A 57,671-nucleotide genomic window follows, 5' to 3' on the forward strand; every position below is an offset into this window, starting at 1 on the left:
CTCCCTTTCCGTCGGGGGTCCGGCTGCGTTCGCGATGGACGAAGCGGTGGAACAGGCCGCGCCGAGGCCCTGGCTCCGCCTGACCGTCTTCGATGAGAGGGGGCGAGGCGATCCCCGCCTTGTCGACGTAGTCGAGCAGGAGCTCGGTCGCCCTCAAGATGTCGAGCCGGGCGAGCTGGAGGTTGTACCAGGCGTTCCAACGGTTCGCGTCCCCCTGGAGGACGTCGACCTCGGCCCCGAGCACGTCGAGGCGGATCGCCTGCTTCTCGCGGTACAACCGCCGCAGGCGATCGCGATACTCGATCCTCAGGCGATACTCGGCTTCCCTCTGCTCGGCCTCGAGGACGGCCTGCTGCCAGCGGTCCCAGGAGCTGCCTGCGTCCTCCGACGCATCAAGGAGCGACTTCTCGAGGTCGAGCTGCGAGCGGATCACGTCGAGCTTCGCCTGCCGCAGGTTGGCCCAGAGCCCGATGTCGACGACGGGGAGGTCGTAGAGCGAGCCGAAGATCATCCCGAAGGCGACGCCGCCGTTGCCGGGGGTCGTGTTCTTATAGCTCATGCCGAGCGGGAGCTGGCCGATGCCGAGCAGCCGGGTCTTGTCCCTCACCTGCTGGAGCCTGGCGATCCGGAGGCCGTTGAGCATCAACCTCACCTCCAGTCGCTGCCGCTTGGCCAGCAGGATCGCGTCCTCTCGGCAACGGGGGAAGTCCGGCACCAGCGCCAGGTCGATCGGGTCCGGATCGGCGAGGTCGAACGTGAAGGCCGACTCCGGATCGATCGGGACCGGGCCCAACTCCTGCGGGACGAGGAGTCGACACTGATGGACCACGACCCCCAGCCGACGCTCCGCGACCCGCTCCGCCTTCTGCAAGTTGGCGAGGAAGACCCCGGCCTTGCTCCGATCAACCTTCGCCTGCGAAAGCTCGACGTCGTGCGCCTGGCGTTCTCGGAGCTTCCGTCCGACGAGCCCGAGCGTCTCCTCCGCGACGTAGACCGCGGCGTCGGCGACCCGGGTCTCGTAGCCGATCTGCTTGGCCTCGAAATACCGCTGGGCCGCGAGGACCGCCTGCCCCCGTCGCACGAGCTGTTCCATCAGCTCCTTGGCCCGGATCCCTTCCTCGGCGATGGGCAAGGCCGCCACGTGGCCGGACGGGTCGATCGGCAAGAGGATGTTGAAACGATTGAGCTCGGCGTGATCGAGCCCCGGCTGGCCGACGAAGGGCGTGCCGCCGGTGATGTCGGGGAAGATGATCGAGTGCCCATCGTTGGCCGTGCCCGTCAGCCGGTTCAACCCGACCTGGAGCTGCGGGAGATTCACGAGCGGCACGAATGCCTTGAGGGCCTCGAACCGGGCGACGGTCGCCGTGCGGACCGTGAGGTTCGCCTGCACCGTCTCGACGTTCCGGAGGCTCAGCGCCATCGAGTCGGCAAGGCGGATCGGCCGCCCCGGCTTCGTTCGAGTCGAGACGGGGAGCGTTGTCGAGCGTCCTCTCTCGGATGCCGGCTCCTCAGGGAGCGCCGGGGGAAGGTCGTCCTCGGGAAGGGGTGGATCCTCCGGACGCGTCGCTGTCGGCAACTCTCCGGCCAGGAGGAAGGATCCTCCTGGGGTCGGCACGAGCAGCCCGATCGCAAGCCAGAGGATACCGTACCTTGTTCCCACGCGTCGCTCCCTCACTCCGGCCGGGCGTCTCTGCCCAACGCTCTCCGAAAGGTCCGTGTGGAGACCCTTCCCAGAATCACGCCGAGGCGGGCTGGACCTCACCAGGTCTGATCGCCCTTCCTGACGAATATAGAATCGTCGATGCTCACGACGGCCGACATCCCGGGCCGGATCCGGTTCTGAAAGTTCTCCGGCTCGTCGAACCGGATCCGCACCGGCAGGCGCTGGACGACCCGGACGAAGTTCCCGGTGGCGTTGTCGGGGGGGAAGAGAGAGAAGATCGAGCCGGTGCCCCCCGACGTGCTCTCGACCCATCCCCGGAACTTCCGCTCGGGGATCGCGTCCACGGTCACGACGACGGGGTTGCCGACCCGGACCCGGTCCATCTGATCTTCGCGAAGATTCGCGACGACCCAGACGTTGTCGAAATCGAGCGGGACGATACTCAGGAAGAGCTGCCTCGCCGTGAGCGTCTCCCCGAGTTGGATCGTCCGACGGCTGACGATCCCCCCCTGCGGGGCACGGATCAGGCAATAGCTGAGATTGAGCTGTGCCGTCTGGAGCGCGGACTCGGCCTGGCGGACCCGGCTCCTGAGCGCCTCGTACTGGGCGGTCGCGATCTCCGTCTGCAATTGGGCCGCTTCGCCCTGGCCGACCGCCGCGTCGGCGTTGGCCAGGGCCTGTCGGCTCTGCTCGAGCCGGACGCCGGATTGCTCGAGCTGCAAGCCGCTGGAGAGCACCTGGCGCTCGGCCGCGGCGATGTCGCTGCGGAGCGACTCGACCTTGGCGGAGGCCTCGCGGAGGGTCGCCTCGCGGTTGTCCTTCTCCTGCACCGTCACGTCTCCCGAGGCCGCCAGCCTCGAGAACCGCTCGAAGTACAGCCGGGCATTCTTCTGGATCGCGAGGAGGCCGGGGAGCTGGGCCTTGAGCGAGGCGAGCATCTCCTGCTCCTTCTCGTGGATCTGCCCCCGTGACTGGACCTCGACCTCCGACGCCCGAACAGCACGATCGGCCTCGCCACGACGCGCCCGGGCACCGTCGAGCAGCGCCTTGCGATCCCGGCGGACCAACCGAACATTGACATCGGCCGAACGGACCTCCGCCTGGAGGTTCCGGAGGTCGGACAAGGTCCCATCGACCGCGAGTTGATACGGGACCGGGTCGATCTGGGCGAGCGGGTCCCCCGCCTTGACGATCATGTTGTCGTCCGCATACAGCGCCACGACCTTCCCCCCCGTCTCCGAGGAGACCGGGGTGATGTTCCCGATGACGTAGGCGTTGTTCGTCCGGACGTGGAACCGCGACCATATCCACCAACCGGCGAGCGCCCCCGTCGTGGCGATGAGGAGCGCCAGCGACACCGCCGCGCGCAGCCGGCTTCGCCGAGACGCCGGCCGAGCGACCGAGGCCGGAACAGGGGGAGGTCCGCCCTGTGGCTCAGGTATTGTCGATGGATTTTCGCTCTCGGCCATCGAAAGATCCCTTCAACGCGACCCTTCGACGTCGTCGTGTCGCCTTCTCGACTTCGGGACGGACCACCCGGGACCCTATGGCCGCAGGCGTCCGTATCACCGCGGCTCAACGCCGGGATGTCTCCATTATTCGGCAAGACCTCCCGCCCAAGATGAAATTTCGCGACAATCCGTAAAAACGAACCAAACCTTGCCACCCAACTTTGCAACCCGGAAGACTGGCACCCCCCTGGCGCCCGGCGGGGCTGGACCGACGCGCGCTTGGATTCGTCGGCCGGATCGCCTTATGATTGGCGGTGCACATCGAGGCGGGGGCTCTCTCAGAGCCGGACGTGAACGCGTGGGACTGCGAAGAGGGTCGCGAGATGTCGAGGATCGACGGCCGAATGCGTTGGCGTCTCCTGTTCGCGATCACGACGGTCGCAGCCCTCAGCGGAGCGGGTATCTACTTCGCCTGGTCTCGATTCCACCCCGACGACCTCACGCTCGCATCCGCAGCCTATGGTCGCGGGGACTGGGCCGAGGCCTCGACCCTGGCCGATCGACACCTCAAGGCCGTCCCGAAGGATCGCAAGGCGATGCGGATCATCGCCCGAGCGGCCGCCCGGCAGGGCCGCGATGCCGTGGTGAAGAAGACCTACGCCCGACTCGGCGGCGCCTCGGCGATGGAGCCCGAGGATTATTACCTCATCGGCCTGACCCTCGAACGGGCTGGCCATAAAGAGACCTCCCGAGCCTCCTGGGAGAGCGGCCTCCGTGCCGACCCGAACCACCCCGAGTTACTCTCGGCCCTCGGCCAGGCTTATCTCGGCCTCGGACGCTTCACCCCGGCAACGCAGTTGGCGAAGCGGCTTGCCGAATGCCCGGGATGGGAACAACGTGGTGAGTTCCTCCTGGGCCGAATCGCCGTCGACCACGACGACCCCGCCGGCGCCTTGCCGCACCTCACCCGAAGCCTCGAGCATGGGCCCGACGGAAAGGCCGACGCCGCACCAGACCCAACCTCGCTCAAATTCCTCGCACGGACTTGGCTCCGCACCGGTCGGTCCGCCGAGGCCCTTCGCCCTCTCCGGACGATCCTGGCCGCCGGCGCCGACCCCGAAGCGTCCTGGCTCTTGAGCCGCGCCTGGCTCCAGGCCGGCGACAAGGCCTCGGCCCTCGAGGCCCTGGCCCTCGGCGAGTTCTATCGCGACAAGGCCGCGATCACCCCAGAGCCGGCCCCGTTCGTCGGCTCGGCACGGTGCGGCGAATGTCACCGGGCGATCCACAAGACGCACGAGGACAGCCTCCACACACACACGCTCCGCCGAGGGCCGGGCCTCGCGGATCTTCCCTATCCCGACCGCCCCCTCGACGACCCTGCGAAGCCCGAGATCCACCACACGATCGCCCGATCCGACGACCAGACCCGCTATGAAGTCCGTGGCGACGATCAGACGTACCGTGCCCTGGTCGACTACGCCATCGGCTCGGGCCGACACGGCCTCACCCTGATCGGCCGAGACGAGAAAGGACAGGCTCGCGAATTACGACTTTCCCGATACTCCGAGGGGCCGATTTGGGACCTGACCTCAGGCCAGTCGCCCCAACCGCCCCCGCACGAGGGCTACCTCGGTCGCCTCCTCAACGACGATGATGTCCACCTCTGCCTCTATTGCCACACCACGACCCCTCGCTCGGCCCAGTCGACGACGGGCCCCGAGTCCTCCGATCGCGGGATCGGCTGCGAGCGTTGCCACGGCCCCGGCGGCAACCACGTCAAAGCCGCCAGTTCGGGATTCCCCGACCTCGCCATCCCCTGGTCCGGCAAGGCCTCCGGCGCGCCGATCGTCGCCCTCTGTGCGCAATGCCACAGCCCCTTCGCCCGCGAGGTCTCCCAGGCCGACCCCGCCTCCGTCCGGTTCCCGGGCACCAGTCTGACCTGGAGCCGGTGTTACTCCGAGAGCCGCGGCAACCTCGACTGCATCACTTGCCACGACCCTCATCGAGACGCCGAGTCCTCGCCCGCGTCCTACGAATCCATCTGCCTCACCTGCCACGGCCACCCCAAACCGGCATCCGAAACCTCGCTCCTCTCCGAAGGCCCGAAGCCTTGTCCGGTGAACCCCTCCCAAGGCTGCCTCTCTTGTCATATGCCATCGACCCGAACCACCATCCCCCACTCCCGCTTTACCGACCATCACATTCGAATTCATCCACCTGCCGCCGCGGAAGTATCCCGAGCGAACTCTCGATGACACGCGAGATTCGCCGTTCGCGGCGGGCCTCCGCCCCATTCAGGGCGGGGTTGGAGTGTCGGTCAGCGGCGTGGCGTCCCAGGTTTGCACGCGTGCATCATGCCGTTCCCCGACATCGGAGACGTAAGAGAGCCGGTGACCATCGACGCTGAAGGCGAGTCGGCCTTGGCCGATTGCGGGCAAGGTCAGCAATTCCCGGCCATCGGAGACGTCCCAGAGCTTGACCTCGGCATCCGCATGGTCGCGGGAGTAGGAGGCCGAGGCGAGCCGCCGACCATCGGGGCTGAAGGCGAGGCTCAGGACCCCGTTGTAACGATGCCCGTCGAGCGAGTGCAGTTCCTTGCCGCTCGAGACCTCGAGCAGCTTCACGGTGCCGGGCTCCCCTCGCGGCCCGACCTGCACGGCTAACATCCTCCCGTCGCGGCTGAAGGTCGGCGTGCTGATCCAATCCTCCGGCCATTTTCGGCTCAGGACAATCTCGCCCGTCGTGGTGTCGCACACACGGATCTCGCTCTCGAATTCGTCGATAGCCCCCGCGATCAGGGCGCCCGCCAGATGACGTCCGTCCGGGCTGAAGGCCAGGTCGGCCCAGTACGGCACATCCAATCGAAGTCGCTCCCTGCCCGTGGAGAGGTCCCATAGGTAGACCCGGGAGGGCGATAACTCCGAGTCGTCCTGCCGGGCGATCCAGGAGGCCGCCAGCAGTCGCCCGTCGTGACTCAGGGTCGAGGAATAGAAATGGCCCGACCTGTCGCTATCGAGGTGGAAGAGTTCCTTGCCCGACTCGATTTCCCAGACCCGAAGCCGGCTTGCCCACCCCTTCGCGTCGTCGATGGCACAATATGCAAGGCGGTCGCCACTCGCATCGAGAGTGGCCGTCCTCGACGTGGAGGATCGACCGTCCGTGATGGTCTCATCCCTCGCCACGAAGAAGACCTTGCCGGCCGCGTCCCAGGCCTTCACCTCGGTGCTCCCTCCATTGGATTGGAAGGGGGCCGCGAATCGCGAGGCGTCGGCCGACGCGGACGGGCCATGGAGATTGCTCTCCCAGACCGGCCCGGGGATCACCGGCCACGTCTCCGGTGCGGTCAGTTTCCAGGTGATGACCGTCCCACTCCGATCAGAGGCCGACAACGACCGGCCGTCGGGGCTGAATGCCACCCGCCGCAGCGCCGTATGATTTCCTTCCAGTACGCGAGACGGGGGCTGGATTCCTTCGGTTTGTACCGACTTGAGATCCCAGAGTCTCACCTTCCCATCGGCGAAAGACGCGGCCAAGCTCAGGCCGTCGGGGCTGAACGCGATCCCCATCAACATCCCGAATTGATCGGGCTTCGCGAGGCCGCCAAGTTTCCGGCCCGAGCCGGTGTCCCAGATCGAGATCGCCCCCGCCAAAACGGCCGCGACCGCAAGCCGATGACCGTCGGGGCTGTAATCCACGCGACTTGCATTGGCCGTCGCCTCGACGGCGAATCGGAGAGATTCCTGGCCAGTCGAGGCGTCCCAGACCCGGACCTCCCCAGGGGCCACTTTGCTCCCGGTCCCGGAAGGTCCCGTCAAGGCGGCGAGGCGCGTCCCGTCGGGGCTGAACGCGATGGAATACGGCGAGTTGACGACTTGCCGCCCCGGGAGTGGGATCGTCAGCAACTCCTTCCCACCATCCACCTCTCGGACTTTGACGACGAGATCGGTTTCCTCCGGCCTGACGGCCCGCTCGGTCAGCAGGGCCAGCCGCCGACCGGCCTGGTCGAACGCGGCGCCGACCGTCGGCCCTTCCAGGTCGGATAGGGTGCACAACTCCCGGCCGGTCTCCCATTCCCAGGCCTTGATCCGCCAGGGCGATTTGCCCGACGGATCGCGAACTTCCACTTCGAATAAGAACCGTTTCCCATCAGGGCTGAACATGTCTCCGATTTTATACGTTATCAGAGTCTCGCCGGGGAAGGGGATGTAAGACCGTAGCTCGCGTCCCGTGGACGTGTCCCCGAGTTGAAACTCCAGGTCCTTCGCCTTCGAATTCATCCCGGAGGGGCGGAACCTCGCGGAGACGTATCGCGTCCCGTCTGGGCTCAGGGTCCCCCACGATTTGAAGGGATACTTGGCTGCGCGGAAGTTCGATCCCAGCCGGTGCAGATAGTGCCACTCGAATCCTCGAAGGTCGGCCTCCCCCGGCCGGGGCCGGTGGGCCTCGAGCAGTACCTTCATCCGTACGATCCGGCCCGAAGCCAGGGCCGCCTGGGCCAGTTGGATGTCGGAGGCGTAGAGCGACCTACGGAGCGATTGGCGGGCCGTCTCGGCTTCCGCTTGCTCGGCCCTGGCCGCATCCCCGGCGATCACCGCCTTCCGTTCCGAGGCGGCGGCCTCGGCGGCCCGGGCCAAGGCTTCTCGCTCGGCCCGCTTCGCCCGGGTCGCCTGCCAGGTGCTCGCGACGACGCCGGCCAGTAGGAGCACGGCAAAGCACCCGGTAACGGCCATCGGCATCCGGTACCTGCGGGTGAATTTCCGCAACAGGTAGCCGGTCGATGGCGGGCACGCCTCGACGGGCTCATCCTTCAAATACCGCTCGACATCCCTGGCCAGGGCGTTGGCCGTCTGATAACGCCGCGTTCGGTCCTTCTCAAGGCACTTCATGACGATCCAGTCGACTTCGCCCCGGACCAGCTTCGAAAGCCGGGCGGGCTCGGTCTTCCTCGCCGCGGCGATCTTGGGAAGGTCGCCGGAGCCGCTCAGGCGGACGCTGGGCCGGGGGGCATCCTCTTCCTTGATCAAGCGGACGAGCTCGCTGAGGGCCGCCTGGCGCAGCCGCGTCCTCTCGAGAGGCGTCGTCCCCGTGAGCAATTCGTAGAGCAGGACGCCGAGCGAATAGACGTCGCTGCGGGTATCGACCCCGAAGGCGTTCAGCTCGGCCTGCTCCGGGCTCATGTACTCGAAGGTGCCGACGAGGGCGCCATACTGGGTGAAGAGGGTCCGCTCGGTGAGGCTCTGCTCGATGGCCTTGGCCACCCCGAAGTCGATCACCTTGGGCACGGGCCGGTCGTCATACATCGTGACCAGGACGTTCGACGGCTTGACGTCGCGGTGGATGATGCCTTTCTGGTGGGCGTGCTGGATCGCCTGGCAGACCGGGATGAACAGATCGAGCCGCTCGCCAGGCGTGAGCTGGTTGGCGTCGCAATAGTCGGTGATCGGGACGCCGTGGACCAGCTCCATCACGAAGTACGGGCGGTCGGATTCGGTCGTGCCGGCGTCGAAGACCCGGGCGATGTTCTGGTGATCCATCATCGCGAGGGCCTGTCGCTCGGCCTCGAACCTCGCGACGACCTGCGCCGAGCCCATCCCCGGCTTGATGATCTTGATCGCGACCTTCCTGCGGACGGGCGACTCTTGGTCGGCCATGTAGACGACGCCCATACCGCCTTCGCCGATCTGCTGGAGCAGTTTATAGGGTCCGATCCTCGAACCCGGCGCCTCGGCAAGGCGACCAGGTTCGAAGCTCCCGGTCACGGAGCCGGCCGGTGGTCGGAGGAAACTGCCGGCGTCCTCGTGCGACCTGAGCAGGCCCTCGACACGTTCGAGCAACGTGGGACGGCCAACACAGGCCGCCTCCACGAACGCCGCACGCTCGGCCGGACTCGACTTTTCCAGGGCGAGCGCGAAGATCGACTCCTCCGTCGGATCGTCCTGAGACATGTCTGCGATTCCCCTTTGAAAAACGAGTCTCCGTACGCAGTGCGACGAACGGGCCGAAATCCTCTCATGGTTATTCCCCGGCCGAGGGATTTCCCGCGATCGACCGATGGAGCCAGGCCCGGGCATAGTTCCAGTCGCGGTGCGCCGTGGCCGGGGAGATCCCCAGGGCCTCCGCCGCTTGCTCCATCGTCAGGCCGGCGAAATAGCGGAGCTTGACCAGCTCGGCCTTCCGAGGATCCTGGATCGTCAAGAGGCCGAGGGCCTCGTCCAGGGCCAACACGTCGTCGGACGGTGCCGATTCGGCAAGATCGGCCGCGTCAAGCTCGACGCGATCCCGACCCCCGCCGCGTCGAGCCGACCGTGCCCGCCTGGCTCGCTCGATGAGGAGTCGCCGCATCGCCTCGGCCGCGGCGGCGAAGAAGTGGCCTCGGCCGTTCCAACCGGGGTCCTCGGCGCCGACCAGCCGCAAGTAGGCCTCGTGCACCAGGGCCGTCGCCTGAAGAGTCTGGCCAGGGGCTTCCCGGGCCAGTCTCTGGGCGGCCAGCCGGCGTAATTCGGCATAGACCAGCGGGAGCAATCGCTCGGCCGCCCGGTCAGCTCCCCGATCGATCGCCGAGAGGATCCGCGTGACGTCGGACATGGCAGCGGCCGTCATGGCCCATTCGCTCTCACCCTGACGACCACTCGCCCCGAGGCGACACCGCCCCGACCAGTCCCGGGCAAGTTTCACAGAAGAGCATGGACCACCGACGTCCAGGGTAATCCGAAGGGTCATGCGATGGATAGAACGCTGTCGCGGCTACGAGGCAGAGGATGGTTAACGAGCCGACGACGCCACAAGCCAAAATTTATTCGAGTATTTATAAATTAATTATACAAGAATTTAATTTGAAAAACACCTATTGATCTAACCATCATTGGCCCCAAGGTTTTCAGTTTTGATCTGCGCCATCTGCGGACAAACTTGCTTTCTCAGATCCGTGTTCAAACCGCGGTTAAAAACTCACCACCTCAAAACGTGGTGGTCTCTAACCCCATGTCATGTCGTTTTTTTTCGGCGGCATGTCGGTTTTCGTGGCCGATGTTGATTTCCCCTATGTGAAGGGATCGACTTCAACAAACTCGCAGGGGAAACGGCCATGTCATTCGCGAAGCGTCGAGCGGGGGTCCGAGGTTCGCAGAAGGCACGGAACGCACGGAGCCGGCTGGCCGTGCTCGCTCCGGAGATGTTGGAGAGCCGGCTGGTCCTCTCGACCTTCAACGTCAATTCCTTGGCGGATACGGTGGCCGTGGACCTCCAGTCGGGCAAGGATTCCACCGGCCATATCACGCTGCGTTCGGCGATCATGGCCGCGAATCATTCGAGCGGACAGGACACGATCAAGCTCCCTTCGGGCACGATTACGCTGACACTCCAGGGCAGCAACGACGACCAAGGTCTGTCAGGTGACCTCGACATCGACAACGACCTCAAGATCGAAGGCCAGGGGGCGGATAAGTCGATCATCGACGGCAATAACATCGATCGTGTGATCGATGTCTTCGGCGGTCAGGTGAGCCTTTCGAACCTGACGATTCAGCACGGTCGCGAGGTGGACAAGGGCTCAAACGGAGGCGGAGGCCTCAAGAACGCCGGAGGCAACGTCACATTGACCTCGGTCGACCTTCTGGGGAACTTCGTCGTCTCAGACAATGGCGTCAGCGGGAAACCCGGCTTGAACGGTGGGAACGGAGGGCCTGGTACCCCGGGACTTGCCAGCGAGGGGGGTGCGATTTTCAATGATTCGGGAACACTCACGCTGGTGGACACCCTCATTTCATCGAACCTGGCGATCGGCAGCCTTGGCGGCAACGGTGGTACAGGCGCGACCAATATCGGAGCCTCCGGCGGCATCGCCCAGCCCGGGAAAAGCGCCACCGGGGGGAGCGGCGGAATCGGCGGAAACGGCGGAAACGCCGCCGGGGGTGCGATCTTCAACAACGTCAAGGGAGTGTTGAACATCTCGGGTGCAACGTTCATCGGCAACGAAGCCCTGGGAGGCCGAGGCGGCAACGGCGGATCGGGCGGCAGCGGCACGGGCGGTAACGGAAGCCTTGCCGACGGGGCGCCTGGAGCCGCCGGGGGCGGGACCGGGGGAATCGGCGGCGTCGCCGGCAACGGGGGCGGGGCGCTCGGGGGGGCCATCTTCAACGCGGGAACACTCTCGTTCAGCGGCGACGCAACGACCTTCACCTCGAATACCGCCGATGGAGGCGCCGGCGGGACCGGAGGGACGGGGGGGAACGCCGTGGGAGGCAACGCCGGGCAGTCCCTCGATGATCACTTCCAGAGCGGCACTGGAGGGAAAGGTTTTGGCGGGTTCGGCGGCAAAGGGGGCAACGGTGGTGGGGCGTTTGGCGGGGCCATCGACAACGACGGGACGCTCAACAGCACGTCGTCGGTGACCTTCGCGTCGAACCTCGCCCTAAGCGGCCGCGGCGGCGTTGGGGGAACTGGCGGAACCGGCACGGGGGGACTGGGCGGAGAATCCGATTTCGTCTCGGGCTCCGGGACGGGGGGGACCGGCGTGGGAGGTGGCGGGTCCGGAGGGGGAAACTCAGGTCTCGCGGAAGGGGGTGGTCTCTTCAATGACTTCAACCACGTCGTCAAGTTCCTCGCCCCGAACAATACGACCTCGCGCACAATCCTATTCGCGGGCAACCGCGCCATCGCCGACTCGGCCGGGGCCGGGGGCCTGGGTGGGAGTGGCTTCGGAGGTCGCGGCGGCCTCAATGATCTCTCGATTTCGGGAGCCAGGGGTGGCAAGGGGGGGAACGCCGATTCGGGCAACGGGGGTCGCGGCGGAATCGGCGGAAATGCCTTCGGAGGAGGGCTCGACAACCACGGCGACGCGTCTTTCCTCGGCGTCACCTTGAACATCAATTCCTCGAACCTCGCTCAGGGCGGTGCGGGCGGAGTCGGCGGTAACGGAGGCAACGCTCACGGGGGCCAGGGCGGTAAAGGGGGCGACGGTGGCAATGGCGGCAACGCATTCGTCTTCCATGGCGGCGACGGCGGAAACGGCGGAAACGCCTCCGGCGGAGGAATCTTTGAGTCGGGCTCGAGTCTGATCATTCGTCCTCGCCAAGGGGCCAAGGCCGGAACTCCGCAAGCCCAGGCCACCAACTTCATCACGAACAATCGCGCGATCCTCGGCGCGGGCGGCGTCGGGGGAACGCCCGGAATCCCCACGGCCGGTCTCGGCGGCCCGGGCCATCAGCATACCGGCCTATCCGGGACGACCCAGCTCGGATTCCACGGAGACACCGGAACGCCCGGCACCGGCATCGGCGGAGGCATTGCGATCACCTCCGTGGCCATCGTCGATGACACCACCGTCACGGGTAATACGGCCTCGACCCGCAGCAACAACATCGACGGCGCGTTCGCAACGTAGTCGACAAGACCTGCACTCTGTCGACTACGCGGCGGAGGATTCATTCACCACAAAGGCACAAAGACACAAAGGGCAGAACGCCGAGAGGACGGATCCCTTTCCGACGTTCTCTCGGGGCCCATTGTGTTTTTGTGCCTTTGTGGTGAGCCTGCCAACGTGACAACCACGAGTGACTCGGGGAATTTCAGCGAGGTTCGACTCGGCCAGCCTTGCGACCATAGCCCCTCCCAGTTCGAGTTCAAGGCAACGCCCACAAGGTGATACGGGTAGCCAGCGCCCAATAACGGCCGGCATCACCGAAGTCTGTGGACCGACCGGACTCGTGCGAGAACTGCTGGCCGTCCCAACGATCGAGGTGTCCCGTCGCATCAGAGAAGTGGATGTCGAACGCGATGATTCCCTTCACGTCCTTCAGCGTCGTTTTATCGAACGCATCGCCTTGCGATTTGTGGATATCAACGTTCGGTGCCCCGAGGGCCGCCGCCGTCGGCAACCAAAGGCGCATCTCTCGGACGCGGAACGCGTAGCGCTTACCGTCGCCCCCCTTGACGGTGTGCAGCCCGCTGAAACCGGCCGGTACCGGCAGCCGACTGTAGTTCAAACCGCGGCTCATGCGGACCGTACAGGTGTTGGTGACCCAGCCCGCGTCCACGGCCCCGCCGATCGAGCGTTTGACGGCAGCACTGTCAGAAGTCTCGTAGTCGGGATAGGCCTGGAAGAACTCCGACCAGAACGGCTTCGGCATTGTGGCTCTCCCTTGAGTTGGATCCTCGCGTTACCGATTCTCGCGGCTCCAGACATGAGCCTCATTGTCCTGCCTTCTCACCAAGGGACCCGCACCGACGATACAGGGCCGATGAGAGAATTCCGAATTGTGTTGTCCGGCGCGTCCACCGTTCTGGATATCTCGACGGAGAGGCCGCACGTTAGGCCTTCGAAATGAGACCCCGTCCGGAGAGGGATCCGATGGTCAAGTATCTGATTTGTGCCGTGGGCGCCGGTTTCTTGCTGTTTGCCGCCTCCTACTTCGCGGGCCTCGTCAGCGGTTGGATCCCGTTCCATGTCCTCGACCTAATCCCGATCGTCGCGGGTGGAGTGATCGGATACAAGGTTGTCGCTCTGCTGGCGCAACGCAACCTGCGAAAGCAGGCCGAGGCCGAGAGGAACGCTGGGCTGCAATGATCCTCCTGCCACGCTGGAGCGCAAACACGCCATCGCGACGATCCGGCCCTCGGCCGGATTTCGTCGGCGACCCGCGACGGGAGAGTCGAGGGTCGTCAGATCCCCGCCGCAAGCCCCGGAGGATGGACCGTGGCCTCGTCCCGCTGGACCCGGTAGAGGACGTGCCGGCGCAACGGGTGGCCTTCGGGCAGGGTGGGATGATCGAAGTCCTCTTCAGCTCGACGAGTCATCCCGATCCGTTCCATCACGGCCCGAGACCGGACGTTATGGGGCACCGTGAAGGAGACGATCTCCTTGAGCCCGAGTTGGTCGAAGCCGAAGCGGAGCGAGGCCCGAGCCGCCTCGGTGGCGTAGCCTTTCCCCCAATGGCCACGGGCGAGTCGCCAGCCGACCTCGACGGCCGGCGTGAAGGACGCCTCGAAGCGGATGTGATGGAGGCCGACGAATCCGATGAACGGGACCTCGCCCGAGACCTCGACCGCCCAGAGGCCGTAACCTTGCTCGCGGAAACGGTCGCGGATCCGCGCCGCCAGCGCGTCGCTTTCCTCACGGCTCATCCGCTTCGGGAGGCATTCCATCACCTCCGGATCCGCGTTCAGGGCCGCAAAAGGTTCGAGGTCCTCATCGCACCAGGGGCGGAGTCGGAGGCGAGCGGTCCGCAGGAACGGATCGGACATGGAGAGCTCCACACGCGACGAACGACGACTCGACCGCCCCATCATAACCGTCCCGAAGCCGCGAACATCCCGGCGAGCCGGCTTCGCAGGTGAATCGCGAGTTCAACTTTTCGCACAAACTTAAATCCTTTTTATATATTGTTTTCAATAAAAATATCAATCTCACTCGGAACGCACTTCGGCCGCCCCGAGGCTTGTTTGCCGAGGGATCGGGCGTACCATGGATGCGACGTGGCCTGGCTCCCAGGGGTCCGAAAGTGCGGAGGCGAGGATGCGGTTCGTTTGGATTCCGATCGTCCTGATTTCGGCGACAGGGCAGGCCGGGGCGGAGGGGCTCGAGCGGCTCAAGTACAACAACCCCGGGCTGGTCGTCGACCTCGGCGTCGGGCTCTGGGCGTGGCCGATGCCGATGGACTTCGACCGGGACGGAGACCTGGACCTGGTGGTCGTCTGCCCCGACAAACCTTCGAACGGGACCTATGTCTTCGAGAACGCCTCCGGCCCGACGTCGAACGAGAAAATGCCCGTCTTCAAGCCCGGTCGTCGCATCGGACCGGGGCTCCAGAATGTCCAGCTCAGCGTCGTCGGCGGCCGCCCCCGCGTCCTCTCACCGGGTATGGAGTATCCCGCGTTCCTCGACTCGGGCCTGACCAAGGGACGTTCGCTCCCGTTACCGGCGAACATCCACGAGCACAAGGTTCGAGGGAACTTCTGGCGGTACGTCGACTACGACGGCGACGGCGATTCGGACCTGATCGTCGGCGTCGACGACTGGACGGACTACGGATGGGACAACGCCTTCGACCGCGATGGCCGGTGGTCTCGAGGTCCCCTGCGAGGGTTCGTCTATCTCCTCCGCAACCTCGGGACGGAAGCCGAGCCCAGGTACGACGTCGCGAACAAGCTGATCGCAGGGGACAAGCCAGTCGAGACCTTCGGCTGGCCCTCGCCGAACTTCGCCGACTTCGACGGGGACGGAGACCTCGACCTCCTCTGCGGCGAATTCCTCGACGGATTCACCTACTTCGCGAACGTCGGCACACGCACCCGGCCGGAGTATGCTCCCGGGCGTCGGCTCGCCGCAAACGATGGTCCGCTCGCGATGGACCTCGAGATGATCACGCCGACAGCGATCGACTGGGACCTCGACGGCGATGTCGACCTGATCGTGGGCGATGAGGACGGCCGCGTCGCCTTCGTCGAGAATACCGGGAAGTTCGATTCAGACCACGCCCCTCGGTTTCTCGCCCCCCGCTACTTTCAGCAAGAAGCGGACGAGGTGAAGTATGGAGCCCTCGCAACCCCTTGCGGATTCGACTGGGACGGGGACGGCGACATCGACATCCTCTCCGGCAACACCGCCGGCTACCTCGGTTTCCTCGAGAATCTGAGCGGTCCCGGAGTCGAGCGACCGAAGTGGGCCCGGCCCCGACATCTCGAAGCCGACGGCCGGGTGATCCGGATCAAGGCCGGCCCGAATGGGAGCATCCAAGGGCCTTGCGAAGCCAAGTGGGGCTACACCACCCCGAGCGTCGCCGACTGGGACGGCGACGGCCTGCCGGACCTGATCGTCAACTCGATCCTGGGCCGAGTCGAATGGTATCGTAACGTCGGCACACGCACGAACCCGCGCCTCGACGCGGCCGCACCGATCGATGTCGAGTGGGACGGACCTCAGCCGACGCTCGCATGGGGGTGGCTCCGGCCGATCGGGAAGGGGTTGCTCACCCAATGGCGCACGACCCCGTTCGCCGTCGACTGGAACCGTGACGGCCTGATCGACCTCGTGATGCTCGATCACGAGGGTTACCTCGCCTACTTCGAACGGGATCGCCGCGAAAAAAGACTCGTTCTATTGCCCCCCCGTCGGGTTTTCGCCGACCCGCAAGCCCACCCGTTGCAGTTCAACGCCGGCCGAGCCGGGAAGAGCGGTCGGCGCAAGTTCGCGATCAACGACTGGGACGGCGACGGCCGGCTCGACCTCCTCGTCAACGCCGCCAACGCACAATTCCTCCGCCAGGTCGGGGCCGAGAATGGAACCTGGACGTTCCGAGACGAAGGGCTGCTCTCGGATGTCAACATCGAAGGGCACGACGTCAGCCCGACCGTCGTCGACTTCGACGGCAACGGCATCCCCGACTTCCTCGGCGGCGCCGAGGACGGGCACTTCTACTACATGCGAAACCCCAGGGCGAGGACTGGCCGTTGAGCAGGAGGGCACAGTCGTCTCTTTGCGAAAACGCGACGACGCGCGAGCCGTCTCGGCGTGCGCGTCGTCGAAACACGGCGAGTCGTCAGGATTCCTCCGAGGCGGTCGCCTCGTACCTGGCGATGTAGTCGAGCACCTTGTCCGACCACCCGTCGATGTGGACCCAGGAACCGTAACCGACGCCGTTCCTGTTGCTCGCGACGTTGATCAGATATCCCTTCACCTGGGGCACGTTGTCATGACTCTGCTCGTCGGTGATGACGATCAGCCGATCCCTCGCGGGTAAGGATAGCAGGGCGTGGCCGAGCTCCGTCCCCCCGTGTGGCTGCGAATTTTTGACCGCATCCCGGAGGGCGAAGCCTCGACGATTCGGGACCTCGACCAAGGCATTCGAGAATGTGAACACACGCAGGTCGTCGAACATCGCACGCCCGATCATCGCCAATGAGCACGCCACGTCCATTCGCGACAGGTCCGACTTCGAAGACAGCGACGCATCCATCGAGGCCGAGACATCGACCAGGATGATGGTCTGACCCGAAAGGGTCTCGCGACCGGCGAAGCACTCGAAGAACTTGGCCTCCAGTTCCGCCTCGAACGGAGGGTTGTGCCTGGCCGCGGCGATGAAGTTGATCGGCAGCAGCCGCCCCGACTTGATCGTTCGGATCCCGTCGCGGATCAGCCTCGCCTCGACCCCCGCCTTCGACATGTTCCGCAGGTTGCGGAGCAAGGCCAGGCCACCGAGTTTCTCCTCGGTCAGGAGTCGAGTCCACGAGGCCTTCTTGTCGCCCCCTTTGGAGAGCTCAACCTCCCAGGTGTCGGGCGTGGCCAGCTCGCGCTTGACGAGCTTCCGCCAGAGCTCCGCCTGAGCGTCATTCGCGGGCTTCGGACGGATGATCCGCAGGGCGTCGCGCAACGTCACCGACTTCTTGCCGCCGTTGTACTTCGCGAGCTGGTATTCGTCGAACTGGCGGAACGACTCGCCCAGCCAACGCTTGACCTGCTTCGCCAGCGGCTCGTCTTTGTTCTCTTTCCAATACAGGGCCAGGAACTCGGTGATGTCGTCCGGACGAAAGATGACGCGAGGGAAGAGGTCGCGTGCCTCGGCCCGGCCCTCCTTCGTCCGCATTAATTCCCGGGCGAGGAGCAGGGGGACGTGGCGAAGCTTCATGCCCTCCTTGGCCCGGGCCGCGACGCGTGCAACGTCGGCGGCGGGGACCTCTCGAACCAGCTCGGCGATCCGCTCGCCGATGGCCATCCCGCTTTCGTAGAATTCATCTTCCCAGAGCAGGCAGGACAGGACCGAACGCTCGAGCTGCGCGAGTGCGCCGATCCTAGCGGCCCCGCCCCCTTCGTGAGTTCGTCGTTTGATCACGCGGTTGATCGTGCCCATGGAACACTCGTTTCCGTACTGGGAAGACGCCGGCTTGTTGTCGACCCGAGGACGCAAGCGACCCACGCCGCGTCGACCCAGTCTTGCTCTCATGACTCTCGAGGCGTCGCCCGTTGCAATGAACCGTGCGGGGAAGAAGCGACAAAGGTCCAAAGCGCTCTGCCGCTGAGCTACCGGCAGGTTGCCCCACCGAGCGGGATTCGAACCCGCGACCTCTCGATCCTAGGTCGAAGTAACCCTTGCCTGCACCACCGCACGAGGGATCAAGCGGAGGGGGAAGAGGCGTTGAAGGTACGTTTCGCGCTCTGCCTTTGAGCTACCGGCAGGTCACCCCACCGGGCCGGACTCGAACCGGCAACCTCGACCGTTGCAAGGTAAGTAACCCTCATCTGCACCACCCTCCGGAACCTCCAGAGCCAACCCGGCCCCGGAAGGTTCGCGACGTGCTCATCGAAGGATGGACTTCTCGCGACCAATATTCTTGCGTGCACTAAACCTGGAGGATAATTCCAATGAAATCCGAATCCCTGTGGGAAGAATGCCAACGATGCGGTGGATCGGGGCGTGAGGCTCCCGTCATCCCCTGGGATGAGATCGAGCCGACGCCATGTTTCGAGTGCGAGGGGCGGAAGGGGAAGTTGACCACACTCGGGAGTGACATCGATGACCTCTTGCGGGTCATCGCGCGATCCTACCCAGAAGTGTGAACGGGGAGCTCGCTTTTCCCGCGAGAGGGGGGAAATGAGGACCCGCGAGATGGCACCAGGGTAGGTCAATGATCAGAAGACCCCGACCGCAATCGGCTGCGAGTCGGGGTTGTGGAGCCGACCAACCGGAGGGTCAGGCGAGCGCCTCTTTACAGTACTGGACGCACTTCGCGACCTCGGCGACGGCGCTCGAGCCTTGCGGGATCTTGTATTCGACCTCGATGTCGCCCGGGAAGGTCCACTTCTCCTTCTTCATGAGTTGGAGGACCTCCTTGATCGGGGTCTTCCCTTTGCCCCAGGGGAGGTTTTCGCCTTCAGCAGTCCGGTCTTTCAGGTGCAGGCTGACGATCCGGTCGTGGTACTTCTCAAGGACGGGGACGGGCGACTTCCCCTTGCTGCCCGCGAAGTAGTGCCCGATGTCGAGGTTGAAGCCGATGTAGGGGCTGAAATCCAGGATCGGGTCGTGCTCGTTGAGCGCCGGGTAGTTGTTGGTGTGGTTGTGGAAGGCCACCCAGATCTTGTACTTGTCGGCGAAAGGGGCGAGCTTCTTGGCCATCGCCTCCGAACGCTCCAGCGAGATGCCCGTGCAGCCGAGTGCCTTGGCGATCCGGAAGTTGAAGTCGATCGCCTCGTCCGTCGGGCCGAAGGGGATCTTGTGGATATGGATATTGACGCCCGCGTCGTTGTACATCGTCCGCAGCTCGGCGCACTTGGCGAGCTGCGCCTCGCGCTGTTCCTCGGTCGGCACAGCCGAAGGGACGCCGGCGCCTCGGCGACCACCTGCGATCCCCGCGTAGGACAGGATCGGCCCGTCCATCAACTCGACCTCGCTCAGCCCATCCTCGACGAGGGCCTTGAGCGTGTCCTCGGCCGAGGAAATCTCGCCGCGGTAGCTGTAGGTGATGCACCCGATGCGCACCCCATTGAACACGGAGTTCGGCCTCGCCGGCGCCGCACTCGCCACGCCCCTCGGCAGCACGGCACACGCGGCGAGTGTCGCCGCACCCCCGAGGAACGCGCGCCGGGTCGAGGGCATGCTGACCAAATTTTGCGTACTCATATTGATCCTTTGAATGAACAACCGGTAGGACGCTCGAGGAACCACAAGGCGCAAGGCCAACTCGCCCGAGCCCCGTCCCGGGACGACGCCGACAAGCGACCTTGGAGACCTCGCACCTGCCCGGCCATCATCACGCCCCAAACCGACCGCGGCAAGGGTCGAGATATCGGGTTCGTCGACCGGGATCATCGCAGAAGTGGGAGTTGAGTCAGGAGGACGCCGATATCCTCGACGAATCCCGAAGACATTGATTGGAAGCGGAAGGCACGAGGTCCATCCCGGAGGCGATCCTCATCGACTCGACGACAGAAAAAACCGGGGCACCAAGGAGTCGCATGGGCCTGTTTCAAAATCACCTACGATTCCAGATCTTCAACCTCGTGTCGAGATCGGCATAGAGTTGATCGAACGTAATGCAATGAAGTTTACGACTGCATACGACCACGTGCTCGCTCCGCCATAGCAGCCTCTGCTGGAGGAGCGGTGCGTCGACGTATTTGTCCCGACCGACGACGACAAGCCCGGCGTATTGGATCTCGGGCACGCCGAATCGTCCGAGGTACGGGTCGGTTCTCTTCATGTTCTCAAGCCAGAGGATCCAATCGATCACTTGGCTACAGCCATGGTTGAAGCGATCCGACCACTCGAGGGTCGTCTTCCGGCCCGTCTTCTTGAAGATGCTCGTGGCCGTCGCATCCTCGAATTCAACGAAGCAATACTGATGCGTTTTTGAATCGCCGACCGCAACGTCGGCCGTGTGGTCGCCGAAGATATCGAACTCGAACGCGATCCGGTCGAAGTTTTCGATCCTTGGGTTGTAGGTACCCATCAATGCAACCAGGTGCTCATGCCTGGCGAAAAAGGGCAGGATGTGCTCCCGCTCCTTGAGTTCCGGCGTCTTCGGGTCGTCGAGCAAGTCCTTGAATTCGTCCAACGCCCTCCGTGCCTCCTTCTTATCCAGGAGAACGGACTTGAACTCTTTCATGAAGAACTACGAGGCTTCTTCCCACTCGCCTTCTTCGGGACGATCGATGCCCGTGCCTCCTTCGGCACGGATCGCCTGGAGGTCGCTTTCGTGGCGTATCGGAGCAAAGCACCCTGTCCCATCAGATCGATCACGACAACCTCATCACCGGAGATTTGATAGATGAGGGCGAGCCCGGGAAGGATGTCGACCGCGAAGACGGGGCGATTCTCCGAAATCCTCCGAACCCGGGACCCAGCCTTAGCATGTTTCAGGAATGACTCCCTGTCGGAGAGGACGCCGTTGACCGCCCGTTTCTCGTCCGAACTCAAAGCATCCAGGGCGATCGCAACGCGGTTCTCGACCCGAAAGTCAACGTCCTTCTTGATGACAGTCGCCATATCATCCTCCCCGCCCGACAGGGCTTACGCATCCGACATCATTCTATTCGGAATGAACGCAGCGTTGCACTGAGAAACGCGGGGACTTCCCTCGTCCTCCACCGCTCTCCGGCCCGGTGACGTCGAATTTGTCGATGGGAAATGTCCGCGTGGCGCCCACGGTCGCCCCTTGCCCAGCCGTTCGAGCGACGGCAGAATCGGCCCATCGAATGGAAAATCGAGGGCCGGAATTTCGCGCCGAACGATGGCCCCAAAAGACCGAAGCCGGCCCTTCCCACCGGAATTCACGAAGACGACGAACCATCCTAACTTAGCTCTTCCAAAGGATTTATCGAAAATGGTCGGTATCGGAATCGTTGGCGTCGGCTTCATGGGCATGATCCACTACCTCGCGGCGAAGGGGTTGGCGGGGGGGAAGGTGGTGGCGGTTTGCAGTCGGGATCCCAAGAAGTTGGCGGGGGACTGGACGGGGATCCAGGGGAATTTCGGACCGAGGGGGACGCAGATGGACCTCTCGGACGTGGGCCGGTACGCCGACGTCGCGGAATTGCTGGCGGACCCCAAGGTGGATCTCGTGGACGTCTGCGTCCCGAACGACGAGCATGCTCGGCTCGCGATCCGGGCGCTCGAGGCGGGGAAGAACGTGCTGGTCGAGAAGCCGATCGCGCTGTCGGCGAAGGACGCCGACGCGATGGTCGCGGCAGCGAAGGCGAGCGGCAAACTCTTGATGGTGGCGCACGTGCTCCCGTTCTTCCCCGAGTTCGCGTTCGCGGCCGAGGCGGTGAGCTCGGGCCGATACGGGGCGCTCCGGGCCGCACACTTGTCTCGGGTGATCTCGAAGCCCGACTGGTCGAGCGGGATCGCGGACGCGGACCGGAGCGGCGGGCCGGCGATCGACCTGCACATCCACGACACGCATTACATCGGGCTCGTCTGCGGCGTGCCCAAGGCCGTGCACTCGCGAGGGGTCGTCGAGGAGGACGCCGTGATCCACTTGACGACGCAATACCTCTACGACTCCCAGGGGCCGGCCGTCTCGGCGGTCTCGGGGGCCTTGAGCCAGGCGGGGCGACCGTTCGCGCACGGGTTCGAGTTCTACCTCGACAAGGCGACGCTCGCTTTCGACTTCGCCAGCCTGGGAGGTGAGGCCCACGTCGCCACGCCGCTCTCGGTGATCCTGCCCGATGGGACCGTCGAACGGCCCACGCTGGGGTCGGGCGACCCGATCGAGGCGTTCACCGCCGAACTGGGAGTCGCCGTCGAGGCCGTGACGACGGGGACCCCGGCTCCGCAGCTGTCGGGAGAACTTGCCCGGCAGGCGTTGATGATTTGCCACGCCGAGGTCGAGAGTGTCAAAACCGGCAAGGTCGTGCCTATCGGCTGAGCTTAGCCGGGTCGGCTCTGCACAGGAGGCAACATAATCGCTACGCTCGACCGGAACCGCCCAGGCCGAAGCGGTTGAGGACCGAAGGGATCCGATCGAGATCGATCTGTCGATGGAAACATCGAATCCTCTCAAGGTCGGAGGCGAGCGAATCCGATGTCGTTGACGGAGGACAGGACGTCCCCCGTAGGGTCGCCGGATCAGGAGGAACTGGGTGATGCCGTTAACGATGTCGGATCTCGTCCACCCGACGGCCATCGTCGATCCCGAGGCGGAGATCGCCCCCGACGTCCAGATCGGACCATACGCGATCGTCGAGGGGGCGGTCCAGGTCGGCCCGGGCTGCATCATCGAGGGTCACGCCTGTCTCTCCGGCCCGATGATCATGGGCCGAGATAACGTCGTCGGCCACGGGGCCGTGCTCGGCAAGAGCCCGCAGCACCGCGGTTATCAAGGCGAACAGACCTGGTTGAAGGTCGGCGACGGGAACGTCTTCCGCGAGCACGTCACCATCCACCGGGGGACGGAGCAGGGGGGGGGCGAGACCACGATCGGCGACCGCAACCTCTTCATGATCGGCTCCCACGTCGGCCACGACGCGCGTGTCGGCAACGGTTGCACCTTAATTAACGGTGCACTGGTCGCGGGTCATGTCGTCCTCTTCGACGGTTGCATCCTCTCGGGTCACTCGGCCGTCCAGCAGCGCGTCCGCATCGGCCGCCTGGCGATGATCGGCGGGCTGGGGTCGACCACGAAAGACGTCCCTCCCTTCGTGCTCAACCAGGGATACAACAGCATCTCGAGCCTCAACATCGTCGGCCTCCGCCGCGCGGGGTTCCCGAACGGGACGATCGCCGGACTCCGCGAAGCCTTCCGAATCCTCTACAAAGAAGGCCGAACTCAGTCCGCCGCCCTGGAGCGCATCGAGGCCGACCTCGGGACGATCCCCGAAGTCGCCGAATTCCTCGCCTTCATCCGAGAGTCGACGCTAGGAGTCAACCCCCTGCGCGGGGCCGACCGAAAACACCGGACCTACTGATCTCGGCGCACGGCTTGCATCACAATCCCTCGATCTGACGGGTCGTCTCGCCGGGCTCCGACCGTCCGGGCCGTTGCGCAGGCGACGTCGTGTTCGAGAGGATCAGTCTGATGAGGAACTCCCGACGTCACGCCTTCGTGGCCGTGCTTACCCTCGCCGCCGGACTGTCGATCGGCCTCCCCAAGGCCGGAGCGGCCGACATCCCCAAGCTCGCCGGTAGCTGGACCTGGACGTGGAAGGATCGCAACGGCGAGGAGCATCGCCACGTCCTCGAGGTCGAGGGCATGGGTACCAAACTCGCCGCTCGCGAGCGATTCGACGACGAGAAGGCCGTCAAGGTCGAAGGGCTCAAGCTCGAGGGCAAGTCGCTTCGCTTCGCGGTCGTGCGTGACGGAAAGCGGGCCGACTATAGCGGCGTCGTCGCCGACTCCTCGACGATCAACGGCACCGTCCTCGTGACGCTGGACGGCCAGGCCACCGAGCACGTCTGGAAGGCCAAGCTCGAGCCCGAGGCGAAGGTCAAGAAGGAGACCGAGTCCACCTCGAAGACTCCCGATAAAGACTAACGAATCTCTTCATTCCTCAGCGTAGAACCGGGGAGGAGAGGGGCGGGTCGCTCAACCGTCTCCTTGGGATCGAGGGAATTCTGGCGGGGTCTTCAGTCTTCGGTCGAAGGGTCATCCTCTGCCGAGGCAGGAGGACGTTTGATGAGTTGCGAGGCCCCCGACCTCGCGGGGTTGGAACGGGCGAGGATCTCCCGGACGCGGCGAAACTCGGCTTCGTCCATCTCGCCTGCCGCGTGCGCTTGCTCGATCTCGGAGAGGACTTCAAGGTCGGTCGCGGGGCTGTAGTCCTCGCGCATCTCGTCCCACATCCGGTACGCCATCACGACGGCGACAATGACGGCGACCAGCAAGAGAACGGCCGGGAGGTAGGCCCCTAGCTTGACGGCAAATATCACGGCCGGGATCACTCCTGAAGCATTGCCTTTGGTTTGGAGTCCGCGGTCCTCGAAGATCGACGAGGGTGTAATCACAAGATCAAGAGTCTTCCTGCCGAAGCAACGGCCGGTGGGATTACGTCCACCATAATCACCGCGACTTGCGTCGGTGTCAACGTCGTGTATAATTTGGAGTTTGCCCTGCTTTGTCCGTGTTGACATCCAGGAGGGTCATGGAGATGCGCCGTCCTCTTTTCGGTTTGGCGGTCTTGCTCGGATGCTCTCTGCTCAGTCCGGCGAACCGGGCACAGGCCCAAGGGTTTGGGGCCGACCCGTTCTCGCTCTATTACGGATATTACCTCCCGCACCAGGCCGCGATCGCCGCTCAGGCCACCCCGATCGACACGATCAACGCGGCCACCGAGGCAAGGGCTCCCGTGGTCTCGTCGGATCGCGAGGGGCTCTACGATCCGATCTCGCCTTACGGTGAAGAAGACTTTGAGCCGATCCGAGGCGGTTCGAACCGTACCAGGGTTGAGCGCAAGGCTCGGAGTCATACGTTCCCCACCAACACCCACTCGGCGATGGCCAATCGGGGCTTGGGAGCGTCGGGAGCCTACTTCAATCGCACGCCCAGCTACTATCCCACCCTCCGCAAGGGGAGCTATCCGAACCACAATCTGGCGGTAGGCCGGCCCCACCGAGGGCGTGGTGGAATGTCGTCGATGCCCTCGATGCCGAGCATGCCCGGTCCTCGCTGAGGTCACTCCGGGGATCGATCGTCCCGAGCGGCTCGACCCTGGATCCCGCGAGACTCTCGGATTGCTTCGGGGTTCGATCCTCTTGGAAACTGAGCACCACATGAGGGGCCGCCAGCGATCGAGCGCTCGGCGGCCCGGACTTCGAGAGCGATCAGGGGTGTGGCGTCGATGGCAACGGGTCCGGACCAACAGCGACTGACGCCCGCCGAACGTTTCAACCTGGTCGCCTACATCGATGGCGAGTTGAACGAGGCGGAATCGCGGGTCATCGCCACCAAGCTGACCAAGAGCCCGACCGCTCGTCGAGAGGTGGAAGCGCTCGAGAAGACCTGGGAGTTGCTCGACCAGCTACCTCGCCCCAAGGTGTCGGAGGAGTTCACCGCCAGGACTCTTTCCGAGGTTCAGCAGCTTTCCCTTGCGGGCGACCGGTTCGAGTCGGCGGTTAAACGTACGGCCGCCCATGCCGGGCACGTCGCCGCCTGGGTCGCGGCCTCGTTCGTCGCGATCGGCGTGGGCTACGCGCTCATGCAATGGGCCTGGCCGAACCCGACGGCTCGACTCGCACGCGATCTCTCAATTGCCGAGCACTACGACGAATATCACGACGTCGGCTCGTTCAACTTCCTTGAAGACCTGTCCCGTTCGACCGAATTCGGCACCGACCACGAGTAGCCCTTTGCGTCGACACCGACCGAAAGCCCCAGCCTCGACTCGCTTGCGCGTCGCCATCGTTCTCGTGATCGGATCGATGATGCCCGGCGCCACGTTCGCCGACGAGGCCGAGAACTGGCAACGGCTCCAGACCATGCCCCGAGAGCGGCGGGTCGTCCTGGATAAGAAGCTCCGGGAGTTCGACAAGCTCCCCGCCCAGAAGAAAGACGCGATCCAGGCGCTCGACCGCGAAGTTAGCAATCAGGAGCCCGGCAACAAGTCGCATTACCTCTCGGTAATGCATCGATATCACCTCTGGGTCCAGACCCTGCCCGAGGATAAACAAAAGCAGCTCCAGGACGCCCCGCCGGAGCAGCGGATGGCACTCGTGACCAAGTTCCGCGCCTCGGAGAGACCCAAGAGCCCTCGACGGCCGAACGAGATGGTACTCCAGTTGTTCGGGCCGTCGCCGATCGCCCTGGCGCGGAGGATTCAGTTCTGGCGCGAGCTGACTCCCCAGGAGCGCACCGAGCTCGAGAAAGTGCCCGCCGAGGAGCGGTTGCCGCAGCAGCTCAAGGCGATTGCCCGCAAGAAAAAGCTCCGGCCGATCGCCGAGTTGTCCGAGTCCGAAGAGGTTGCGCTCGAGAAGTCGTGGGACGACGATGCTCGTCTGAAGACGCTCCCCCCCGCCTTCCTGGAAAAGTCGGCGGTTGCGGAGACGAAGAAGGGTATTCAGGCGAAGACGGACCGGCGGAGACGCCTCCTCGAGCAGTATCGCTTCATCGTCGAACCCCCCAAGTCGGTCGACCCGGGGAACCTCGAGAAATTTGCCGACGAGATTCCCTCGTGGATCCTCAACTACGACCATCTCCCCGTCGAAGAGGCGCGTCGGAGGCTGACCATTCTCTATCGGCTGATCTTCCCCTACCCCGAGGAGATCCCCGTCACCAAGCCGGGCACGACGAAGGACTCGACAGCCCCGACCGCGGCTCCCGCCGCACCGAAGCCTGCGGCACAGCCTCCTTCGAGGGTCGAGACTCCCCCGTTTTGATAACGTTTCCGCTGGCAGCAGGGTCCCCAAGGTCGTGGCGATCGACGACATCTTCTGGATGCGACAGGCCCTCGCGGAGGCAGGCCGAGGACTCGGCTCGGTCGAGCCGAATCCGATGGTCGGCGCCGTCGTCGTGCGCGACGGCCAACTCGTCGGGTCGGGTTACCACACCCGGTTCGGCGCCCCCCATGCCGAGGTCGAGGCCCTCCAGCGGGCGGGCGAACGAACCCAGGGGGCGACCCTGTATGTGACGCTCGAGCCCTGCTGCCACGTCGGTAAGACCCCGCCTTGCACCGAGGCGGTGCTGGCCGCCGGGATCACGCGAGTCGTCGCCGCGATGCGCGACCCGTTCCCCAGGGTCGCCGGAGGAGGCCTCAGCCGGCTCAGGGATGCAGGGGTCGAGGTCGTCGTCGGCCTCGAGGCCGACGCGGCCCGACGGCTCAACGCCCCCTACCTCAAACGACTCACGACCGGGCGTCCCTACGTCACCGCGAAATGGGCGATGACCCTCGACGGCAAGACGGCGACCTCCACCGGCGACAGCCGATGGATCTCAGGGCCTCGGTCGAGGTCGCTCGTCCACGAGACACGAGGTCGGATGGACGCCATCCTCGTGGGCATCGGGACCGCGCAGGCAGATGACCCCGAGCTCACCGCCAGGCCCCCGGGCCCCCGGAAGGGCGTTAGGATCGTCCTCGACAGTGCAGGGCGGCTTTCCCCGACGAGTAAGCTCGTCCAAACGGCCCGGGACATCCCCGTATGGGTTGCCGTCACCCAGCGAGCGTCGTCCGAACGTCTGGAGGCATTGAAGAAGGCTGGTTGCGAGATTCTCGCGTTCCCCGGCACAGGGTCGGTCCCTGTCGTCACGCTCCTCGAAGAGCTCGGGCGGAGGGGTATGACGAACCTCCTCGTCGAAGGAGGAGGGCGTGTGCTGGGGGCCTTCCTCGACGCCGGGCAGGTCGATGCCGTCGATGTTTTCATCGCCCCCTTGGTCGAAGGGGGCACGCCCGCCTACACTCCCGCCCAAGGGGCTGGCCATCCCTCGATGGACCAGGCCGCTCGTCTCGAACGCCATGACGTTCAGGTGATCGACGGCGACATCCGTATCGTAGGAACCTTCGCACCATCGTGGCGGATCGACGAGTGACCTTGACCCCGCCCGCGGATCGACGTACAGTCAAATAAGATGGTGATGGCATGGATTTTGCCCGAACACCTTCCACGGAGCCATCAACCTCGTGAGGGAGCCGAGACGCGAGCCTTCGGTCGACAAGCTGGCCCCCAAGGCCGTGGTGGGCCGGGTCAGTCTATACCTCCGACAGCTCGAGACCTTCCAACGTCAAGGACTCACGACGATCTCGAGCAGCCAGCTCGGGGCGGCCCTGTCGATCAACAACGCCCAGGTCCGCAAGGATCTCGCCTTCTTCGGGCAATTCGGCTATCCGGGCATCGGATACCGGATCGAAGAGTTGATCGTGACGTTGCGCCGGATCCTGGGAATCGACCGCGATTGGCCGCTCGCCCTCATCGGCCTCGGCAACCTCGGCCGGGCGTTGTTGCGCTATCGAGGCTTCCGGAGCCGGGGCTTTCACGTCGCCGCGCTGTTCGACAACGACCCGCAGAAGGTCGGACGCAGCTATGACGGCCTGGTCGTGGAGCCGATCGAGGCGCTGCCCCAGGCGGTCTCATCGCGAAATATCAACCTCGCCGTCCTGAGCGTGCCGGCCGACTCCGCCCAGCGCGTCGCCGAGCAGATGGTCGCGTGCGGGATCCTCGGGATCCTGAACTTCGCCCCAGTCCCGTTAAATGTCCCGCCGACCGTCAGCGTGGTCGCCGTCGACCTGAGCGTCCAGCTCGAGCACCTCGCATACAAAGTGCAAAACACCCAGGGAGGGATTTCCTACCTCGGTGAGTCTTTGCGCACGCCCGGTCGTACGTTAGAATAGGCCCGGTTGATTACCCGGTGGTGAAACGGTATCACAACAGGTTTTGGTCCTGTTTTTCCAGGTTCGAATCCTGGCCGGGTAGCTCGAACAACGAAGGCCGCCGGAGTTGGACCGGCGGCCTTTCTCGTTCGAATGTCCTGCCGAAGTGCTGGTCGCATTCGTCAGGGTGCCGGCCTTGATACCGGCACCTTGGAGACCTGACGTAATCACGCGGGCCGGGGCGTGATCCAGGCGGGGGCGTTTTGCTCGTGATGTGTGATCGCGGACTCACTCAGGAGGGTTTCGGCGATGAAGTCGAGGCCTTTGAGGAGACGGTTGCGATCGTTCTCGGGGACGTCGAAGGAGAACCGCGTCTCCTTGCCCGCCTGGTGGAGCGTGACGGAGCAGTCGCGGAGGTCGATCGTCACTTCGGCCCCGCCCGGAGACTTTCCGGCGTCGGCGATGTCTTTCCAGTCGTCGTCGGCGAGCTCGATCGGGAGGAGGCCGTTGTTGAAGGCATTCCCTTCGAAGATGTCGGCGAAGCCTTCGCCCTTGCCCGGGGCGATCACCGCGCGGTAGCCGGCCTGGGCGACCGCCCAGACGGCGTGCTCGCGGCTCGAGCCGCAGCCGAAATTTCGACCGGCGACGAGGACGGTCGCGTCCCGAATCGACGGGTCGTTGAGTGGGAACTCCGGGGCTTCCGCCTTGTGCGCGGTGGGATCGTCGACGGGGGGGGCGCCGCCGGAGACGTATCGCTTATCCGCGAAGAGCAGGGGACCGTAGCCGGTCCGCTCGATCCGCTTCAGGTAACGCGCGGGGATGATCAAGTCGGTGTTGACGTCGCTCCAGTCGAGCACGGCGACCCGACCGCGATGGGTGACGAACGGTTCCATATCTGGCCTCGGTGATATCGGCTCGCCACGGCGGCCCCGGGGATCGGGACGTTCCTCCCAAGGTGCCCTTCGGGCCTCGGTGGCGGTGCCGTCTTGGATCAGTTGAGCAACTGGCGGACGTCGGTGAAGTGCCCTGTAACGGCAGCGGCGGCGGCCATGGCGGGGCTCACGAGGTGGGTACGGCCGCCTGGGCCTTGCCGACCCTCGAAGTTGCGGTTGCTCGTGCTGGCGGAGCGCTGACCGGGGGTCAGCTTGTCGGGGTTCATGGCAAGGCACATACTGCACCCGGCCTCGCGCCACTCGGCCCCGGCCTGGGAGAACACGCGATCGAGCCCCTCGGCCTCGGCCTGGTGCCGAACCTGTTCGCTGCCGGGGACGACGAGGGCACGCACGCCCGGAGCGACCTTGCGTCCTTCGAACACCTTGGCGGCGGTGCGGAGGTCTTCGATACGGCCGTTCGTACACGAGCCGATGAAGACGATGTCGACGGGGATCTCGGAGATCGGCGTGCCCGGTGTCAGGCCCATGTAATCGAGCGCCCTGCGGGCGTCGTCTTTGCTTGCGAAGGGGACGTGCTCGGGGTCGGGGATCCGCCCGGTGACGTCGACGGTCATCGCCGGGTTGGTCCCCCAGGTGACCTGGGGCACGAGGCTACTCGCGTCGACCTGGATGTGCCGGTCGAAGGCGGACGGGTCCTCGGTCCTCAAGGTCTTCCAGTCGGCGATCGCGGCGTCGAGGGCTGCCCCCTTCGGGGCGAACGGCCGGTCGACTCGGGCGAAGTACTCGAACGTCGTGTCGTCGGGCGCGATCAGCCCGGCGCGGGCGCCGGCCTCGATCGACATGTTGCAGATGGTCATCCGGCCTTCCATCGAGAGGGCGCGGATCGCCGGGCCGTAGTACTCGATGACGTGGCCCGTGGCCCCGCCCGTGCCGATCGCCCGGATGATGGCCAGGATGATGTCCTTGGGCTCGAGGCCCGGGGCGAGGCTCCCGATCACCTCGATGCCGAGCGACTTCGGTCGGCGGCCCTGCCAGAGGGTCTGAGTCGCGAGGACGTGCTCGACCTCGCTGGTGCCGATGCCGAAGGCCAGGGCACCGAAGGCGCCATGGGTGCTGGTGTGACTGTCCCCGCAGACGATGGTCGTGCCGGGGAGAGTAATGCCGAGCTCGGGGCCGATGACGTGGACGATGCCCTGCCGCCCGCTGCCGATGTCATACAGCGTGACGCCGAACTCGCGGCAGTTGGTCCGCATCGCCTCGACCTGACGCCTCGACATCGGCTCGCGGATGTCGAGCTGATTCTCGGTCGGCACGTTGTGGTCGAGCGTGGCGAATGTGAGCTCGGGCCGGCGGACCTTGCGGCCGGCCATCCGGAGCCCGTCGAAGGCCTGCGGGCTCGTCACCTCGTGGACCAGGTGCCGGTCGATGTAAAGCAGCGTGGCCTCATCGGTCGTCGCAACCTGATGGCGTTTCCATACCTTCTCGAACAGCGTCTCGGACATCGCCGGCTTCCTTCAATCAAGTCAATGAGCGGTGCGGAAAACGTCCATGGGACGGGCCTGCCAGGATCCCCGGACATCACCCGAGCGTTACGGGTTCGATGCCGATATCCTCCAGGCATGATCGCCGGAGAGTCCAAGCCGTTGGTGGGTCCAGCGCTTCGAACGGCCCTCTCCCCGAATCCTCGCCGTTCCAGGATAGCGGATTTGCGGAATCAGGGCGAGAGGCGGCCCGCCGGACTCGACTCGTCGTCGGGGGGCAACGAACGATGGATCGCGAAGTCGTAGACGAACGCCCCGAAGACCCCGCCGGCGAGGGGGGCAACGATCGGCACCCAGAAGTAGCCGCCGTGCGAGCGGAAGACCGCCGAGCCCCACCCCAGGAGGCTCGACGCCAGGCGAGGGCCGAGGTCTCGGGCCGGGTTGATCGCATAGCCCGTCAGCCCGCCGAGCGACAACCCGATCGCCCAGACAACCACGCCGACCAGGATCGGCTCCAGGTTCATCATCGGCGAGGCATTCTTTCGGTCGGTCACCGCGCGGACCCCGAACAACAGCAAGGCCGTACCCAGGAATTCGCTGAACAGGTTGCCCGCCAAGCCGTCGAACTCCGGGTAGGTCGCGAAGACCCCGGCACCTCCCGCCGAAGTTCCGACGAGCCGGCCGTCGACCATCGCCCCGCGCACGATCCCCTTGGCTCCCTCGAAGGCCGAGAACGCCGACGCGTAGTCGGCATAGACGATGAGCGCACCGCAGAAGGCGCCTGCCACTTGCGCGGCCCAGTACGGGACGACTTTCGCCCAGGGGACCTCACCGCGAGCAGCCAGGGCGAGCGTCACGGCCGGGTTGAGGTGACCCCCGCTGAGCCGGCCGCTGGCGTAGACGGCCAGGGTCACCGCGAGCCCCCAGCCGGTCGTGATGACGATCCAGTCGGCCTGCTTCTTCAGGAGGACGACCGAGGCGACGACCCCGTCGCCCAGCACGATCAGGAGTAGGGTCCCGAGGAATTCCCCGACGAGGATCGACCGCAACGACGGTGTCGACATGGGAAGGAAGTCGGCTCCTCATCCGAAGTCTGTGTCGAGGTGCGCGGCCGGCCCTGCGCGAAGGCTGGGCGCCCGCCCGAAGGCTCTCGAGCCGAACCCCGACGACCCCGTTGCACGTCGGCCCGGCCCCGATGAGTCCCGCAGTCGCACTCGAACCCGTCTCGAAACCCGTTGTTTTCTTAAACAACGGGTTTCTGCGGGGACTCGCGACGTCCCGAGAGGGGTCGTCGACGTCGAGTGCGTCAGAAACCCGTTATTTAAGAAAATAACAGGTTTCGGGACACTCACACCTTCCGCCCGACTCTATCGGGTACAGAACCCAGCGACAATGGGACGGCGGGCCCCAAGTTGAAGATCCTCTCTCCCGGTGGGTGGGGCACGCTTGCTCCGCGGATTGCGACTCGGCCGAACGTCGTCGGTCAGGACTGTCCGGGCAGGCTCGTCGTCGCCATTTCGTCGGCGTGATAGCTCGAACGGACGAAGGGCGCGCTTGCGACCTCGAGGAATCCGAGGGCACGAGCCATGCGGCCGAGCTCGTCGAACTCGTCGGGAGGGAGGTAGCGAACCACGGCGAGATGCTTCGGCGAAGGCTGGAGGTACTGCCCCAAGGTGAGGAAGTCGCAGCCGACGGCACGGAGGTCGGCGAGGGTCTCGAGGATCTCCTCGGTCGTCTCGCCGAGGCCGAGCATCAGGCCGCTCTTGGTCCGGACGGAGGGACGGGACCGCTTCGCATGCTCGAGCACCGCGAGGCTGACGGCGTACTGGCTCTTGCGCCGTACGTATTGCTGAAGCCGGGCGACGGTTTCGAGGTTGTGGTTGAAGACCTCGGGCTCGGCCGAAAGGACGATGTCGATCGCCTCGGTGCGACCGTCGAAGTCGGGCGTCAGGACCTCGATCGTGGCCCCGGTCCGTTCTCGGACCGCCAGGATGCAGCGCCGGAAGTGATCGGCACCGCCGTCGGGGAGGTCGTCGCGGGTGACCGAGGTGATCACGACGTGCTTGAGGCCGAGCCGGGCGCAGGCCTCGGCGAGGCGATCGGGCTCGTCATCGGCGACGGGCTCAGGATGGCCGCGACGGACCGAGCAGAAGCCGCAAGGGCGGGTGCAGACATCCCCGAGGACCATGAAGGTCGCCGTGCGACGGGTCCAGCATTCGGAGCGGTTCGGGCACTTGCCGCTCTCGCAGATCGTCTCCAGGCCGAGTTCGCCGATGAGGTTCTTGGTGAAATACGTCCCCCCCGTCGAGGGGATCGGCCGCTTGAGCCACTCGGGGAGCCGGCGCCTGGGGGCTTCAGCCGGGACGGCCACCTCGGATCCCAGGACGGTCAGGGAGGGGAGGGGGCCCCGATCAGCCGGGGCTTTGAGCGTAGACATGAGGACGGACCTTCCGGCGGATCAAGGGATGGTGCGAGTAGACGTGGTGCCGCTCGAGGCCGAAGACGGCCTCGAGGTGGCGGATCAACGCCTCGCGGACCTTCGGCATCGGCGTGGGCCGCTGTCGCCGCGCCTCCATCGAGGTCTGGCGGAGCGAAAAAGGCCCGAAGCCGGGCTCGTCGATCAGGTCGAATGGCCCGAGGAACGCCCCGACGTTGAGCGTGAGCCCGTGGTAGGCGATCCAGCGGTTGACGGCCACACCAATCGTGGCGATCCGAGAACTTCCGAGAAAGACTCCCGAGGCCTCGGCTCGAATCTCGCCATGGAGCTCGAACTCGTCGAGCACGCGCAGGACCGTGTTCTGCAGGCCGTCGAGGTAGCCCTTGAGGTCAAGCCGGAGGGACTCCATCGAAAGCACGACATACGCCGCCAGTTGGCCGGGGAGATGCAGGACGCAGCCGCCCCCCCGATTGACCCAGTGGACGTCGATCCCCAACCCGCGCAAGGTCGGGTCGTCGGGCACGATGTGGGCCCGGCTCCCGGTTCGTCCGACGCTGATCGTCGGGGGGTGCTCGCAGAGGATCAGGGCCGCGCCACCACGCTCCCCCAGGTCGTAGACGAGCCGACGCTGGAGTTGCTGGGCATCCAGGAAGTCGACGAGGCCGAGCATGTAGATCTCGAGCGAGGGGACATCCGGGGGAACCATCATCACTCGTTGATCCCCCCTCGGTCGAAGAACACCCCGTACCCATCCCGGGCCCGGGCGTCGTTCGATGGTCCAAAGACCCCACCCGAAACCCGGTTTATAGAAAAACCCGGGTTTCGAAACCGACACTCGTCACTCCCGATAATGTACCCCGAGTCTTCGAAAACGGGCAAGATGGATCGACCGATCGGGCGGCGTCGAAGCCCCTTTCGATACACAAAGTGTTGGTGGCAACAGCGATCCGGGCCTTGAGGGACGAGAGCCCGGACAAGCCCTGAAAACTCGAGTGGGGCGGACCTCCGTGAGTGGCCTGTCCCACACGTCGGCCCGGAAAGCGATGCGGCGAGGGTCTGGCGAGTCCGGAGATTTGCGAGAGCCGAAGAGGGATCTCATCGCCCCTCGACGAGTTCGCGTTCGAAGGTCCCCCCCGCGAGGTTCGCCTTGAATCGGCCTCGCGTGGTGTCGAGTGAAAAAGGGCCTCGTTTCGAGGCGAACCGACAGCCTCCGGAGGGGTCGTCGGCCCGGGGCTCGGGTTGGAGTCGAAGCGTCTCGGACTTGCGACGTCCCTGGTCGAGACGAATGCTCACCTCGGTGGGGGGTGTCGCCATCGGAGACTTACCGTCCTCTTGAAAGAAGTAGGCGACGACGGCGGTGGAGGGATCCGTGCGACGGTCGACGACCTCCGGCTCGTTGACCAGCTCGACGTAACCCTGGTTGCTCGGGAGTCGGAAAGCGGAGCCTCGATGGGGGCCGATCTCGAACCGGGGCACCGGGGCCGGGCCACTCGACCCTTCGCAGCCGGCAGAGGAGGCGACGGATACCATGAACAAAACGAAATAATAGCGATCCCACATAATATGAATCGATTCCGTAATTCATTTCCCCAAACGGACCCGGCCGGGGCGAAATCGCCCCGGCCTTCGCATTCGTCGGCACACGAGCGGGTCGCGAGACCGACTCAATACTGGTCGGAGCTGAGGACCTCGCCGTTGGCCCGGGTGGCCAGGGACTGGTACACGCCGAAGCTCGCGCCGGGGCTGACGCTGAAGGAGTAGGACGGGCTCCCGACGTAGGTGACGTTCGGCGGGGTCGAGAGGGTCGTCGTGGAAAATTTAACCGAGGACGTCGGGTCGAACGCCCAGGAGTTGATCGTATTCTTGAGGAAGTGGACCGAGCCGTCGACGAAGGCAAAGTTGCAGCCGCCGGGGTGGAGGCTCGAGGCCTGGCCCTGGAAGACGCCGCTGTAGTAGCCCACGTTCCCGTTCGACGACTGGACGTTCGGGGGATAGTAGGCGGAGATCATCGTGTCGTACCAGTGATACTGGTTCCAGCAGCCATCAGAATTGAAGTAGCGGGAGTCGGCGAACTTGGGGGCCAGCGTGACGGCATGCTCGCCGAAAGCCAGCGTGTTGCTGGTGCCGTCGGTAATCGCCGAGATTTTCGTCGAGCTATCGTTGAAGATCACCCCGTTGTATTGGGGCAGTTCCCCGGCACCGAAGCTGACCTCGTAGGTGCCCGGGAAGGTCCCCTGGATGGCACCATAGCTCGTGAACTGCTGGGTCCAACCTTTGTCCAGCAGCGACGTGTTGTAGATCGACTTGAAGCTCGAGTTCGCCAGATTCGTGACGCTATTGATCGACTTCGACGTCCAGGGGTCGCTGGGGCAGGCGAGCGTGTTGATCTTGACGCCGGCGATCGTGATATTGGCCGGGTCGTAGACCGTCCACGCGAAGTTCATCGCGTTGTAGACGCCGGTCTGCTCGAAGTACTGGCTGGTGATCACGAAGACGCTCGAGTTCGGGTAGAGGCTCCCCTGCGTCTTGGCGGGAGCGGAGTACCCGTTGCCCGGGAGGCAGCCGTTGGCCGACTCATAATTCATCGTGGCCAATGCGAGCTGCTTGAGATTATTCGTGCACTGGGCACGGCGGGCCGCCTCGCGGGCGGATTGAACAGCAGGCAAGAGCAAAGCAATCAAGACGGCAATGATGGCGATGACGACGAGCAACTCGATCAGCGTGAATCCCCGAGAGCGGTGCGCATAGGTGCGGACAGACATTCACTTCCTCCTGGAGGGAACGGCGAGAGAATAGGGGGCAAGGATTTCGAGACGAACGGCTAGGCATCGACGGGGAGATCGACGCGACCGCTGACCGGCGGGGGGGGGAACCGGCGAGCACCATCTCCCGTGAGTATAGTCTAATGTTCGTTCGAAATTCTATGTTTGAAGTTCCCGTGAATTCGAAATGACGGGGTCCCCATATCCTCAAGCATGGACCGCGAAAATCGCATAAACACAGACGACTTTTTACATGCAATACATAGACCGCCCCTCGTGTAGATCCGTCGGTTTCCCCGATCTTCTCGAGAACTTCGCAGACCCGTTGGGCGAGGCGCCCGTCCAGGCCTAAACCACAGCCGGGCCGACGAAGGACGCTGCGATCATCGATGTCGGGATGAGTTCACGCACGTTAGATCGCTCGATTGGCCAAGTCGATGGAGTTCTCAGCCTGTGCCAAGCCTCGAGACCCTGCTCAAGCCGCACCCTCGAGTCCGTATCGTCCGGGAAGGCATCCCCGCCCCGGACGGCCGATGCGTCGTGTACTGGATGCAGCGGGCCCAACGAGGACGCGACAATGCCGCACTCAACCTGGCCGTCGCGCTGGGGAATGAGCTGAAACAGCCGGTCGTGTGCGTATTCGGGATGACCGCGGATTACCCCGGAGCCCAGCGCCGACATTATCGATTTCTCGTCGAAGGGCTGGTTGACGCGGCCGAGGACCTGGCCGCTCGCAACGTCCCTCTGGTCGTCCGGATCGGTGAGCCGTCGGAGGTCGTCCCTGCTCTTGTTCCCGAGCTTGCCCCGTCGATCGTCATCGGCGACGAAAACCCAATCCGGGTCGGCCAGCGATGGCGGGAGGCCGTGGCCGATTCGATCGCGGTCCCCTTCCGAGTCGTCGACGCAGATGTCGTCGTCCCGACGTCACTCCTGCCCAAGGAGGAGTACGCCGCACGGACCCTCCGGCCCAAGATCCACCGGCTCTGGGACGAGTTTCTCAAGCCGCTCCCGAACCCGAAGGCCAAGGTCGAGTGGACGTCTTCGGCACTCCCGAAAGGGGAGGCCATCGACCCCGACGCGCTCCTCCGTCGCCTCAAGGTCGGCGGCGTTGCGGAAGTCTCGGGCTATCGCGGCGGGTCGGCCGAGGCCTCCCGGAGATTGGCCCGGTTCCTGAAACATCGGCTGCCCCAATACGCCACCGACCGCAACGAGCCCACCCCGTATTGCTCGAGCGAGCTCTCGGCCCACCTCCATTTCGGGCACGTCGGCCCCCTCTCGATCGCCCTGGCCGTGCTCGAGAGCGGGGCCGATCGAGTGAACATCGACGTGTATCTCGAAGAGTTGATCGTCCGTCGCGAGCTCTCCGTCAACTTCGTCGCCCGCAACCCCGACTACGACCGCATCGAAGGGTGTCCCGAGTGGGGCTTGAAGACCCTGGCCAAACACGCGGGCGACCCTCGCCCCACCCTATATACCACCGCCCAGCTCGAGGCAGGAGAGACGCACGACCCCCTCTGGAATGCCGCACAGAAGGAGATGGTCCTGACCGGGAGGATGCACAATTATTTGCGCATGTACTGGGCCAAGAAGATCCTCGAGTGGAGCCCCGACGCCGAAGCCGCCTTTTCGGTCGCGGTCGACCTGAACGATCGCTACGAGATGGACGGCCGCGACCCCAACGGCTATGCCGGCATCGCCTGGGCGATCGGCGGCAAGCACGACCGCCCCTGGCCCGAGCGGCCGATCTTCGGGACGGTCCGGTTCATGAGCTACGAAAGCACTCGCCGGAAGTTCGACTCGGCCGCGTACATGGACCGCGTGAGGGATCTCGAACAGGGGAGGCTGTTCCCCGATTAACTTCCGGTCCAATGACGAGTGATTAGAATTCTTAGCCACGGATGAAACACGGATAAGAGGAGACAGATTTATCAACAGATGACACAGATTGTCGCAGATTCATCAGGAAATCAAATCTAAGAACTTAGCCAATCCGTTAGGATCAGCCCAGGGACTGCAGCATAGTCCTGGGTGTTCTGGGTCACCATCGTCAACCCGTGGACGATTGCGGTTGCGGCGTTCACGAGATCCATGTCCGGACATGCCAGGCCGGCATCGAGCATCGACGACCGGATTTCCCCGAATTGGCAGCGACAGAATCGTCGACATCAATGATCTTCACATCCTTGAAGAAGGCGAGAAGATCCACCAGCCGCCTTGGCGAGGCTTTGGATCGCGGTACCCATGTGTACAATTCGCCCGCGGTGATTGCGGAGACATAGAGCCGACCACCGTATTGAATGGTGCGGTTCCCGACTCGATGCTCACCCTTCAGATAAGCCGAACAGATGTCGGTGTCGAGGAGAAAGCTCACGGTTCAATTCCCGGGCGACCAAGCTTCCGACGTTGCCGGTTGTCCGCGAGATAGTCGTCCAATTCCTCGGCGTCTTCACCCCAGGACCCAAAACTGCGTTTTAGTCCTTCGCCGGGCACGAGGTTTTCGACCTCCGCATGGGCTTGAATCCAGCGCCGTTGGGCCTCGGTCTGATCGGGAGGGCTCACGATCGCGGATGGGCCTCCAATCGTCTCCATCGTGACCGACACTTCCTGGCCGACCGGCAGTCCTGGCTCGCTCTCGAGTTCGATCGTTTTGCCTCGAACAACCCCTCTCAATTGCGTGGAAGATTGGCCCATCCTCGTCCCTCCGCTCTTCGTATTCATCCGATCGATCGGACACCAAACTAAGCGGCTGAGGTCGATCGTCTTTGAATTTTATGATTTTGCCTGTTGCCCGCCAGTGAGTCGGCCTAATTTCAGCATTCACGGGTCGTTCAGTAACTTGGGAAGACTGAAGCCAGAGACGCGAGATGTCTACAAATCCCGGGGTGACGTTAAACCTGTCAAGGCAATGTCGAGTAGATCACGATATTGCTGGCGATCCGGAGCGCGCTCTCGTAGGAGTAGCCCTTGCAGTCGAGGCCCTGGTGCCGCTCGAGGGCGCAGCCGAGGTCGAGCTTGGAGTAGATGACCGCCCAGTGGCCATCGATCTTGATTCCTTCGAGCTTGGGTAGGCCCTTTCCGCCGCCGGCGGCGTTGGTGAAGCGGACGTCGGAGAGGTTGTAGCCGATCTTTTCTGAGTAGAGCTCGTCGTCGCGGGGGATCGGCACGAGAGGGTTCTTCGGGAACATTTCCGCGATCGTGCGGCGGAAGGCGGCGTCGAAGGGGGGGCTCCCGCAGGCGGCGTCGGCGAAGAGGGTCCCGCCGCCGGGTTCGAGGTGCGTCTTCAGCCAGTCTCGTTCCTCGCGCTCGAACCGGAAGTCGGAACGGCCGTGGACGTAGACGAGAGGGTAGTGTGCGAGGCGAGGGTCGCGCGGGGGGAGTTCCTTGTGGCTGATGACGACGTCGAACCCGAGCCGGTCCCTCAGGCTCGTCGTGAGGTTGGGGATGGCCAGCGGGGCGATGTTCCAGTCCCGGGCGTGGTGGAGCTTGGCGATGTGGAGGGCCCCACGTCGGGGTGAGTCGAACTTCAGCTCTTTCACCTCACGGACGACCAACTTGTCGGCCGGGGGCTCGCGCCCGGTCGCGTAGTCGACGATGTTCTGGCCGACACGGACGGCCCTGAGGACCGCGGGTTGATTCGGCTGCGACTCCCACTGGTTCCAGTAGCAGGAGAGGTCCTCCGGCGAGTAGATGACGACCGTCCGGCAGCCGTGCTCGATACCCCAGAGCGGGTGGATGTCGGGCGAAAGTTGATGCTTCGCGTTCCAGACGGCGTGGTTCTCGGACAGGGGGCGGAGTTGGTACTCGGGCTCGGGGAAGACTCGTTTCATCAAGGCTTGCGCGCCCCTGTGGAACCCCTCGCTCGAGCAGCAGGCCTCGGCGAGGATGAAGCCCCCTTGCTCGACGTAGTCGCGGAGGTTCTTCACGCCCTGGGGGGTGAACTCGGGCGCCTCGTGTCCGTTGAAATAGACGATCGGAGATTGGAGCATCTCTTCGACCGTGGCCACATCCGGGTCGATGACCTGCCACGTGAGCAGCGACTTCCAATCCTTGGAGACGACCCCGACGAGGTTCCGGATGTCGTCGACGTCGCGGTTCCAGTCGCCTCGGGGCCCATGGCGGAGCTTGTTGACGAGGACAGGGGCCCGCCCCTTGGCCAGGAAGAGCAGGGCGAAGCTCGTGGCGATGAGGGGGTCGCGCTCGACGACGGCTCCTTGCCAGCAGCCCCGGACGGGCACCTGGTCGTGGACCAGCTTCTCGGCCCCCGCGCGATACCAGTCGTGCTCGCCGAAGAAGCGCTGGCCCGTGAGCCTGCCGACGCGTTCCAAGCCGTAGAGATAATAGTAGCGCCAGCCCGGGCCTTCGCCGTAGTTCTCGCCGACGCGGAAGTGGGCCGCCATCCATTCGATGCCGCGCTGGAGGTTGGTGTTCATGCCCCCCTCGCCGCAGTGCCGAATCGTCTCGCCCTTGAGCGTCTCGCGGCCCTCGTAACGCCTCAGGCCGGTGATGATCAGGCTCGAGATCCCCGCGCAGGTCATGCTGGCGGTCGGGGAAGCGTTGGAGTCGGGGATGTACGTCCAACCGCCGTCGTTCCGCTGGCAGGCTTCCCAGTACTCTCGGGCCAGGGCCCAGACCTCCGGCCGGACCGGGATGCCGGCCTCGGTCGCCGCGTTGAGGCCGAGCAGGGCATACTGGGTATTGGAGTTGTCGCCGTGCCGGTTCTTGAGGGCCGAATAGGTCCACGAGCCGGGCCACTGGACGCGGTCCCCGGGCTTGATCTGGGCGCGGGTCAACCAGTCGACGTTGGCGGCGATCCGGAGTTGGTCCTTCTCGGGGCGCGCCGCCGCGTAGACCATCGTCTGGATCGCGATCGCGTACACGCTCCGGAGGTCGTCCGGGCCAAATTTTCGGGTGTAGCCGAGGGCCCTCGCAATCGTCGGCGAGTCGACGGGCTCACCGGCCGTGAGCAAGGCCAGGGTGACGAGGCTCGTCGTGCCGGTCGGCGCGTCGTTGTCGACGTCATTCCAGGAACCGTCGTCACGTTGCTCATCCTTGAGGAATCGGACACCGTCGCGGATGGCCCGCTCGACCTCCTTCGCCGTCACCGCCCCCGAAGCCTCGGCGGGCCCAAGGGCGGTCATCACCCCGACGACGATCAAGAGGAGAGCCAGGGGGCGGCGCAGGATCGACGTCATGACGGGAGGCCTCCCTGGCGATCGGCATGCGGCACGCGACTGCATGGCCGCATCACCTTACAGGATGCCGCGCCCGTCGGCACCTCGACAAGTCGGGTTCGCCTCTCCTTGAGAGAATGAGCCCTCACTTCGGATGGCGTCCATACCGACGGCTCCCGCGGAATGATCTTTTACGAGCCCGAAGCGCTAGAGAGTGAATTTCCGCGGGGAAATCGAAGCGGATTCACTCGCTTGCGCTTCGGGCTTGTATCAAAGGCATGCTACGCGAACGTCAACGGCTCGGGAAACGCAAAACGACCTCGGCCCCATCCGGGCACCGAGGTCGATGACGTGGTTACTCGAGGTCATCAAGACTTATTGTCGGGGGTCGGTCCCATGGCCCAGGGCCAGGCCGTCGGGGAAAGTCGGAGACCGCTCGAACGCCGCCATGACCGAGTACCGATCGGCGTTGTCGATCGAGCGCAACGGGAAAGGGAATGAGTAGACCCAACGACCGTCGCTCGAGAACGCGGGGAGGATCGGCAGGCAATTCTCGGACAGCGTGCGGATCTCGGACGGGGCGACGGTGGGGAGCCCGGTCCCACCGTCGACCTTGAGGGGCGCGAGCCTCAGGTCCCAGCCGGCCTGGCCGACCTTCTGGCAGAGGTAGGCGAGCGAGAGTTCTCCACCCGGCAAGGTCGAGACGGTCGGCATGCGTTCGGCGATCGAGTGTCCCTCGAAGTTGGCCGGGGGCTCGACCCTCATCAGGCGATCGGCCGCGACAATCTCGGTCCCTTCGCGATTGAGCAGGATCGTCCAGAGCTCCGGCCGCCTCAGCACGTGAAGGCCCCGGGCCCGATCGTAGTAGGAGAGCGAGACGATGAGCCGGCCCTTGAACCTCGGGTCGGTCGGCCAGTAGGGGTCGGAGAGCATCACGATCCCATCGCCGGGCGACTTCGCCCGCCAGGTAATGGCCGTCGGCTGCGACTCGTCCTCGCCGCCGAGGCTCCAGGAGCCGTCGGTCTTCGGGAAGGTGAAGCGATAGAGCTTGCCGTCCCCCGAGCCGAAGAGGACGCGGTCCGGATCACCTGGGTAGAAGCAAGGGCTGCTCGTGGGCACCGTCTCGAGCTCGACGTGGTCGATGACCTGGCCGTCGGGGAAGCGGTATCGCGCGAGCCCATATCCGTTGCAGAGCCCGTCGTCCCTCCGGCTCGCCCAGCGTGCGATCACCTGCGCCGCGCCCTGGCCATCCTCCCAGGGTGAGTACGTCGCGCAGTCGACGTCCTCCCCCTTGGGGAAATCGGCCTTGACCAATCGCCCCGACTCGGGGTCGAGGAACCGCGCGAGGCGCCCGCTCGTCGTGAAATGGTATCCGCTGACCGACGAATAGGTGGTGCCCTTGAAGATCCGGTAATTCGAGGGACGGGGCGTCATCCTCCCGACCGCCACGGCGGCGATCGTCGACGCCAGGACGAGCAGGCCGATCCCACGAAACAGGCCGAACAGCGAGAAACGCATCCAGGAACTCCCAAGGATCACTCGACGGCCGGCCCAGCCCGAGGGCCCGGGGGCGGCCTCTCGCGAGGGCACGAAGCGATCGCCAATAAGAAACATTTTTTACGAATGTTCAATGAAGAATCTGAGATTCTTCCGAAACAAACGACGCGGGCTCCGGGGGAGAGTCCGGGGGCGTCGGGGGGTGGGAACGAGTGCGGCGGTCTCGTTCGGTCGTCCCGGGGGAGGGACGGCGAGGGCCATGTCATCCTGGACACGGCAGGTTCGCGGGGGCGCTTCGCGATTTCATTCCTCGGGCGGTTGAGCCCAAGGCTTGCCGCAGGCGGGAACAACCATTCCGCCAGGAATCATAGGCAAGTCCGGGACCAAGTCCACGATTTCATGCAGGATCGCCGGTCGGATGACCCCGACGCGGCATCTCCACAAGGCAGGACGGTTGCCCTTACCTGGAGACAGCTCACCACTTGGGTCGGAGGGTGGGCGGGCGTTCGGGGAGCGAAAAGGCGGTAAGGGGCCGGCCCCGCTCGGACACCGACACCGCCCGAGACAATGGCCGACTCGCCGAGGATCTACGCAACCCTGCCTTCTCGGTGGGATCTTCCGAAGAAATGGGACAAATGTCGGCCTAGGTTTGCGAACCCCGGGCCGTCGCTTGAATCGGCGGCGCGCACCGCGCTACAATGACGTGGCTTCACGACCGGCCGGCGGCCTTGAGGGTGGAGACGGGTCCCGGTCGATGCGGCCCACGTCTCTACCCCGTGGTGGCGCGACTCAATGGTCGGCCGCCGTACCCCAGGGTCGAACCTCCGCATGTCCAACGCAGGCGATCGCATCACGCAACTGCTCGACGAGTTCCGCCACTCACGCGACGTGATGGTGGCCGAGCTGAATAAAGTCGTCATCGGCCAGCGTGAGGTGATCGACCAGATCCTGGCCGCCATCTTCACCCGCGGCCACGTTTTGCTGGTCGGCGTGCCCGGCCTCGCCAAGACCTTGATGGTCAGTTCGATTGCCAAGATCCTCGACGTCGGCTTCAAGCGGATCCAGTTCACCCCCGACCTGATGCCGTCGGACATCACCGGGACCAACGTGCTCGAGGAGCCCGAGGCCGGCCGACGCGCCTTCCGGTTCGTCCCGGGCCCGATCTTCACCAACATCCTCCTGGCGGACGAAATCAACCGGACCCCGCCCAAGACCCAGGCCGCCCTCCTCCAGGCGATGCAGGAACGGGAGGTTACCGTCGGGCAGGACACGTTGAACCTGCCCGACCCGTTTTTCGTCATCGCGACGCAGAACCCGATCGAGCAGGAGGGGACGTACCCCTTGCCCGAAGCCCAGCTTGACCGCTTCATGTTCGACATCCGTGTCGGATATCCGACGCTGGACGAGGAGAAGAAGATCCTCTCGGCCACGACCAAGGGGGAGTCGACCGAGCTCAAGAAGGTGCTCTCCGGCAAGGCGATCGTCAACCTCCAGAAGCTCGTGACTTCGGTGCCGGTCTCCGACTACACGGTCGACTACGTGACGCGGCTCGTCAGAGCCACCCGCCCCTCCGACGAGAAGTCGCCCCAGTTCATCAAGGACCTCATCGACTTCGGGGCGGGGCCTCGCGCGGGACAGAACCTGATCCTCGGCGGGAAGGCGATGGCCGCGCTGGACGGGCGGTTCAGCGTTTCGCTGGACGACATCCGCCGGGTCGCGATCCCGGTGCTCCGCCACCGGATCAGCACGAACTTCCAGGCCCAGGCCGAAGGCCAGACCACCGAGAGCCTGATCCGCCGGCTCATCGCCGAGATCCGCGAGCCCGACGTCCCCAAGTACGATCGGAAGAGCGCCCAGGCGTGACCGACGCACCGCCTCCCCGTTTTTCCCCAGCGTCCACGAGGAGGCCCAGGCCCTTGGCAACCCGCTCATCGACAACCGAGGTTCTTGTTCGACTCGGCCCCGACGACGCCGATCGCGCCGTCTCCGCCGAGGAATTCGCCCACGCCGAGTTCGTCGGACCCTGGAAGTACGAGCGGGCCGCAGGGAGGCTGGTGGTCATGTCGCCCGACAGCCCGGAGCACGATGCGATCTCCGAGCCGCTGCGTGACCTCCTCGGGGCCTATCGGCTGGCCAATCGACAGGTCGTGGAGCGCGTCGTCTCCGAGGCCTGGGTGCGGATCCCCGGCGGGACCGACCGGATTGGGGACATCGGCGTCTACCTCGTCGCCGGATCTTCCGACGTGTCACGACCCGATCGAGCCCCGGAGCTCATGTTCGAGGTGGTGAGCGAAGGCAAGGCATCGGCGGATCGGGATTACCGCGAAAAACGGCTCGACTACCATCGAATCGGCGTCCTTGAATACGTGATCCTCGACCGCCTCGCCGGTCGAGCCACCGTCCTGACGTACGACCGCGACGGATATCGAGAGCGCGTCGTGCCGAGGTCGGGGACGTATGAGAGCCCCTTGTTGCCGAGGCTCGCGATCCCGATCGCCGAGCTCCTCCCGTGATCATGTGAACGACGTCGTACGAACCCGAATCTCGAGTCGCGAGGTTGCCCGGTGTCGAGCACGGCCGAAAAATATCTGAAGCCCGAGGTGATCCGCCAGGTCTCCCGGCTCGACCTTCGCGCCAAGTTCATCGTCGAAGGGTTCATCGCCGGGTTGCACGCGAGCCCGTTCCAGGGGTTCTCGGTCGAGTTTTCCGAGCATCGCAAGTATACGCCCGGTGATAACATCGCCGACATCGACTGGAACGTCTTCGCGAAGACCGACCGGTTCTATATCAAGAAGTTCCAGGCCGAGACCAACCTCACGGGATACCTCGTGATGGACCTTTCGGGGTCGATGGGGTACACCTACCGACAAGAGTTGACCAAATTTGAATATGGCATCAGCCTTGCTGCAGCCTTGGGTTACCTGATGATCCACCAGCAGGATCCGGTCGGCCTGGTCGCGTTCGACGACCGGGTCCGCCAGAGCCTGGCGCCCAAGAGCAAGCGATCGCAGCTCGGCAACATCCTCTCGCTCCTGGCGAAACTGAAGCCGGCGGGGGAGACGGCGATCGCCAAGAGCCTGCACCAGGTCGCGAGCATGTTGCGACACCGGAGCCTGGTGATGCTCTTCAGCGACCTGCTCGGCGACCCCGAGCCGATCATCCACGCGCTCCATCGGCTCCGATTCGCGGGGCATGACGTGATCATCTTTCATATTCTTGATGAAGCCGAGGCCCTCTTCCCGTTCGAGGGGATGCTCGAGCTCGAGGACAACGAGACGAACGAGACCCTGCTGGTCGACGCCGAGGGGATCAAGGCCGACTACCTCGAGGAGGTCGCGGCCTTCCAGGGGAAGTTCCGCAAGGAATGCCGGTCCGCCCGGATCGACTATGCCGCACTCCACACGGGGATGCCGTTCGACAAGGCGTTGATGAGCTACCTCCTCAGCCGGCAGGCGCGGGGATAATCGGGCGGGTGGGACACGTGGGCCGGGCGCTCGAATTGAGATCGCGGGAACCCTAAAGCCGGACGGAGTGCGATGGACATCTCCCTGATTCACGCGGGACTGGCGGGGGGCGCGGCGCTCGCCGCCTTGCCCGTGATCCTGCACCTGTTCATGAAGCAGACGCCCAAGCGCGTCGTCTTCCCCGCGCTCCGGCTGATCAAGGAACGGCAGAAACGCTCCAAGAAGAAGCTCCGCGTCAAGAACTGGCTGCTGCTCATCGCGAGGGCGGCGCTCGTGATGCTGATGGCCCTGGCGCTCGCCCGCCCCCGGCTCTACTCGCAGACCTCCCTCGGCGACCAGGAAGTCCCGACGGCCGTCGGGCTCGTCTTCGACACGAGCCTGTCGATGGGCTACGAGGAGCGGGACAAGAGCCGGCTCACCGAGGCCAAGGAGCGCGCGAACGAGATCCTCCGGAAGATGCCCGACACGAGCGAAGTCTTCGTCGTCGACTCGTCGGAGCCTGGCTCCCAGCCGTTCTCCCCGGCGGCGGCCCGCGAACGGATCAAAGGACTCGAGCTCCGAGGGGCGACTCGCCCGCTCAACGTGGCGGTCGGCCAGGCTTACGCGGCCGTCGCCGAGTCCGACCGCCCCCGGCACGAGGTCTACATCCTGACCGACCTGGCCCGATCCGCCTGGGACCTCGACCACGCCGTCGAAGGGCTCGGTCCGACGGCCAAGGAGAAGGTCGCGACGAAGGCCGCCAAGAAGAAATCCATGACCGCTCCCGACATCGCCACTTACGTGCTCAAGCTCTCGCCCAAGGAGTTCCGCGACGTCATCGTCGCCGATGCCGCCCCGTCGGCCAGCATCGTCTCGCAGGGAGACCCGATCGAGATCAGGGCCAAGATCCGGTCGATCGGGCCGGCGACGACGAGGACCGTCGAATTCGTCCTCGACGGGAAGCCCCGGCTCCGCCAGGCGGTCTCACTCCCCGCCAACGGGGAGGTTGATGTCAAGTACGTCCATTCGAAGGTCGAGACGGACGTGCCGATCCATCAGGGGAAGGTCAGCCTGAGCAGCGGCGTGGATGCGCTCAAGTTCGACGACGTCCGCTATTTCACGTTCAAGGTCCGCCCCTCGCCCCAGGTCCTGGTCGTCTCCGACAAGGCGATCGACTCGGAGTTCATCAACCTGGCCCTCGACCCGGTCGTCCGACCCGAGGGGCTGCCCAGGACCTGCCGCGTCACCACGATGCGGACTGAGAAATTCGCCGGGCTCGACGCGGACGACCTCAAAGATTACGCATGTATCTTCGTCAATAACGTGGCCAGGCTCGGGGTCACCTCCTGGGGCCGACTCAGCCAGTATGTCCACGAAGGGGGAGGGGGGCTCGTCATCGGGCTGGGAGACCGTTGCCTTCCCGACGACTACAACGACACGACCGCCGCACAGTTGATCCCCGCCGCGATCAAGAAGGCCGAGACGCCGAAGGACGCGTTGACCTTCGGCAAGGTGACCGACCTCACCCACCCGCTCTTCAAGCGATACACCCGGGAGATCGACGCCCAACTCGCCCTCGTCCCGGTCTACCACTACTGGTCGATCACGCCGCCCGAGGGTTCTCGGTCCCTCCTCGCCTATTCGAACGGAGCCCCGGCCCTCGTCGAGCGGACCTTTCGGACGGCGAAGACGGGGCGTGTCCTCCTCTGGACCACCCCGCTCGCCAGGCGTCCCCTCATGAAGGATCCGGCCGCCTGGAACGAATTCCCGCTCGCCGACCTCAGCTACGCCTTCTGGGTCGTGATGAACCAGACCGTCCCCTACCTGGCGGGCAGTTCGGACGAGTCGCTCAACTACGAGTCGGGCCAGGACGCGGTGCTCGCGATCGACCCGACCCGGCCGTTCAAGAACTACACCGTGCAGAGCGCCGACGGCAAGACGACCCAGCGCCTCAGCCCACCGGCCAGCAGCGACTCGCTGGTCGTCGTCTCCCCGACGATCGGGCAGTGGGAAGTGACCGGCTCCAACCCCGAGGGGGAGTCGCGAAAGCTCGGGTTCAGCGTCAACCCCGACCCACGGGAGACCCAGTTCACGCCCCTGGAAACCCGAGACCTCGATGCCCTCTTCGGCAAGGATAAGTACAAGCTCGCCGACGACGCGGGGTCGTTGTCGCAAGTCGTCGCGATCGGGCGAATCGGGCGCGAGATCTTCCCCCTCCTGATGGCCTTGATCCTGATCCTAGTGACCCTCGAAAACCTGCTCGCCAACCGATTCTATCGCGAGAGCACCCCGGGTTCGGGGACCAAGCCGGCGGTCGGGACGGCTTTGAGCGGGTAACTCTCGGATTGCGCCCCTTGACAATACAAGCCCGAAGCGCAAGCGAGTGATTGTTCTTCGATTTCAGCGGGATGGATTCACTCGCTTGCGCTTCGGGCCTTTGAGGAATCTTGGTGGGAAGCCGTGTGAGGGGATCTATCCGAGTGTTATCCGGCTCACGATGACCGCAACGACGAAGGCGACCTCCCCGGCCCTGGTGACTCCTCACGGCTGGATTGGGAGCGGTCGTCCTCAGAGGATTCGGAGAGAAAAGGTTACGTCCGAGCCGAGGGAGGGTAGAATCGGTCGTGAAGGGAATCGGCGTCTCATTTGCAACCTGTTGATGAGACAGGGTTCCCGGCCACGTGATCCCCTTTCGGTGAACTTTCCGACGTCCTCGACGAAGGAATCGAAGAGTTGCGGTCGGTACTCTTGCCCTTGCGCGTTGCCCTGGCCCCGGATCTCCAACGAAGGTCGCCGTGATGAGCGTCAGCTTCACCCCGATCGGTCCTTGGTCCGTGGTCGTCGTGGCCGCGTTGGTGGTCACGGCCTTGACCATCTGGGCCTACCAGCAGCGCCTGAAAGGCACGACCGGTCGTTGGCGATGGTTTGCACTCGGCCTACGGCTCGCGGCGGTCTTCCTCTGCGTCCTGGCCGCCTTCCGTCCTTCGGTGATCGTCCAGGAGAAGAAGAAGCAGCCCTCCTCGCTCATCTTCCTCGTCGACGACTCGATCAGCATGAAGATCGCCGACGAGCTGGGAGGGAAGGCCCGGTCGACCGGGGCGAACGAGACGTTGACCAAGGGGCTCGCGGCGACGAAGTCGCTCGGGCCGAACCTTCAAATCAAGACCTACGCCTTCGACGGTGCGCTTCACGACCTGCCCAAGGGGGAGGCCGCCGAGCCGAAAGGGCGGTCGACCGAGATCGGCCCGATCCTCTTGGACGCGGTCAAGCGACAGTCGGGGACGAAGGTCGCGTCGGTCGTCCTCCTCTCCGACGGCGCGAATAACGGCGGGATCAACCCGGACGTCGTCGCCCGGCAGTTGAGGAGCCAGCAGATCCCGGTGGTGACGGTCGGATTCGGCTCCGAGAGTGCGGGGCTCAACTCGCGCGACGTCTCATTCCGCGACCTCGTCGTGGGGCCCACCGTCTTCGTCAAGAACCAGCTGCTCATCAACGGGTCGGTGGTCGCCCGGGGGTTCTCGAACAAGTCGATCGATGTCGAAATGTTCGTCGACGACGACAAGGAGCCGGTCGCCCGGACGAAGGTCCGGGTCCCCGAGGGGGCCGAGAGCGTCCCGATCACGGGCCTGAAGTATCTCCCGCAGACCCCCGGCGAGAAGAAGATCACGCTGGTCGCCAAGCCGCTGGACAACGAGCTGATCCAGACCAACAACACCGTCAGCACGTTCGTCACGGTCCAGGCCGGGGGCCTGAACGTCCTGTTCCTCCAGGGGCCGCACTCCCCCTGGGAGGCCAAATTCCTGCTGCGTGCGATCAAAGCGTCGCCCGACATCAATTGCGAGGAATGGGTCCTCCGCAAGCCGGCGACTGACGGAAAAGGGGGGCTCGACGATGCGCAGCTCGCCCTCGGCAAATACAACGCCTACATCATCAGCGACCTGCCCGCCGATCACTTGACGCGAACCCAGCAACAGCTCCTGTCCCGGGCGGTCGAGGGCGGGGCCGGGCTGATCATGCTCGGCGGACGCTCGAGCTTCGGCCCGGGCGGTTGGGGAGAGACCAGCCTGGCCCAGGTCCTCCCCGTCCAGATGAGGAGCGACGACGGCCTGCTCGAGGGGGGGGTCAAGTTCGTCCCCAACCCCACCGGTCTCGAGAACTACCTCTTCCAGGTCGGCTCCGGCCAGGCCGAGAACCAGCAGATCTGGGACGCGATGCCTCCGCTCACCGGTACGAATCGTATGGGCGAGCCCAAGTTGAACGCGACCGTGCTGGCCCAGGCGCCGGGGGCCGACGGCGAGCCCTTGATGGTGATGATGCAGCCCAAGTCCGGGCGCGTGCTCGCCTTCGGCGGCGAGACATGGGTCTGGGCCCGCGAGAGCGACGCGAGCCGCTCGGCCCACCGCAAGTTTTGGAGGCAGATCATCTTCTGGCTCTCCCACAAGGAGGACCAGGGGGACAACAAGGTTAAGGTCACGCTCGACAGCCGACGGATCTCGGTCGGTCAGAAGCTCAACATGACCGCCACCGCTCGCGACCCCAAGAACGCCCCCATCACCAATGTTCGGTATGAAGCCTCCGTGAGCCGCGAGGACGCGGGGGACTTGCCCCAGAAAATCGACGACTTCTTCAACGATGGGGAGCAGGCCAGGGGCTACTATCTTGCCCTCGGCCAGCCCGGTACCTACAAGGTCACCGTCACCGCATTCCGCGATGGCCGGGACATCGGCCGCGACAGCGGCCGATTCCTCGTCTACCAGGACGATCGTGAGCTCGAAAACCCCGCAGCCGACCTCGGGCTCCTTCGACAGCTCGCCCAGACCACCGGCGGGGCCTACGTGCCGTCCGAAGAGCTCCCCAAGTATCTCAAGGATCACCTCGACGGGAAGATCTACAGCGACTTCGTCACTCAGACCGAGCACAAGGTCTGGGACAACTGGCCCTTCTTCCTCCTCTTCACCACGTTGCTGACGCTCGAATGGTGGCTGCGGAAGCGAAACGGATGGGTTTGACCATATTCTGATTTCTAGAACATTCCGAGGTGTTCCGGATCTCGCGCAACCGGGTGAGATCATCCTCGACTGGGCCTGGGGGCCTTCGTCTTGGATCAGCCGGCGGCCTGGGCCAGGAAAGATGGACCGGGTTCTTCGGGGTTTGAGGGGAAACTCGTACTCGATGGGATCGCGACCGGCCGGTAAATCTGGCCGAGCAGGACGACGAGGCCCCAGAGTCCCAGCGTGAACGAGGTGATGGCCAGCCCTCGACCGAAGCCGGGGGCCTCGTACCGCATGACGATTTCGTGGGCGCCTGGAGAGGGCAGGGGAATCACGCGTTGGGCGTGGTTCCCGCGGAGGATTGCGACAGCTCGACCGTCGACGCTCGCGGTCCAGCCCGGGAGCCAGGTATCGGCGACGACCAACAACCCGGGGGCCTGGGTGCGGACCTTGACCACCACGCGGTCCGGGTCATTCGAGGACCACTCGGCCGGGGTGAACGGCTGGCGAGGATTATCGGGGCCGAGCGGATCTTCGGGCATGAGGACGGACTGTCGCGGGTCGGACCGGCCGAAGGCCGCACGCATGGCCGAGGGGTCGTCCGGGGTCAGCTCGGCGCGAGGGACGACGTAGGCCCGGGGCATCGCGGTCGGATTCCGGTGGATCGCGTAGGTCAGGCCGTCCCAGGGCCCCGAGGCAAGCAAGGGCCAGTGCGGGTCGGGCTCGACGTGGTCCGACACCAGGAACGCCACGTTCATACGGTCCAGGACCCCCTGTCGGACCCTGCGATGGTGCTCAGCGACCGCCTCGCCCATCATCTCGCGCGGGCTGGTCTTCTCGGTGAGGTAGAGCAGGGCGTAGAGCGACTCGTACAGGTCCGCGGCCTGCTGGATCTGGAACGAGTCGTTGATGTTGATCTTCTCGAAGCCGTGCGAGGCGGCGCGGATGTCGTGGTAGAGCGTGTCCCGGGCCCGGATCCGGAACGGGCCGGCGAACGGGCGACTCTGCCGCGCAAGCGCCGTGCTCACCGGGTCGGCGCCGAGGAACGGCTCGGGAGAGGAGACCTTGAGCAGCGCGTGGCCGTGGAGCGCCAGCTCGATCAATGCAAGGCCCCCGAGAGCGGCCGCCGCAATTCGACGGTGAGAGGGCCGATACGCCCCGAGCGCGACAAGGCCGACGGCGCCAACCAGCGCAAGCCAGAAAATACCGCTCTCGGCCAGGCGCAACCCCGCCCTCGGGAACAGGTAGGGCTCGCTGGTTGGACGCCTTTGGGTCAGGCGGAGCGTTTGGAATTGCGGCTGGGGCCGAACTCGACCGGTCGGCCGCGGGGGCTCCGGACCGGCGAGCGCGGCGAGGAGGAGGATCCCCACGACGAGGGCCAGGGCGGCGCGACCGAGTCCACGAGACATCCGGCGCCAATCGACCGTCGAGGGGACTCGCTGGAGCAGGGCATCGACCCCAAGCCCGGCCAAGACCGAGGTCCCGAGACTCGTCAGGAAGAGTGACCGTGAAGGCACTCGGAATCGGTTCATCCCCGGGACGACCTCGAAAAGCAGAGTGAAGAGTCCCAGGCGCCTTCCCGCCGCAAACAGGAGCGTCAAGCCGATCAGGATGAGCCAGCCGCGGACCATCGCCCGGTCGTTGAACCAACGGGCTGCGATCGACGCGAGGATCAACGGAACCAGGCCGATCGAGAGGAGCGACTCCCAGTAGTTGTCATGGCCGAAGTAGTCGGCCGGACCGCCGAGCGACGTCGGGCTGAGGAGTTGGAAGACGCTCAGGGCATGAAGCTGGTAATGATTGACCTTGCCCAGGTCGAATCGGCTCTTACTTAAGGTCCATCCCTGCGCCACGAGGTCGGGGACCAACTCGACCGCCATCAAGCCGACCGACAGGCCGAGGACGCACGACCACAGCAGGATCCAACGAACACCACACCGTACCCCGACCGCTCTCGTTCGGGAAACCGAGTCGCCGAGGGCCCAAGCCCCGAGGACGAAGACCAGGTAGAACCACTCCTGGGGGTGTCCCGCGAGGAAGCAGAGGGCGAGGATCGCCGGCAAGGTCGCGCCTCCGGCCCAACGGCCCTCGCGAAGCTCGCGGTAGGCCCAGAAGGCCCAAGGGTACCAGGAGACGGCCCAGACGTGGGGGTAATGCCCCTCGAACGTGTGGGCCAGGACGTAAGGACAGGCCTGGAAGCAACCCGCCGCGACTGTCGACGCCGCGACCCCGGCCCCCAGACGTCGCATCAGGACGTAGACGCCGACTCCGGCCCAAATCAGGTGCGCGACGGTGATCCAGCCGAGCGAGGCCGGAGACCCCGACGCCAACGCGATCCAGTAGGGCGGGTAGAAGAGTCCGGCTTGGGGGTTCCCGATCATCGGCCGGCCGCCGAAACCCGACGAGTCCCACTGGGGGAGTCGTCCCAGGCGCCCCACCTGTTCGGCCACGTGCAAGAAGTGGGGGAGCAGGACGTAAGTCAGGTCGTTGCCGAGGTCGCGGATGTCGCGTTGGGCGTAGTCCAGGCTCGGCTTCTGGCCGTCGACGAGCAAGGCTCCAGGGCCGGCCACCAGGCGGGAGAAACAGGCCAGGGCGAGCACCACCAGGACCGAACCGGCGATGAGACCGTCTCGCCGGGAGCCCATTACGGGCGAGAGTCCCGGCCTTCGTCGACCTTCGCGACCGCGGGGTTCCCGTTGCGCCCGATGTGGGGTCGGTGTGGGCCGGGGATCGCCGAGCCTCCCTTGATCTTCTGGATCAGGCCGAAGTAGCGGTCGAGGTGTGCGGTCTCGGACCATTCCCCGGTCCGCTTCGCATAGCCGACATCCGCCAGTTCGTCCCGGAGAGGCTCGTCGTGGACGATCCTTCGGAGTGCGAGGAGGAGTTCGGCGTCGGTCGAATAGCCGATCCCTCCGCCGCTCTGCACGCCCGTCTCCTGGAGCGCCCCGCCGCCGTTGTGGACCACGACCGGGGTCCTCACCGCGAACGCCTCGAGGACGACGTAGCCGAAGGTCTCGGGGAAGAGCGAGGGGACGACGACGGCCCGGGCGCCGTGGAAGAGGCGGGCGAGCCCTTCGCCGCCGAGGAGCCCCTCGAAGTAGACGTTCGGGAGACCCTTGGCCAGTTCCTTGAGCTCGCGCTCGTAGTCGCCCGTCCCGGCGATCCGGAGGTCGACCTCGGGGAGGTAAGCCATCAAGGGGATGAGACGCTGGAATCCTTTCATGCGGACGAGGCGACCGGCGGCCGCGAGGTAGGGCCGGCCGTTGGCCTGGACCTCCGGCTCTTCGTCCTCGATGCCGTTCGACCAGTCGTCGGGCAGGAAGTAGGGGAGGTGGATGAGCGGGGCCTCGATCCCTCGGCTGCGGTGTTCTTCCAGCGTGTGTCGGCTCGGGAAGACGAGCGCGTCGAGCTCTTTCAGGGCCTTCCCGATAGCCCCGGTGTAGCGCCAGACCTGCGGCGGACGGCCCCCGGCGATGCTGCATCGGATGCAATTCGGGGCGTCGCACGCGCGGCTCCCGTACTTCCAGAGCAGGTGCATCGGGCAGATCAGCCAGTGCTCGTGCGCAGTCATGATCCGCACGGCCTTCCGGCCGAGCCGGAGGACGTCGGGGCCGCCGACGAGGGAGATATTGTGAAAGTGGACGACGTCGGTGTCGACCGAGTCGAGCGCCTCGCGGAGCGCCTTGCCCTTGAAGTAGGGACGACCGGTCACCTGGGTCGCCAACGGCGAGAGCGTCCCATATCCGCTCTCGAGCCGATGGACGTGCAGCCCGGGGGGAGGCGTGTAGGGCCGCAAGGGGTGGCGGCCTCGGACGGCGTTGAAAGCGTCGGCGCAGTGGAAGACGTGGACTTCATGCCCGCGACGGCAGAGGGCTCGAGCAAGCCGATCGACGTAGGCCGCGTCGCCCCCAAAGCTGTGCGCGCCGAAGAATGTCGTGACCATGCAGAACTTCAACGGCGACCTCCCTGTCCTTGACCGACAATCCGCCTGCCCCTTCGAGCCTACGCTCCATCGCTCGGCCGTCTTCGATAACGCCGGGGCTGGCCGACTCCAGGATTGTGTCTACCAGCTTCCCTCGGGAAAAGCCAGCGAAGCCTCATCAATTTCGCAGGGCAAGGCGTAAGATCGCTCACAGGCCCGAAGCGCCAGCGAGTGGATCTCTGCGCATTAAACCAATGAGGATTCGCTCGCTGGCGCTTCGGGATTGTATCGAACCGAAACGATGGCTCTCGAGCATTAAGCCGGTGATTCGATCGGCTGAGTCCGGCCGCGCTGGAGCACGGCGCGAAGGTCGTCGCCACGCAACCCGCCGATCGACCATAGGGCGATCGCGTAGGTGGCTGCCCCCCCCACGACGGCGGCAATCACATGCCAGCGCGTCAGGAGCAGGCAGACGGGGACCATCACGAGCGAGGCCACCAGGGGCCGGGCCAGGTGATGATGCCAGGCCGGTTGCCGCCCGACCCGGGCGAGTAGGCTGTACCCCGCGACGACGAGGGACAGCCCGATGATCAGCACGGCGGCCGAGGCTCCCGCCAGCCCGAAGAGGGCACAGAGCAGGGCCACCAGAGGGCCGGACCCGAGGGCTCCGAGAAACAGGAGGCGAACCCCAGCGGCCTCACGGTTCACCGCTATCAGGGTCGTCTGGTAGAGATAGGCGAGCGTCAACAACGGAGCTCGCCAGATCCCCAGGGCGATCAGCACGCCCGAGCCCGCGTATTCCTTCGACAGGAGCAGTTGGATCAGGGGTTCGCCGAGAACCGCCCCTCCGACGGCGACTGGCAGGAGCCCGAGCATGAGCACCTTGACGAGCACGTCGATGGCCTCTCGGCCCGCCGCGGCCGACTGTCGCCAAGATCGCGCCAACGTCGGGAAGGAGACCTGTTGGAAGATCATCCCGAACGTCAGGATCGCGGTGATCATCTTGTGCGGGGCGCCATAACGACCGACGTCGGCCCATTGGCTCATCATCAGGCCGACCACCATCAGGTCCGAGGAGCCGATGATCGTCTGGCAAATCTGGATCGAGCAGACCGACCGACCTCGCCTGAGGAACACGCGGATGAATCGAAGCCCAAGGGTTGGGCGGGGCAGCCCGTACTGCCGCGAGTAACAGGCCCAGACGAGCGCGATCCCGCAGAACTCGCCGGCCACCAGCCAGGTCGGGACCCAGACGATCCTCGAGGCATCGTGGACGAAGAACCAGACGCCCGAGGCATACACGAACGTCCGGATGCAGAGCGAGACCGCCACCAGGCCCATCCGCTCGGTGCCCCGGTAGACGAAGTCGAGTCCGAACGCCGTTGTCAGGAGTAAGAGGCCATACAGCGAAAGGATTGCCCTGTCGGCGGGCGTGGAGATCGAGACGGCCCCGAGCGTGACCAGCAGGACGAAGAGGCCCGCCGAGAGCAGCCCTTTGATCGCCAGGACGTGGTTGACCAGCGGCCGGATGAGCCGAGGGTGCCGCGCCAGCTCGCGTGAGATGATGACCTCGAACGCGTCGCGGACGAGCAGCACGAGCCAGAAGACGATGTTGAAGGCGAACTCGATCCGCCCATAGCCCGAGATCCCCAGGCGATGCGGCAGCGAGAGCGTGACCGCCACCGAGGTCGCTCGGCAGACGACCTCGGCGAGGCTCATGTAGGCGAAGTTCGAGGCAATCCGCCGGGGGGCCGCGTCGCGGCGGGCGACGAGCGGGCGGGTGACCGGAGTGCGCGAGGCCCGGATCCGGTCCTGCCTCGGCGAGTGAGTCGTGATGGTGGCCATGCGCGGTCGCACTTCCCTGTGGATCGGGCGGGTGCGTTCCGCACCGCACGATCAGACCACCCTCATCCCGCCAGGCTCCGCGCACGAGTCAATCGGCCCAGGAGCCACGACGAGGCATCACTCCGTCAGCGAGGGTGTTTCAGTTGGGCCTGGCCAATGAGGTTCCCGGGACCGGCCGGTGTTTCGTTCCCGTTGCCATTCCTGGGGTCACTTTGGCGGGGGGTCTGTCGGCGCGGCAGCATCCTAAAACGAGGGACTCCGCCTGTCAATGTCGGTTCTGAGACCCGTTTTCTTCGAAGAATTCAGGTTTTGCCACGACACGCGACGCTCCTTCCAGGAGGGAACATCGGTGGCTGGCGCGTGAGAACCCGGCTTCGGGGAAAGCCGGG

Annotated in this window: 42 protein-coding genes and 2 tRNA genes (1 of these 44 cut by a window edge); 19 read left to right on the forward strand and 25 right to left on the reverse strand. The window is 65.1% G+C overall.

Translation table 11 applies throughout. The features are described from left to right. Window positions 1-1,660, reverse strand: partial view of a TolC family protein gene (locus ACYOEI_RS02905; RefSeq protein ID WP_462847776.1) — the 5' portion only. The gene continues 5 nt to the left of window position 1, outside the view; the window shows 1,660 of its 1,665 coding nt (coding positions 1-1,660); its start codon is at window positions 1,658-1,660; its stop codon lies beyond the left edge, outside the window. A gap of 98 nt (window positions 1,661-1,758) precedes the next feature. Continuing rightward, window positions 1,759-3,021 carry an HlyD family secretion protein gene (locus ACYOEI_RS02910; RefSeq protein ID WP_462847777.1) on the reverse strand — a complete coding sequence of 421 codons (1,263 nt, stop codon included), beginning with the start codon at window positions 3,019-3,021 and terminating at the stop codon, window positions 1,759-1,761. Between the two features lie 497 nt (window positions 3,022-3,518). On the opposite strand from ACYOEI_RS02910, the gene ACYOEI_RS02915 reads away from it, so the two are divergent. Continuing rightward, window positions 3,519-5,369, forward strand: a complete 1,851-nt coding sequence (locus ACYOEI_RS02915; protein ID WP_462847778.1) for a tetratricopeptide repeat protein — start codon at window positions 3,519-3,521, stop codon at window positions 5,367-5,369. A gap of 39 nt (window positions 5,370-5,408) precedes the next feature. Here ACYOEI_RS02915 and ACYOEI_RS02920 read toward each other — a convergent pair whose 3' ends face one another. Beyond that, complete coding sequence (locus ACYOEI_RS02920) at window positions 5,409-9,059, reverse strand: WD40 repeat domain-containing serine/threonine protein kinase (RefSeq protein WP_462847779.1); 3,651 nt, start codon at window positions 9,057-9,059, stop codon at window positions 5,409-5,411. 70 nt (window positions 9,060-9,129) lie between these two features. Next, window positions 9,130-9,699 carry an ECF-type sigma factor gene (locus ACYOEI_RS02925; RefSeq protein ID WP_462847868.1) on the reverse strand — a complete coding sequence of 190 codons (570 nt, stop codon included), beginning with the start codon at window positions 9,697-9,699 and terminating at the stop codon, window positions 9,130-9,132. A gap of 499 nt (window positions 9,700-10,198) precedes the next feature. On the opposite strand from ACYOEI_RS02925, the gene ACYOEI_RS02930 reads away from it, so the two are divergent. Continuing rightward, window positions 10,199-12,496, forward strand: coding sequence for a hypothetical protein (locus ACYOEI_RS02930; protein ID WP_462847780.1), 2,298 nt, complete (start codon window positions 10,199-10,201; stop codon window positions 12,494-12,496). 238 nt (window positions 12,497-12,734) lie between these two features. Here the strand turns inward: ACYOEI_RS02930 and ACYOEI_RS02935 are convergent, their stop codons facing one another. After that, window positions 12,735-13,241 (reverse strand): T6SS effector amidase Tae4 family protein, encoded by a 507-nt coding sequence (locus ACYOEI_RS02935; protein WP_462847781.1) that lies wholly within the window; start codon window positions 13,239-13,241, stop codon window positions 12,735-12,737. Window positions 13,242-13,462: 221 nt separating this feature from the next. Here ACYOEI_RS02935 and ACYOEI_RS02940 point away from each other — a divergent pair, with 221 nt between their 5' ends. Continuing rightward, a complete protein-coding gene (locus tag ACYOEI_RS02940) occupies window positions 13,463-13,678 on the forward strand; it encodes a hypothetical protein (protein WP_462847782.1) in 216 nt (71 codons plus the stop codon). Between the two features lie 95 nt (window positions 13,679-13,773). On the opposite strand, the gene ACYOEI_RS02945 is transcribed toward ACYOEI_RS02940, so the two are convergent. Then, the gene (locus tag ACYOEI_RS02945; RefSeq protein WP_462847783.1) at window positions 13,774-14,355 is read right to left on the reverse strand and encodes a GNAT family N-acetyltransferase; all 582 of its coding nucleotides are present in this window, start codon (window positions 14,353-14,355) and stop codon (window positions 13,774-13,776) included. Between the two features lie 271 nt (window positions 14,356-14,626). Between ACYOEI_RS02945 and ACYOEI_RS02950 the strand changes: the two genes are divergently transcribed. Further along, window positions 14,627-16,564 (forward strand): FG-GAP-like repeat-containing protein, encoded by a 1,938-nt coding sequence (locus ACYOEI_RS02950; protein WP_462847784.1) that lies wholly within the window; start codon window positions 14,627-14,629, stop codon window positions 16,562-16,564. A gap of 85 nt (window positions 16,565-16,649) precedes the next feature. On the opposite strand, the gene ACYOEI_RS02955 is transcribed toward ACYOEI_RS02950, so the two are convergent. The 5 genes from ACYOEI_RS02955 to ACYOEI_RS02975 form a co-directional block, all read right to left on the reverse strand. Next, entirely contained in the window at window positions 16,650-17,957 is a 1,308-nt protein-coding gene (locus ACYOEI_RS02955; RefSeq protein WP_462847785.1) for a TROVE domain-containing protein, read from the reverse strand. A 185-nt stretch (window positions 17,958-18,142) separates the two neighbouring features. After that, window positions 18,143-18,283 (reverse strand) — tRNA-OTHER (locus tag ACYOEI_RS02960). A gap of 514 nt (window positions 18,284-18,797) precedes the next feature. Further along, window positions 18,798-19,724: a sugar phosphate isomerase/epimerase family protein gene (locus ACYOEI_RS02965; protein WP_462847786.1), complete on the reverse strand. Its 927-nt coding sequence runs from the start codon at window positions 19,722-19,724 to the stop codon at window positions 18,798-18,800. A gap of 352 nt (window positions 19,725-20,076) precedes the next feature. Continuing rightward, on the reverse strand, window positions 20,077-20,658 hold the full coding sequence (locus ACYOEI_RS02970) for a Shedu anti-phage system protein SduA domain-containing protein (protein ID WP_462847787.1): 582 nt from the start codon (window positions 20,656-20,658) through the stop codon (window positions 20,077-20,079). Window positions 20,659-20,705: 47 nt separating this feature from the next. After that, entirely contained in the window at window positions 20,706-21,089 is a 384-nt protein-coding gene (locus ACYOEI_RS02975; protein ID WP_462847788.1) for a hypothetical protein, read from the reverse strand. A 337-nt stretch (window positions 21,090-21,426) separates the two neighbouring features. Between ACYOEI_RS02975 and ACYOEI_RS02980 the strand changes: the two genes are divergently transcribed. From ACYOEI_RS02980 to ACYOEI_RS02990, 3 genes are all read left to right on the forward strand, one after another. After that, complete coding sequence (locus ACYOEI_RS02980; protein WP_462847789.1) at window positions 21,427-22,473, forward strand: Gfo/Idh/MocA family protein; 1,047 nt, start codon at window positions 21,427-21,429, stop codon at window positions 22,471-22,473. Between the two features lie 217 nt (window positions 22,474-22,690). Continuing rightward, window positions 22,691-23,512: an acyl-ACP--UDP-N-acetylglucosamine O-acyltransferase gene (gene lpxA / locus ACYOEI_RS02985; RefSeq protein WP_462847790.1), complete on the forward strand. Its 822-nt coding sequence runs from the start codon at window positions 22,691-22,693 to the stop codon at window positions 23,510-23,512. A 110-nt stretch (window positions 23,513-23,622) separates the two neighbouring features. Beyond that, complete coding sequence (locus ACYOEI_RS02990; RefSeq protein ID WP_462847791.1) at window positions 23,623-24,078, forward strand: hypothetical protein; 456 nt, start codon at window positions 23,623-23,625, stop codon at window positions 24,076-24,078. Window positions 24,079-24,170: 92 nt separating this feature from the next. Here the strand turns inward: ACYOEI_RS02990 and ACYOEI_RS02995 are convergent, their stop codons facing one another. Continuing rightward, entirely contained in the window at window positions 24,171-24,473 is a 303-nt protein-coding gene (locus ACYOEI_RS02995; RefSeq protein WP_462847792.1) for a hypothetical protein, read from the reverse strand. A 218-nt stretch (window positions 24,474-24,691) separates the two neighbouring features. On the opposite strand from ACYOEI_RS02995, the gene ACYOEI_RS03000 reads away from it, so the two are divergent. From ACYOEI_RS03000 to ACYOEI_RS03025, 6 genes are all read left to right on the forward strand, one after another. Continuing rightward, window positions 24,692-25,213 carry a hypothetical protein gene (locus ACYOEI_RS03000; RefSeq protein WP_462847793.1) on the forward strand — a complete coding sequence of 174 codons (522 nt, stop codon included), beginning with the start codon at window positions 24,692-24,694 and terminating at the stop codon, window positions 25,211-25,213. A gap of 168 nt (window positions 25,214-25,381) precedes the next feature. Continuing rightward, window positions 25,382-25,885 carry an anti-sigma factor family protein gene (locus tag ACYOEI_RS03005; protein ID WP_462847794.1) on the forward strand — a complete coding sequence of 168 codons (504 nt, stop codon included), beginning with the start codon at window positions 25,382-25,384 and terminating at the stop codon, window positions 25,883-25,885. A 4-nt stretch (window positions 25,886-25,889) separates the two neighbouring features. After that, entirely contained in the window at window positions 25,890-26,915 is a 1,026-nt protein-coding gene (locus ACYOEI_RS03010; RefSeq protein WP_462847795.1) for a hypothetical protein, read from the forward strand. Between the two features lie 34 nt (window positions 26,916-26,949). Then, the gene (gene ribD / locus ACYOEI_RS03015) at window positions 26,950-28,062 is read left to right on the forward strand and encodes a bifunctional diaminohydroxyphosphoribosylaminopyrimidine deaminase/5-amino-6-(5-phosphoribosylamino)uracil reductase RibD (RefSeq protein WP_462847796.1); all 1,113 of its coding nucleotides are present in this window, start codon (window positions 26,950-26,952) and stop codon (window positions 28,060-28,062) included. Between the two features lie 91 nt (window positions 28,063-28,153). Continuing rightward, the gene (locus ACYOEI_RS03020) at window positions 28,154-28,861 is read left to right on the forward strand and encodes a redox-sensing transcriptional repressor Rex (protein ID WP_462847798.1); all 708 of its coding nucleotides are present in this window, start codon (window positions 28,154-28,156) and stop codon (window positions 28,859-28,861) included. Window positions 28,862-28,872: 11 nt separating this feature from the next. After that, window positions 28,873-28,943 (forward strand) — tRNA-Gln (locus tag ACYOEI_RS03025). A gap of 124 nt (window positions 28,944-29,067) precedes the next feature. On the opposite strand, the gene leuD is transcribed toward ACYOEI_RS03025, so the two are convergent. From leuD to ACYOEI_RS03060, 7 genes are all read right to left on the reverse strand, one after another. Further along, window positions 29,068-29,733, reverse strand: coding sequence for a 3-isopropylmalate dehydratase small subunit (leuD, locus tag ACYOEI_RS03030; RefSeq protein WP_462847799.1), 666 nt, complete (start codon window positions 29,731-29,733; stop codon window positions 29,068-29,070). A gap of 98 nt (window positions 29,734-29,831) precedes the next feature. Further along, window positions 29,832-31,235 carry a 3-isopropylmalate dehydratase large subunit gene (gene leuC, locus ACYOEI_RS03035; protein WP_462847800.1) on the reverse strand — a complete coding sequence of 468 codons (1,404 nt, stop codon included), beginning with the start codon at window positions 31,233-31,235 and terminating at the stop codon, window positions 29,832-29,834. A 212-nt stretch (window positions 31,236-31,447) separates the two neighbouring features. Then, a complete protein-coding gene (locus tag ACYOEI_RS03040) occupies window positions 31,448-32,278 on the reverse strand; it encodes an MIP/aquaporin family protein (protein ID WP_462847801.1) in 831 nt (276 codons plus the stop codon). Window positions 32,279-32,697: 419 nt separating this feature from the next. Beyond that, a complete protein-coding gene (lipA, locus tag ACYOEI_RS03045; protein ID WP_462847802.1) occupies window positions 32,698-33,651 on the reverse strand; it encodes a lipoyl synthase in 954 nt (317 codons plus the stop codon). Continuing rightward, entirely contained in the window at window positions 33,626-34,360 is a 735-nt protein-coding gene (gene lipB, locus ACYOEI_RS03050; protein WP_462847803.1) for a lipoyl(octanoyl) transferase LipB, read from the reverse strand. The genes lipA and lipB overlap by 26 nt, the downstream gene beginning before the upstream one ends. A gap of 386 nt (window positions 34,361-34,746) precedes the next feature. Further along, complete coding sequence (locus ACYOEI_RS03055; protein ID WP_462847804.1) at window positions 34,747-35,211, reverse strand: hypothetical protein; 465 nt, start codon at window positions 35,209-35,211, stop codon at window positions 34,747-34,749. Window positions 35,212-35,315: 104 nt separating this feature from the next. Next, a complete protein-coding gene (locus ACYOEI_RS03060) occupies window positions 35,316-36,413 on the reverse strand; it encodes a DUF1559 family PulG-like putative transporter (protein WP_462847805.1) in 1,098 nt (365 codons plus the stop codon). A 453-nt stretch (window positions 36,414-36,866) separates the two neighbouring features. Between ACYOEI_RS03060 and ACYOEI_RS03065 the strand changes: the two genes are divergently transcribed. Further along, a complete protein-coding gene (locus ACYOEI_RS03065) occupies window positions 36,867-38,270 on the forward strand; it encodes a deoxyribodipyrimidine photo-lyase (protein ID WP_462847806.1) in 1,404 nt (467 codons plus the stop codon). A gap of 220 nt (window positions 38,271-38,490) precedes the next feature. Here ACYOEI_RS03065 and ACYOEI_RS03070 read toward each other — a convergent pair whose 3' ends face one another. The 3 genes from ACYOEI_RS03070 to ACYOEI_RS03080 all read right to left on the reverse strand — a co-directional run bounded on the left by ACYOEI_RS03070 (window position 38,491) and on the right by ACYOEI_RS03080 (window position 43,102). Beyond that, entirely contained in the window at window positions 38,491-38,784 is a 294-nt protein-coding gene (locus tag ACYOEI_RS03070) for a type II toxin-antitoxin system VapC family toxin (protein WP_462847807.1), read from the reverse strand. 526 nt (window positions 38,785-39,310) lie between these two features. Further along, window positions 39,311-41,605: a DUF4159 domain-containing protein gene (locus tag ACYOEI_RS03075; protein WP_462847808.1), complete on the reverse strand. Its 2,295-nt coding sequence runs from the start codon at window positions 41,603-41,605 to the stop codon at window positions 39,311-39,313. Window positions 41,606-41,959: 354 nt separating this feature from the next. Then, window positions 41,960-43,102, reverse strand: coding sequence for a hypothetical protein (locus ACYOEI_RS03080; RefSeq protein ID WP_462847809.1), 1,143 nt, complete (start codon window positions 43,100-43,102; stop codon window positions 41,960-41,962). 870 nt (window positions 43,103-43,972) lie between these two features. On the opposite strand from ACYOEI_RS03080, the gene ACYOEI_RS03085 reads away from it, so the two are divergent. From ACYOEI_RS03085 to ACYOEI_RS03105, 5 genes are all read left to right on the forward strand, one after another. After that, window positions 43,973-44,944: an AAA family ATPase gene (locus tag ACYOEI_RS03085; RefSeq protein WP_462847869.1), complete on the forward strand. Its 972-nt coding sequence runs from the start codon at window positions 43,973-43,975 to the stop codon at window positions 44,942-44,944. Between the two features lie 53 nt (window positions 44,945-44,997). Continuing rightward, window positions 44,998-45,594 (forward strand): Uma2 family endonuclease, encoded by a 597-nt coding sequence (locus ACYOEI_RS03090; RefSeq protein ID WP_462847810.1) that lies wholly within the window; start codon window positions 44,998-45,000, stop codon window positions 45,592-45,594. Window positions 45,595-45,645: 51 nt separating this feature from the next. Further along, window positions 45,646-46,545: a DUF58 domain-containing protein gene (locus ACYOEI_RS03095; RefSeq protein ID WP_462847811.1), complete on the forward strand. Its 900-nt coding sequence runs from the start codon at window positions 45,646-45,648 to the stop codon at window positions 46,543-46,545. Between the two features lie 72 nt (window positions 46,546-46,617). Then, window positions 46,618-48,861: a BatA domain-containing protein gene (locus tag ACYOEI_RS03100; RefSeq protein WP_462847812.1), complete on the forward strand. Its 2,244-nt coding sequence runs from the start codon at window positions 46,618-46,620 to the stop codon at window positions 48,859-48,861. A gap of 461 nt (window positions 48,862-49,322) precedes the next feature. Then, window positions 49,323-51,533: a glutamine amidotransferase gene (locus tag ACYOEI_RS03105; protein ID WP_462847813.1), complete on the forward strand. Its 2,211-nt coding sequence runs from the start codon at window positions 49,323-49,325 to the stop codon at window positions 51,531-51,533. 95 nt (window positions 51,534-51,628) lie between these two features. Here the strand turns inward: ACYOEI_RS03105 and ACYOEI_RS03110 are convergent, their stop codons facing one another. The 3 genes from ACYOEI_RS03110 to ACYOEI_RS03120 form a co-directional block, all read right to left on the reverse strand. Continuing rightward, a complete protein-coding gene (locus tag ACYOEI_RS03110) occupies window positions 51,629-54,160 on the reverse strand; it encodes a hypothetical protein (protein WP_462847814.1) in 2,532 nt (843 codons plus the stop codon). Next, window positions 54,160-55,470: a glycosyltransferase family 4 protein gene (locus tag ACYOEI_RS03115; RefSeq protein WP_462847815.1), complete on the reverse strand. Its 1,311-nt coding sequence runs from the start codon at window positions 55,468-55,470 to the stop codon at window positions 54,160-54,162. The genes ACYOEI_RS03110 and ACYOEI_RS03115 overlap by 1 nt, the downstream gene beginning before the upstream one ends. A gap of 282 nt (window positions 55,471-55,752) precedes the next feature. Next, window positions 55,753-57,282 (reverse strand): oligosaccharide flippase family protein, encoded by a 1,530-nt coding sequence (locus ACYOEI_RS03120; protein WP_462847816.1) that lies wholly within the window; start codon window positions 57,280-57,282, stop codon window positions 55,753-55,755. Window positions 57,283-57,671 lie beyond the last annotated feature (389 nt).

It is taken from the genome of Singulisphaera rosea (assembly GCF_054877945.1).

Bases quoted from the DNA above. Each gene is read 5' to 3' on its own strand.
- ACYOEI_RS03105 (WP_462847813.1), top strand. From the start codon at position 49,323: ATGAGCGTCAGCTTCACCCCGATCGGTCCTTGGTCCGTGGTCGTCGTG.
- ACYOEI_RS02950 (WP_462847784.1), top strand. From the start codon at position 14,627: ATGCGGTTCGTTTGGATTCCGATCGTCCTGATTTCGGCGACAGGGCAG.
- ACYOEI_RS02930 (WP_462847780.1), top strand. From the start codon at position 10,199: ATGTCATTCGCGAAGCGTCGAGCGGGGGTCCGAGGTTCGCAGAAGGCA.
- ACYOEI_RS02990 (WP_462847791.1), top strand. From the start codon at position 23,623: ATGAGGAACTCCCGACGTCACGCCTTCGTGGCCGTGCTTACCCTCGCC.
- lipB (WP_462847803.1), bottom strand. From the start codon at position 34,360: ATGATGGTTCCCCCGGATGTCCCCTCGCTCGAGATCTACATGCTCGGC.
- ACYOEI_RS02925 (WP_462847868.1), bottom strand. From the start codon at position 9,699: ATGTCCGACGTCACGCGGATCCTCTCGGCGATCGATCGGGGAGCTGAC.
- lipA (WP_462847802.1), bottom strand. From the start codon at position 33,651: ATGTCTACGCTCAAAGCCCCGGCTGATCGGGGCCCCCTCCCCTCCCTG.
- ACYOEI_RS02945 (WP_462847783.1), bottom strand. From the start codon at position 14,355: ATGTCCGATCCGTTCCTGCGGACCGCTCGCCTCCGACTCCGCCCCTGG.
- ACYOEI_RS02975 (WP_462847788.1), bottom strand. From the start codon at position 21,089: ATGGCGACTGTCATCAAGAAGGACGTTGACTTTCGGGTCGAGAACCGC.
- ACYOEI_RS02940 (WP_462847782.1), top strand. From the start codon at position 13,463: ATGGTCAAGTATCTGATTTGTGCCGTGGGCGCCGGTTTCTTGCTGTTT.
- ACYOEI_RS03055 (WP_462847804.1), bottom strand. From the start codon at position 35,211: ATGTGGGATCGCTATTATTTCGTTTTGTTCATGGTATCCGTCGCCTCC.
- ACYOEI_RS02965 (WP_462847786.1), bottom strand. From the start codon at position 19,724: ATGAGTACGCAAAATTTGGTCAGCATGCCCTCGACCCGGCGCGCGTTC.
- ACYOEI_RS02980 (WP_462847789.1), top strand. From the start codon at position 21,427: ATGGTCGGTATCGGAATCGTTGGCGTCGGCTTCATGGGCATGATCCAC.
- ACYOEI_RS02935 (WP_462847781.1), bottom strand. From the start codon at position 13,241: ATGCCGAAGCCGTTCTGGTCGGAGTTCTTCCAGGCCTATCCCGACTAC.
- ACYOEI_RS03100 (WP_462847812.1), top strand. From the start codon at position 46,618: ATGGACATCTCCCTGATTCACGCGGGACTGGCGGGGGGCGCGGCGCTC.
- ACYOEI_RS02915 (WP_462847778.1), top strand. From the start codon at position 3,519: ATGCGTTGGCGTCTCCTGTTCGCGATCACGACGGTCGCAGCCCTCAGC.
- ACYOEI_RS03120 (WP_462847816.1), bottom strand. From the start codon at position 57,282: ATGGCCACCATCACGACTCACTCGCCGAGGCAGGACCGGATCCGGGCC.
- leuC (WP_462847800.1), bottom strand. From the start codon at position 31,235: ATGTCCGAGACGCTGTTCGAGAAGGTATGGAAACGCCATCAGGTTGCG.
- ACYOEI_RS03040 (WP_462847801.1), bottom strand. From the start codon at position 32,278: ATGTCGACACCGTCGTTGCGGTCGATCCTCGTCGGGGAATTCCTCGGG.
- ACYOEI_RS03060 (WP_462847805.1), bottom strand. From the start codon at position 36,413: ATGTCTGTCCGCACCTATGCGCACCGCTCTCGGGGATTCACGCTGATC.
- ACYOEI_RS03110 (WP_462847814.1), bottom strand. From the start codon at position 54,160: ATGGGCTCCCGGCGAGACGGTCTCATCGCCGGTTCGGTCCTGGTGGTG.
- ACYOEI_RS03085 (WP_462847869.1), top strand. From the start codon at position 43,973: ATGGTGGCCGAGCTGAATAAAGTCGTCATCGGCCAGCGTGAGGTGATC.
- leuD (WP_462847799.1), bottom strand. From the start codon at position 29,733: ATGGAACCGTTCGTCACCCATCGCGGTCGGGTCGCCGTGCTCGACTGG.
- ACYOEI_RS03075 (WP_462847808.1), bottom strand. From the start codon at position 41,605: ATGACGTCGATCCTGCGCCGCCCCCTGGCTCTCCTCTTGATCGTCGTC.
- ACYOEI_RS02955 (WP_462847785.1), bottom strand. From the start codon at position 17,957: ATGGGCACGATCAACCGCGTGATCAAACGACGAACTCACGAAGGGGGC.
- ACYOEI_RS03000 (WP_462847793.1), top strand. From the start codon at position 24,692: ATGCGCCGTCCTCTTTTCGGTTTGGCGGTCTTGCTCGGATGCTCTCTG.
- ACYOEI_RS03005 (WP_462847794.1), top strand. From the start codon at position 25,382: ATGGCAACGGGTCCGGACCAACAGCGACTGACGCCCGCCGAACGTTTC.
- lpxA (WP_462847790.1), top strand. From the start codon at position 22,691: ATGCCGTTAACGATGTCGGATCTCGTCCACCCGACGGCCATCGTCGAT.
- ACYOEI_RS02920 (WP_462847779.1), bottom strand. From the start codon at position 9,059: ATGTCTCAGGACGATCCGACGGAGGAGTCGATCTTCGCGCTCGCCCTG.
- ACYOEI_RS03080 (WP_462847809.1), bottom strand. From the start codon at position 43,102: ATGCGTTTCTCGCTGTTCGGCCTGTTTCGTGGGATCGGCCTGCTCGTC.